Raw genomic sequence first — 54761 nt, 5'->3', positions numbered from 1 at the left:
GGCCACGGCTCCGATGCGGCGCCGACTGCCAGTACATGAAAATTCCGCGTCCACCGAAGATTCAGCGTCCGCGCGTTAGGAAGCTCGCATGACTGACACCGTTTCGCACCCGGAGCTCGAAGGCCTGGGCACCTACGAGTACGGCTGGGCCGACCCGGACACCGCCGGTGCCGCGGCCAAGCGCGGGCTCAGCGAGGAGGTCGTCCGCGACATCTCCGCGAAGAAGAACGAGTCCGAGTGGATGCTGAACCTCCGGCTCAAGGGCCTGAAGCTGTTCGGCAAGAAGCCCATGCCGACCTGGGGCTCCGACCTCACCGGCATCGACTTCGACAACATCAAGTACTTCGTCCGCTCCACCGAGAAGCAGGCCGAGTCCTGGGAGGACCTGCCCGCGGACATCAAGGCCACCTACGACAAGCTGGGCATCCCGGAGGCGGAGAAGCAGCGCCTGGTCGCCGGTGTCGCCGCCCAGTACGAGTCGGAGGTCGTCTACCACCAGATCCGCGAGGACCTGGAGGAGCAGGGCGTCATCTTCCTGGACACCGACACCGCGCTGCGCGAGCACCCGGAGATCTTCAAGGAGTACTTCGGCACCGTCATCCCGGCCGGCGACAACAAGTTCGCCGCGCTGAACACGGCGGTGTGGTCCGGCGGCTCGTTCATCTACGTGCCGAAGGGCGTGCACGTCGACATCCCGCTGCAGGCCTACTTCCGGATCAACACCGAGAACATGGGCCAGTTCGAGCGGACGCTGATCATCGTCGACGAGGACGCCTACGTCCACTACGTCGAGGGCTGCACCGCGCCGATCTACTCCTCCGACTCGCTGCACTCCGCGGTCGTCGAGATCATCGTCAAGAAGGGCGGCCGCTGCCGCTACACGACCATCCAGAACTGGTCGAACAACGTCTACAACCTGGTCACCAAGCGCGCCGTGGCGTACGAGGGCGCGACCATGGAGTGGGTCGACGGCAACATCGGCTCCAAGGTCACCATGAAGTACCCGGCCGTCTACCTGATGGGCGAGCACGCCAAGGGCGAGACCCTCTCGATCGCCTTCGCGGGCGAGGGCCAGCACCAGGACGCCGGCGCCAAGATGGTGCACATGGCGCCGAACACCTCGTCCAACATCGTCTCCAAGTCGGTGGCGCGCGGCGGTGGCCGGACCTCCTACCGCGGTCTGATCGAGATCGGCGAGGGCTCCAAGGGCGCCAAGTCCAACGTGCTGTGCGACGCGCTGCTGGTCGACACGATCTCCCGCTCGGACACCTACCCGTACGTGGACGTCCGCGAGGACGACGTGTCCATGGGCCACGAGGCGACCGTCTCCAAGGTCAGCGAGGACCAGCTGTTCTACCTGATGAGCCGCGGCATGACCGAGTTCGAGGCGATGGCGATGATCGTCCGCGGCTTCGTCGAGCCGATCGCGCGCGAGCTGCCGATGGAGTACGCGCTGGAGCTCAACCGGCTGATCGAGCTGCAGATGGAGGGCGCGGTCGGCTGACGACCAGCCGCCACCGCCGCCATCCGGAACTCCGGAATTCCTGAGGAAGAGAGCACTACGAACAGCCATGGCTGACGTTCAGAACACCACCGGCTCCACCACCGCCGGTTCGATCGAGGTCGGCACCGCGGGCGCGGGCGCGCAGCTCGCCGGGCCCGGCACCGGCCGGGCCACCGTCCAGCAGCCGATCGACGCGCGCGTCGCGGTCAAGCCGTCCTTCGACGTGAACGACTTCCCGGTGCCCACCGGCCGCGAGGAGGACTGGCGGTTCACCCCGCTGCACCGCCTCGGCGGGCTGCACGACGGCACCGCCGTCGAGGGCGAGCGCGGCGAGGACAAGGTCGAGCTCGCGCTGCCGGACGGCGTCACCGCCGAGACCGTCGGCCGCGACGACGCCCGGCTGGGCAAGGCCGGCACGCCGGTCGACCGGGTCGCCGCGCAGGCGTTCAGCGCCTTCGAGCAGGCGCTGGTCGTCACCGTCCCCAAGGACGCGGTGCTGACCGAGCCGGTCCGGATCGACGTGCGCGCCGAGGGCGGGGTCCGCTTCGCCCACGTGGTGATCGACGTCAAGCCGTTCGCCGAGGCCGTCGTGGTGCTCAACCACGAGGGCACCGGCACCCGGGCCGCCAACGTCGAGCTGCTGGTCGGCGACGGCGCCAAGCTCACCCTCGTCTCCGTGCAGGACTGGGACCGGGACGCCGTCCACGTCGCCCAGCACAACGCGCTGGTCGGCCGGGACGCCTCGTTCAAGTCCGTGGTCGTCACCTTCGGCGGCGACCTGGTCCGCCTGCACCCGCGGGTCAACTACGCCGCCCCCGGCGGCGAGGCCGAGCTGTTCGGCCTGTACTTCGCCGACGCGGGCCAGCACCTGGAGCACCGCCTCGTCATCGACCACGACACGCCGCACTGCCGGTCGAACGTGGCGTACAAGGGCGCGCTGCAGGGCCAGGACGCCCACGCGGTCTGGGTCGGCGACGTGCTGATCCGCGCCGCCGCGGTCGGCACCGACACCTACGAGCTCAACCGGAACCTGGTGCTCACCGACGGCGCCCGGGTCGACTCGATCCCGAACCTGGAGATCGAGACCGGCGAGATCGTCGGCGCCGGCCACGCCTCGGCGACCGGCCGCTTCGACGACGAGCAGCTGTTCTACCTGATGGCCCGCGGCATCCCGGCCGACGAGGCCCGCCGCCTGGTGGTCCGCGGCTTCTTCGCCGAGCTGCTCCAGCAGATCGGCGTGGCCGAGGTCCAGGAGCAGCTCATGGAGAAGATCGACGCCGAGCTCGAAGCGGCGGTCTGATCCCGATGAGCTTCCTCCGTGCCTGCGCGCTGAGCGACCTCCAGGAGGACGTGCCCAAGCGCGTGGACCTCAACGGCGTGCCGGTCTCGGTCGTCCGCACCGACGAGGGGGTGTTCGCGATCAACGACACCTGCTCGCACGCGAACGTCTCGCTCTCGGAGGGCGAGGTCGAGGACTGCATGATCGAGTGCTGGCTGCACGGCTCCAGCTTCGACCTGCGCACCGGCAAGCCCTCCGGCCTGCCCGCCACCAAGCCGGTCGCTGTCTACCCCGTAAAGATCGAAGGGGACGATGTGCTCGTCTCCGTCAACCAGGAGTCCTGAGTACACATGGCAACCCTTGAAATCCGCGACCTGCACGTCTCCGTCGAGGCCGAGAACGGCCCGCGCGAGATCCTGAAGGGCGTCGACCTGACCGTGAAGCAGGGCGAGACCCACGCCATCATGGGTCCGAACGGCTCCGGCAAGTCCACCCTGGCCTACTCGCTGGCCGGCCACCCCAAGTACACCGTCACCGGCGGCACCGTGCTGCTGGACGGCGAGGACGTCCTGGAGATGTCCGTCGACGAGCGGGCCAAGGCGGGCGTCTTCCTGGCCATGCAGTACCCGGTCGAGGTCCCCGGCGTCTCGGTCTCCAACTTCCTGCGCACCGCCGCCACCGCCGTCCGCGGCGAGGCCCCCAAGCTGCGGCTGTGGGTCAAGGAGGTCAAGGAGGCGATGGCCGCCCTGCAGATGGACCCGGCGTTCGCCGAGCGCAACGTCAACGAGGGCTTCTCCGGCGGTGAGAAGAAGCGCCACGAGATCCTCCAGCTGGAGCTGCTCAAGCCGAAGATCGCGATCCTCGACGAGACCGACTCCGGTCTGGACGTCGACGCGCTGCGGATCGTCTCCGAGGGCATCAACCTGGTCCGCTCCACCGGCGAGGTCGGCACCCTGCTGGTGACCCACTACACCCGCATCCTGCGGTACATCAAGCCCGACCACGTCCACGTCTTCGCGGGCGGCCGCATCGTCGAGTCCGGCGGCGCCGAGCTGGCCGACAAGCTGGAGAACGAGGGCTACGAGGCGTATGTGAAGGGGGGCGCGTCCGAGTGACGCATCCGTTTACGGGCCAGGCCGGCCTGCTCGACACCGACGCGATCCGCAAGGACTTCCCGGTCCTGCAGCGGCTGCTCCACGACGACAAGCCGCTGGTCTACCTGGACAACGCGGCCACCTCGCAGAAGCCGCGGCAGGTGCTCGAAGCGCTGACCGGCTACTACGAGCGGCACAACGCCAACGTCCACCGCGGCGTGCACGTGCTCGCCGAGGAGGCCACGGCGCTGTACGAGGGCGCCCGGGACAAGGTCGCGGCCTTCGTCAACGCGCCGAGCCGCAACGAGGTGATCTTCACCAAGAACGCCTCGGAGTCGCTCAACCTCGTTGCCAACATGCTCGGTTGGGCCGATGAGCCGTACCGGGTGGACGCCGACTCCGAGATCGTGATCACGGAGATGGAGCACCACTCCAACATCGTCCCGTGGCAGCTGCTCTCGCAGCGCACCGGTGCGAAGCTCAAGTGGTTCGGGCTGACCGACGAGGGCCGGCTCGACCTGTCGAACATCGACGAGCTGATCACCGAGAAGACCAAGGTGGTCTCCTTCACCCTGGTCTCCAACCTGCTGGGCACGGTCAACCCGGTCGAGACGATCGTCCGCAAGGCCCAGTCGGTCGGCGCGCTGGTCGTCATCGACGCCTCGCAGGCCGCCCCGCACATGGTGCTGGACGTGCAGGCACTGGAGGCCGACTTCGTCGCCTTCACCGGGCACAAGATGCTGGCCCCGACCGGCATCGGCGTGCTCTGGGGCCGCCAGGAGCTGCTGGAGGACCTCCCGCCGTTCCTCGGCGGCGGCGAGATGATCGAGACCGTCACCATGGGCTCGTCCACCTACGCCCCGGCGCCGCACAAGTTCGAGGCCGGCACCCCGCCGATCGCCCAGGCGGTCGGGCTCGGCGCGGCCATCGACTACCTGTCGGCGATCGGCATGGAGAAGATCGCGGCGCACGAGCACGCGATCACCAAGTACGCGGTGGAGCGTCTGCTGGAGGTCCCCGACCTGCGGATCATCGGCCCGCGCACGGCCGTGGACCGCGGAGCCGCGATCTCCTTCACCCTCGGCGACATCCACCCGCACGACGTGGGCCAGGTGCTGGACGAGCAGGGCATCGCCGTGCGCGTCGGACACCACTGCGCGCGGCCGGTCTGCCTGCGGTACGGAATTCCGGCGACCACGCGGGCGTCGTTCTACCTGTACTCGACGCCGGGCGAGGTCGACGCGCTGATCGACGGCCTGCACCACGTCCGGAACTTCTTCGGCTGACGGGACAGGGCAGGACGATCATGAAGCTCGACTCGATGTACCAGGACATCATCCTGGACCACTACCGCAACCCGCACGGCAAGGGGCTGCGGGACGGCGACGCCGAGGTGCACCACGTCAACCCGACGTGCGGCGACGAGATCACCCTGCGGGTGAAGCTCGACGGCGCGACGGTCACCGACGTCTCGTACGAGTCCCAGGGCTGCTCGATCAGCCAGGCCAGCGCCTCGGTGCTGAACGACCTGGTGGTCGGCAAGACCGTCGGCGAGGCGCAGGCGGTCCAGGAGGCCTTCCTGGAGCTGATGCAGAGCAAGGGCCAGGGCGAGGGCGACGAGGAGGTGCTGGAGGACGCGGTCGCGTTCGCCGGCGTCTCCAAGTACCCGGCCCGGGTCAAGTGCGCCCTGCTCAGCTGGATGGCCTGGAAGGACGCCACCGCCCAGGCGCTCGCCCAGCACCCCGTTGTGAACGACTGATCCCGCAGAGGAGGAATGACCATGACTGACGAAACCCCCTCCGCTGCGGACACCGCCGCGGACACCGTCACGGACGCCGTCGCGGACACCGTCGCCACGACGACGGAGGAGCAGCCGACCGGCCTCATCGTCGGCACCACCGCCGGCACCGTCTCCGTCGAGGACCTGACCGAGGCCCTGATGGACGTCGTCGACCCCGAACTGGGCATCGACGTCGTCAACCTGGGCCTCATCTACGGCATCCACATCGACGAGTCCGACGTGGCCACCATCGACATGACGCTCACCTCGGCGGCCTGCCCGCTGACCGACGTCATCGAGGACCAGGCCAAGACCGCCACCGACGGCCTGGTCCAGGACCTGCGGATCAACTGGGTCTGGATGCCGCCGTGGGGCCCGGACAAGATCACCGACGACGGCCGCGACCAGCTGCGGGCGCTGGGCTTCAACGTCTGATCGCTGTCTGTGCTTTCCGCCGCTGCCCGGGACTTCTGCGGAAGTCCCGGGCAGCGGTGTTTACACCCGCGCGTCTTCTGCTTTGCTGTGCAGGTTCCCCGCCGTTCCCCACCATCCACCCCCCACCCGCCTCCCGGCGGGTGCCCGCCCCGGGCGCGGCCGCGTGCCGCCTGGCCGGGCGGCACGCGGCGCCGATTCGTTTGTGCGGCAGTGGTATATCTGCGACTGGGCGGCCAGGCTGGTGCCGCGACCTCGGAGGGAGCGAAGTCATGCCGGTCATTGCGTTCGCGCAGTTGCTCCTACCTGACTCGCCGTACGCCATGTGGGTCCGGGGAGAGCTGGAGGAGTACCTCCGGCTCCCGGACGACGGCACGCGGGTCGAGGTGGTCGGAGGGGACATCGTCGTGTCACCGGCACCGGTGTATGCCCACGCAGGAATCCTCTCGGACATCCAGCGGGGCTTCGAGCGTGCGTGGTTCGTCGACGCGGGCTTCCAGTGGCGAGCCGTGCAGGCCGTCAACCTGGACCTGTTGGAGATCGGCGACGGCTACGTCCCCGACCTGGTGGTCGTGCAGAAGGACGTCGACGCGGAGAAGCGGGCAGACGACGTCCTGCACCTGCACCCGCACGATCTGGCGCTCGTCGTCGAGGTGACCTCCTCGTCCAACGACCGCCACGACCGCCGGCCCATGTTCGGCCGCCAGATCAAGCCCACGAAGTGGAGCGGCTACGCGAGGACAGGAGTGCCGTACTACCTCCTGGTCGACCGTGACCCACGGCAGCCCGGAGCCACCCTGTTCGGCGCACCCGACAAGGCCAAGGGCACGTACGAGTCCTTGGGCGAATGGAAGTTCGGGGAATCCGTCCGCCTGTCGGAGCCGTTCGGCGTCGAGATCGGTACCGATGCTTGGAAGCCCTGTAACGATTAGGCGGAAACGCCGCTGCCTGGGACTCCTGCGGGAGTCCCAGGCGCGGAAGTCCTCCCGGAAGCGAGAGGGCCCCATCCGGCCAGTGCCGAGCCTTCATGAAAGTCGGCCTGACGGATAGTTGGGCATTGCGAATGGGCGGTCAGGCGGTTGAGTCCCTCCGGCTGCTTTCGGGCTTACCGGGCGGCGAGGAGTTCGCCGCGCTCGATGGCCTCGCGCAGGACGGCCGCGAAGTCCTGGGGCAGGAGGTTGACCGTGTCGAGGGCGTCGGTGGTCAGGGGGATCTCTTCGAGGAGGTACTCGCCCCGGCCTTCCTGGTTGAACTCCGGGCCGGTGCGGTCCTCGAAGCTCCACTTCTTGATGGTGGCGAGGTAGAAGTCCTGGCGCTCGTCGGCGGTCTCGATGGTGTGGAGGAGGCTGACGATCTCGGCCTCGCCCGCGATCTCCTCGCGGACCTCGCGAAGGAGGGCATCCTCGGGGCTGACGTCAGTCGGTTCGATCCTGCCGCCGACGATCACCCAGTACGGGTCGATGCCGGGTCGGATGCGCTTGATCAGCAGCGTGGTGTCGTTCGGGGTGAGGAGGACGGCACGGACTCGGTGCTGCATAGTGGCCTGCTTCCTGTTTCGGTCGGACGGGAGGGTCAGTGGAGAAGCCAACCGCCGTCGACGTGCAACGACTGGCCGGTGATGAAGGACGCGCTGGGGCCGGCGAGGAAGGCGACCGCGGCGGCGACGTCCTCGGGGCGGCCTCGGCGCTGGACGCACTGGCGGCGGATCTGGTCCTCGGGGCGGGCTCGGTGGCGGGTGGGCAGGTCGTTCTCCGCCTCGACCTGGATGGCTCCGGGTACGACAGTGTTCACGCAGATCCCAGCCGGTCCAAGTTCCCTGGCCAGCGACCTGGTGAGGCCGAGGAGTCCGGCCTTGGCGGTGCTGTAGGCGGTGAGTCCGGGGCGGCCGGCACGGGCGTTGACGCTGCCGATGTTGACGATCCGGCCCCATCGGCGATCGGCCATGCCAGGGCTGATGGCCCGGCAAGTTCGGTAGTGGATAGTCAGGTTGGACTCGATGGCGCGCGCCCACTCGTCCTCGCCGAGCTCGTCCCACGGGATGCGCGGGTAGGCGCCCGCGTTGTTGACGAGAACGTCGACCGGCCCGAGTTCGGACTCGACCTGACTGACCAGCGCGGCGACGGCGTTCGGGTCGGTGAGGTCGGCGCTGACCTCGATGCCGTGCAGGCCCTCGCGCCGCACGTCGGCGAGCACGGTGCGTGCCTGGCGGATCTGCGCGAGGTGGTTGACGGCGACGGCGGCTCCGGCGGCAGCCAGGGCTCGGCTGATCGCGGCGCCGATCCCTGTGGCCCCGCCGGTGACCAGGGCCACCCGGCCCTGGAGCGGGAGGGCGGCGATGGGCAGGTCAAGCGGTGTGGGTGTGGTCATCGTCCATCCGATCGTCGGGGCCGGTGTCCGGTGCGGGCTGGGTGCGGGTGAAGGTCTCGCAGATGGTCTCGGGCTGCTGGGTCTCGGCGAGCTTGGCCAGGAGCAGAAGGAGGCCGTGGCCGGTGAGGCGGCCGGGTGGGATCACGCCGAGGATCCGCAGGGTGAGGAAGTGGCGGATCTGGGCGAGGAAGCGGTCCGGGTCCAGCCCGGCGGCGGGGGCGAGGTCGGCGCGAACTCGCTTCAGCAAGCCGTCGATTGCGGCCTGGCGCCCGGCACCGACCGCCCAGGTGTACCGGACTTCAAGGCGGCGGTGGCGCGCGTCGTGGCCGACGTATTCGAGGTGCGGGGTGGTGACCGGCGGCAGGTGCAGCGGCAGGGTGCGGGCGTACACGTCGGGCTGGTAGGTCGGTACGAGCCAGCCGCCCATGCCCAGCAAGTACCAGAGGAGGATGGCGATTTCCCCGGCGAGCGCATTGCGGCCGGCGTACTCGAAGTCGAGCCAGCACAGCGGGTCGGCGATGTTCGGTTCGGTCGGGTCGCCCTGGGTGAGGGCGGTGACCCAGGTGCGGGTGGAGCAGAGCGCTTCGCGGGCTTCCCAGATGATGGCGGGCAGGTCGAGCCGCATCGGGACGCCGTTGACGACGAGGATGTGGCCGGTGAGGGCGTGCACGGGCAGCGGCTGGTCGGTGCGTGGGGCGGGGACGGCGAGTTGGCCGGACAGGTACCAGGTGTCGATCCGCCCGCCGGGGCGGATGCGGTCCAAGTAGAGGCCGGGCACGCAGTCCGAGAGCGGTGCGGTTCGACCGCTGTCGGCGACTGCGGCGAGCAGGCTGTCGCAGACGGTGTCGATGAGCGCGGTGACGCGGGGCAGGGCGCTCTGGTGCCGGTCGGCGGTGGCGATGACGTCGCCGAGCAGCATGGTGCACCGGCCGACGGCGAACACGTCCTCGTAGGCCACGACGTGCCTGTCGGCTGTCCTGCTGCGGCCCAGAAGCTGGGGCACCGGCAGCGTACGGGCGGTGGCTTGCCAGCCCCGGACCTCGGCCTCCGCTGCGGCGGGGGCGAGGATCTTGCGGAAGGCCGGGACCGAGGCGGCGGGGCCGTTCATGCGCGGCTCGTCGGCAGAGCGATGGTGGCCAGCCAGTGGCCGAGGACGGTGTTGGCCAGGTCCACCGCCTTTCCGCGGTCGTCGCGGGCCTGGCTGCGAAGGTCGGCGTCCGTGGTGGGCTCACGGCCGAGGAAGATCCTCAGTGCGTCGTCGTCGGAGGCGCGTTCGGTGCCCTCGAAGCGGAGCATCACCTTGGCCAGCAGGGCGGTGATCTTGAACAGGGTGCGCAGGTCGGGGGCTCCCTTGAGGAGCTGGCGGCGGATCTCGATGGCGGCCTGCACGCCGGCCTCGACGCTGGCAGCCACGTCGTCGGCCGTGTCCGGAGCGGGCAGGGCCAGGCCAGGGCGGCACCACAGCGGCGCGAGGGAGCCGGAGCCGATCAGCATGAGGACGTGGAGCAGGCGGGAGGTGACCGCCCCGGTGCGGCACTCGTCCTGGGTCAGTACGGTCAGGCCGAGCTTGACGTCGCCGAGTTCGGCTTCGAGTTCGGCGAGGGCGCGGCGGAGCTTGGGGAGGCTGTCCTGCTCGGCGACGACGAAGACGTCCAGGTCGGACCAGCCGTGCTGGTACTTGCCTCGGGCGCCGCTGCCGGTCACGGCGAGGAGGTCGATGACGGGCGGCACCTGGACGGTGGTGCGGTCCAGCAGCTCGGACAGGTAGGACTCCAAGTGGACGGGCAGCCCCAGCGTGTTCACCGGCGTGGTGGCCGGCCTACGCAGCGGCCAGCGGCGGGCCAGGGAAATTCCGTCGAGGCGGCGCTCCAGGTGCAGGCGACTGTGGTCGTTGTCGATGACCTCCTGCGCGAGCAAGGCGATCCCTGCCGCGCCTCGGCGGGCCTTGACGGCGTCGCGCTTGACCACGTCCTCAGGCCCGGCGGTGCCGCGTTCGGCACGGATTCCCGGCGTAGCGTCGACGTAGACGACGGTCAGCTGGTCACCGAGCATCCGTCGCAACTCGGCGGTCGCGTCCTGGTCGTGCAGGGACTCGATGGTGACGTGGTCGAGGAAGTGGTGGGCCGCACAGTAGCGGTCGAGGCCGTCGACCAGCAGCTCGGCCCTCACGACGGCCGGGATCGCGTACGGGTCGGCGATGCCGGCGTGCTGGGCGGCGGCCTCGATCAGGTAGCCGATCTTGAGGCGGGCGTATCCGTGCCTGACCCGCAGGTACTCGCCGGCCGTGCTCTTGCCGCTCTCCGACATGCCGCCGAGCGCGACCACCCGAACCCCCGGCAGGGCGCGGGATGGCACGAGCGGGGCGACCGGGTGCAGGCGTTGGCGGATGTCGTCCTGGACGGCCATGACCCGGCGCTCGCCGACCACGATGGTCTCCGCCCACCTGCGCTCGGCGACGAGTCGGTGTGTCTGCAGGTGGAGGTGCCGCTGGTAGTCCGCGTAGGCCGGGGTGACGTGCCGCTCGTGGGAGAGGCTGCGGGAAGTGCCGATCACCGGGTCGTCGTCGTGGAGGAGCACGATGCCGTGCTCGGCGGCCTCGGCGGCCCGCGCGTCGGCGGCGTAGGCGTCGAGCAGTTTGCGGGCGCGGTCCGCGGCCTCGTCGGGGCTGAGACGCTCGCGTACCGCGACGGTGGCGGCCAGCGACGCCTCCAGCATCGGGATGCCCCGGTCCATCAGGCGCACGGGCGCCGAGGCCGGCCTGCGGGAGCGCTCCAGGTAGGAGCTGGCGAGGACGTCGGCGACCTCCTGGATCGGGCCGCGCTCGAACCACCAGGTGCCCATGCCCATGGCCTTGATGTCGTCCCAGCGCGGGTCGTAGTCGTCCAACGGCCCGGTGGCGTGGGCGGCGGGGCCGAGGCGCCGGGCCAGGATGCCGATCTGCTTGGTCTTGCCGACGTTGTCGGGACCACTGAGCGCGATCGTGACGGGCTGGGAAGGCGTGAGGTCGTGCTCAGGGAAGACGGACACGATTTCCTCCGAGGGCTGCGCAATGTCTGTCGGACAGATGGCGGCTCTGGGCCGGGCGCCGAGAGGGCGCCCGGCCCAGAGCCGGATCGGGCTACCGGCCCGGGTACGGCGGCTGCGGGGTCGGCGGGGCCGGGGGCGGAGGCGGCGGGGGCGGCGGGGGCTGAGGGACCTCCGAGATCGGAGTGACGGTTTGCGGCACGGCGAATTTCCCTTCGGCGTGACGGGTTTCCGACCTGGCGGGTTGCCGAGGCCGGCGAAGGTGGGCGGCTCCGGTTGCCGGGGGTTCACCCGGAGCCGCCGGTCTCGTCTCGGGCCGGCGTGTGGTGGCTGCGAGGCGGGGGTACTGGGGTCAGGCGGTTACGCCGCCGGTATTCGCTCCAGCGCCACCGGGCCCTGCAATGGAGCCGACACCGCCCGCCGACGCCGGTCCGCACGCGTGGCAGCCGCAGTGGCCACAGTGAACGGCGTGGCTCGGGTCGGGGCGGACAGGTCGAATTCCGCCCACACCGACTTCCCGCCCCCAGCAAGGGAGTCGACGCCGAACCGGTCCGTCAGAGCGAGGACGAGCGCGAGCCCACGCCCGCTGACGGCTTCCCCGTCCGCCGCCCGCAATTCGGGCCGCCCGGGCCCGAGGTCGCTGACGCACGCCCGCAGCGCACCGTCCTCGGTGAGCCCCAGTGCCGCACTCAGTGCCAGACCCGGCCGTCCGCCCCCGCAGCCGTGAACGACCGCATTGGTGGCGAGCTCGGACAGCACGACCTTCACATCACCCGCGAAGTCGCCCAACTCATCGTTGCCCAGGCCGAGTTCCTCGATCACTTGCTGGGCCCAGCGGCGGACGGAGCCGATACTCGCCCGGTCGGCCGGAAACCTCATCGTGATGGTTCGTGGTTCCATGGGGCGCCTCACTCGCTCGGGGGCGGAAAAGGGTCCTGGGGCCTCGTGCGACGAGGAGCCGTATGTCGGTGTCGGCCAGGCACCTGAGCCGGCGGTCGGCGTCGGCGTGGCTGCCCAGGTGCGCGATCGTGGGCAAAACCACGGCGTAGAGGTCGGCTCGCGCCTCGATGCGGGCGAGGAGGGCATCGGGCCCGGTGCCGTCATCCGTGATCACCTCAGCGAGACGAAGCTCCCGCCGCTCACAGAAGTCGCCGAGGACCCCGGCCAGCGCCCGCCGACGAGGCAGTCCCGCAGCGACGGCTTGACGTAGGAGCCCGACCACCACGGGCTGAGGGACGGGGAGTTGCTCGGTCAGCATCCGCTTCCTTCCGGGTCGCTGAGGGTGTCTGCTTCGAGGCTGCCCGAAACCCGGGACGTCACGGAATCGCGTGCCGTGGCAGTTCCGTGGCAGGTCTGGCGCACCGTCACCACCTCTGGTGCTTCCATGACTTCCGGAGCAGGAGGTGGCGATGGCAGCAGTGATCGTGTGGACCGGGCTCGAAGCGAAGGCTCTGCGGGTGGCATGCCGCAAGTCCGTGCGGGACTTCGCTGCACTCCTCGGCATGTCGGTGCGGGCGGTGACGAACTGGGAGAGGCTGGGGGCGGGAACCCAGCCCCGGCCGGACACTCAGGCGATTTTTGACACCGTGCTGCGGCAGTGCGATCCGGGATCCCGGATACGCTTCGAAACTCTCGTAGCACAGCAGACCGCTGCTCCGATGCATGCGGACATGCAGGCAGGGCCTCGGGCGTGGGAGTACGAATCGTGGGCGGAGGACATCGAGCGGGCGGTCCTTGCTGCGGCGCGGCAGGACTTCGTGTTCGCCGGGAGCCTGCTGGAACGTTGGCGATCGCGCTGGGCCGTGCGGGAGCTCGACGAGCGAGGTCTCTACCTGCTGGCCCGTTCAAGCGCACTCGCGGGTGACCTGCGCCGCGACCAAGGGGTGCTGCTCGGCCCGTTGTCGGCCTCGGCGTCGTACAGCCAGGCGCGGTCGTTGTTCACCCAACTCGATATTCCGAGGCGGATCGCGCAGCTGGACTTATCGCTGGCAGTGGTCACGGAAATGTCGGGGAAGCTCGATGCGGCGGCGTCCCGGTACTCGGAATTGGCCGGCGATTTCCGTCTCAGTCCGAGGGACCGGGCCAGGGCGGCCCTTTGGGTCGGCACCGCGTTGGACAAGAAAGGGCTGCACGAGCAGGCCGTCGGCATCACGGAGTCGGCGATCCTGGCGTTCGAGAACCTCGGGGAGGTGGAGGACTGGGCGACAGCGCACCAGAAACTTGCGCTTGCGCATCGGGGGACGGGGAACCTGGGGGAGGCGGTGCGGCAGATTGAGATCGCGCGGCTGAACGCGACCGCTGCGGTTCCGATGCAGGACGTTCGGCTGACCACTGCTCACGGGCACATCCTGCTCAGCGACCGTGCGACGGCCGGGGAGGGGCTCGCCCTGCTGGACCGGGCCGAGGCATTGGCGGCCAAGTACGGTATGACCCACCAGCAGAGGAGCATCCAAGGCATTCGGGCCGGCTTCCAGCGGGCACCGTGCCTCCAGTGAGCAGGAGAACGACGTGGCGGACACTCGGCACCGCGAGATCACCGACCGGCAGTGGGCGGACGCCACTCTGATCTGGGAGTACCACCAGATGGGGCACAGGCGGCAACCGTGCGATGTGGCGATCGGCCTCGGCTGCCACGACCTCGGGGTCGCCGCCGAGACGGCCGCGCTGTACCTGGACGGTCTGGTGTCCAGGATCGTGTTCACCGGCGGGCCGAACCCCTCCCGGCCGGAGCACTTCCCCCGCGGGGAGGCCGCGCACTTCACCGAGCACGCCCTCGCGCTCGGCGTGCCCGGTCACGCGATCCTCCAGGAGCCGCGGGCCCGCAACACCGGGCAGAACATCCAGTTCTCCCGGGAGGTTCTGGAGGCTGCCGGTCTCGACGTGCGTTCGGTCCTGCTGGTGAGCATGCCGTACATGGAGCGCCGAGCGTACGCCACATGCCGCCAGGTATGGCCGCAGGTCGAGGCGGTGTGCGCCTCGACCCCGATGAACCTGAACGACTACGTGAAGACGATCGGCGACGACGCTCTCGTGATTGACGGCCTCGTGGGCGACCTCCAGCGGGTGATCGAGTACCCGGGGCTCGGGTTCGCCGTCGCCCAGGATGTTCCGGAGACAGTCCGTGGCGCGTATCAGCGGCTTCTGGCCGACGGATTCGACAGCAAGTTGCTCACCTGACCCTCAATCATCTAACGGGCTGGTGTGTGCCGTTCATCAGCCGAACCTGTTTCCCCGCCTGTCCACGCTCGCCAAGTTGTTCACCGCGGACGTGTGGATCGTCCTGGACGACGTGCAGTTCGCCCGCCGTGACTACCAGCACCGAGCCCGCCTCGCACCGGCAGTAGGAAGGCTGGGCCCGACCCGATGGCTGAGCATCCCCACTCGCCTTCCGGCAGGGCGAGCGACCCTGATCCGGGACGCCCGGATGGCCGAACCGGTGCGCAGCCGCCGTCGAACCGCGGACCTGCTGCGCGAGCACTACCGGACCGCTCCGTACTGGGCGGCGTTCAAGGAACGGTTGGATCGGCTCCTCGACGTCTTCGAACGCACCGACCGGACGGGGATCGTGGCGCAGGAATCCACACTTCTGCTCCTGTCGATGGTCGGCTGGACCGGCCGGGTAGTGGTCAGCAGCGACCTCGAAGCGAGTGCCGGCCGCTCCCAACGCCTGGCAGAACTCTGCTCGGCTGTCGGTGCCGGCACCTATCTCTGCGGGACGGGCGGAATGCGCTACATCGAGCCTGCGGCTTTCGACCGCGCCGCCGTTGAGCTTCGGCCTTTCGCAGTCCCGAACGGCGGCTTGTGGGCCGGCGCGTCCCGAACGAGTGCGGTCGCGGCGCTCGCCGCCTACGGGCCGCAGCAACTGGCCGAACTCCTGTGCCGACCTATTCTCGGCACTGGCCAGACTCTTGCGGACACTTCCGGAAGAAGCAGCCCTCGCGGTGGTCGGGGCTGACGAACGCGTAGCCGTAGCCGACGTTGAGGAGGTACGGAGCGCCGTCGTCGCGCATGCTCCGCTGGTGGGCCGCATCCTCGTCGATCGAGCGGTGGACGTCGGGCGGGACCGGTTGCAGGTCGACGCGCCGTTCGACTCGGTGTCGTCGGGGCCCCGGCGCCACAGGGTCCGCCCGTGTGTCTCAGGCGGTCCGATGGCGGCGAGCGAGGGGGTACGGGCGTCCGGCTGCACCGGGAGCACGGAGTGCTACCTCTACGGCAGTGCAGGCAGAGCTCGCTCTGTTTGGGGAGAGGCCGTCAACCTGCTGCCGAGCGAACCTCTCCATCGGTCGAAGGAGTTGCGTGGTGGTGCCTGTCGCACCGAGGGCGGGGGCGGGCACCCGCCGGCAGGTGGGTGGGGGGTGGATGGTGGGGAACGGTGGAGGACATGCGCAGTGAAGGGGACGATGCGCGGGTGTTCAGTCGGCGGCGGGTGCGGCTGGAGCGAAGTGGCGCTGGAGGCCGCTCAGCCCCTGATGCGCAGGCGCATCCCGGTCCCTGAGCGCCGGGCGGCATAGTGGGTGGAGGCTGCACGGGCCTGCAGCCAGCAGGGCAGACTGGCCGAGGGATGCAATGCGCTCAGGATCGCGGAGAGCTGTGCCTCGGAGGACATCGGCCGACGGCCCAGCGTGCTGGAGCTGGCCGGTGACCTGGCCGCTCGCGACCGGCGCGGTGCTGTCCCGGAGCTTCGCCGTTTCTGCCAGGAGTTGGGAGTCCGGGTTTGACCGAGCACCGCGAGCCGTTCCTCTACGTCGTCGTCTGCGCGTCGGGCATCGCCGACGGAGTGGGCGAACTGATCACCGCTGCCCATGCCGAGGGCTGGGGAGTCGGCGTGATCGCGACCCCGAACGGGCTCGGATTCATAGACCAGGAAGCCGTCGAAGCCCAGACCGGCTACCCGATTCGCTCCGCCTGGCGCACGCCGAGCATCCCCCAGCCGCTGCCCCCGGCCGACGCGATCGCCGTCGCCCCGGCCACCTTCAACACCATCAACAAGTGGGCCGCCGGCATCTCGGACACCCTCGCGCTCGGCATCCTCTGCGAGGCGTACGGCCTCGGCATCCCCGTGGCCGTCCAGCCCTACGTCAACTCCGCCCAGGCCGCGCACCCCGCGTACGGGGAGAGCCTGGCCCGGCTCCGGTCGATGGGTGTCCTGATCGGTGACTACGTCCCGCACAAGCCCAAGGCCGGTGGGGGCCGCGACGAGTACAACTGGACCCACGTCCTCGACCTGCTCCGTCCCGTGGCGGCCTCATCGACCGAGAGGAAGTAGTCGATGCTCCTGGCTGTAGGCGGACGGCCAGGGATCGCTGCCGCGATGGTGGTGCATGAAGGCCTCGTGTTGATGGTGCGGCGGCGGGTCGGCGGGGGCCGAATCCCGTGGCAGTTCCCGGCGGGTGGGATCGAGGCCGGGGAGGGGACAGAGCTCGCCCTTGGTAGGGCGAGGACGTCAAACGCTTGATGAGCTGGCCGCTCGTTCGGGTGGAGGAGTGGCGTGGCGGTGACAGTGGCGCGGTGGTGAAACGCCGCTGCCCGGGACTCCGTGAGGGGTCCCGGGCAGCGGCGTTAGGTGGGGTGCGGGGTCAGGCCGTCGTGGGCTTGCGGGCGACGGCGAGGGCGAGGCCGGCGCAGAGGACGGCGGCGACGGCGGCGAAGCCGCTGACGGCGGGGAGGAGGCCGTAGCTCTGGACCAGGGCGCCGACGGCGATGACGGGGGCGGAGCTGCCGAGGTAGACGATGATCCACAGGGAGCTCAGTTCGGAGCCCCGGCGTTCCGGGTCCATGACGGCGACGGCGGCGGTGAACAGGGAGCGGAAGGCCACGCCCTGGCAGACGCCGCCGAGGACGCTGCCGATGAAGAGCAGGGCCGGGGTGCCGGTGTACCCGGCGGCGACGACCAGGCCCAGGCCGGCGGCCAGGCCGGTCATCCCGAGGGCGATCACCGTGCGGTCGGTGGTCGGCGGGATGATCAGCTGGGCGACGGCCGAGGAGCCGAGCAGCAGGGCGGCCACGATCGCGCCGGTCAGGTGCGAGGAGGTGTGCAGCAGCTTGGCGGAGAAGGCCGGGGCGAGGGCCAGGTAGACGCCGAAGACCCCGTACGAGATGAAGCCCGCGGTGGCGGCGAGCAGGAACTCGCGGCGCCCGGTGCGGGGCAGTCGCAGGCGCTGGGGGCGCAGGTGGGCCGGGGTGGTGATGCGGGGCGGGGAGGCCGGCGGGCGGTTGCGGCCGGGCATCCGCGGGTGGACCAGGGCCAGCGGCACGCACAGCGCGAGCAGGGCGACGGCGTGCAGCAGGAAGGGGGTCAGCAGCGGGTCGGAGCCGCCGGCCAGCAGGGCGCCGACGACCGGGCCGAGGGCGACGCCGCCGGCCGAGCAGGCGAGGGTGAGTTTGGGGGCCAGGGCCGGGTGGTCGGGCAGCAGGTCGCCGAGGGCGGCTCCGGCGGCTCCGGTGGACAGGCCGACGGCTATGCCCTGGACGGCCCGGCCGATGGCGAGCTGCCAGAAGCTGCCGGCGGTGGCGAACACCACGTCCCCGGCGGCGGCCAGGGCGACGGCGGGCAGGATCAGGGCGCGGCGGCCGAGGTGGTCGGACCAGTGGCCGACCACGGCCAGGACGGGGACCAGCGCGAACACGTAGATCGTGAAGAGGATCGTGGTGTCGAGCGGTCCGAGGCCGAGGCGCTGCTGGAGGAGCGGGTAGATCGGCGTCGCCAGGTTGGCACCGATCAGCATCAGCAGCAGGGCGCCGGCCACCAGGCCGACGCGGACTCCGCGCAGCGCGTTCCAGCGGCTGATCGCGGAGAGCTGGAGCTGGGCGCGGGGCGCGAGCTCCAGGGGGAGCAGGGCCTCCGACAGTCGGCGTCCGTCGAACTGCGCGGTGCGCAGCGCGGAGCCGGCGGGGGAGAGGTCCGCCATGGCAGGGGTCTCCTGTGGCCGGGCACCACCGGGGTCGGCGGGGTGTGCCGGCGCGCCCCTCCGGAGGCGCTGTGGTGGTGGCCGCGGTGCGGGGCTCCCTGGTGGAGCGGGTGAGCGTGAGGATGCGGGCTTCGTCGCCCGGTGGGCCGCGCGGGGTGTGCGCGGGCACCAATGCGAAGGATAAGGGGTGGGCGCGCACATCCGGCGCGCGCCCCTGTGTGCGCCCTTCGGGGCCGGGCATCGGGGGTGCCCGGCCTATACGCTGAGGTGGTAGATCGATACGCGGAGCTGTTCGAGCTGACCGCTGGCTGAGGGAGAGCACACGACGATGGCCGGACGACGTCGGAAGAACACCGGGACTTCGGCGGGAGAGGGTGCGGCCGAGGCGGTGCTGCCCGCGGACCTGGAGCTCCAGGACCTCTACGGGGCGTTCGCCGCGCACGGTCTGGACGACGAGGACCTGGACGACGCGGCGGTGCTGGTGCCGCCGGTGAAGCTGCCGCCGGAGCAGGAGCTGGCCGAGCAGGCGAAGGCCGTGCCGATGTTCGGCTACGCGCTGGCGCTGGCCCGCTGGGCGTACCCGCACCGGGTGGTGGACGAGTTCGGCGACCTGGCCCAGGAGGACCGGGGGCCGGTCGCCCGGCTGCTCGGGCTGGCCCCGGCCGAGGGCGAGGTGCCGGAGGAGGCCGAGATCGAGGCACTGCGGGCCTGGTCGCTGGCCTGTGACCTGGACCTGGTGGAGCTGGGCACGACCGCCGCCGGGGAGCACGTCGCGGTGCCCGGGCCGGACCTGGAGCCGGCCGAGCGGGGGGACGCGGAGACCGTCCTGGAGCTGTGGCTGACCGCCGCCGGGATCGTCCGGGAGCTGGCGGTGGAGGCCGACTCGGTGCCGGAGGAGGGGGAGGAGGCGGAGACCGGGGCCGACGAGGAGGACGAGGACGGCCTGAACGAGGTCGAGGAGGCCCGGGACGCCGCCGCCGAACTGCTCGACGAGGCGCTGCAGGTGCTGTACGAGACGACCGCGTTCGCCGAGCCGGGCAACGAGACGGTGCCGCTGGGCGTGCTGGCCGCGCTGCTGGTGGTGCCGGAGGGCGAGGAGCCGAGCGAGGAGCTGCTCGGCGACATCACCGATGTGATGGTCGCGCTGGACCCGATGCTGGGCGACCTCGCCGAGCTGGGCCTGCTGGACTACCGGCCGATCGACCCGGAGCTGTTCGACGAGGAGGAGGGTGAGGAGCCCGCCGTCGTCGGTGAGTCCCCGCTGGACGAGGAGGAGTCGGCCCGCTTCGGGCTGGTCCGGCTCACCCCGCTCGGCCAGTACGGGATCCGGCAGTGGCTGCTGGAGGACGGCTACGACGCGCCGCTGGTCGGCGAGTTGGCCCAGGGGGACGCCGCGGAGCTGCTGCGTGGGCTGTGCGAGTCGGCCAATGTGCTGCCGGAGGAGGAGCTGCGGGTCTGGGTGGCCGACCGGGAGCCGGAGCCGGCGGCGCGCGAGCTGCTGGCGGCGGCGCGCGGCGACGACGTGTACGGGCCGCTGCGCCGGATGCTGTGCGTCTCGGCGCTCAACCTGCTGGGGGAGGGCGCCGAGCCCGCCGTCCGGGAGGTGCTGGGCGACCCGGAGCTGGGCGGTTCGGCCCGGGCCTGGCTGTCCGCGCTGGGCCGGACGGACGTGCCGGTGCCGGACCGGGCGATGGCGCTGTGGACGGTGGTCGACACCTTCGCCGCCCAGCTGCTGGACAACGGCGGTGACGCCGAGCTGCTGCGCGAGCTGATCGCGGACCTTCCGACGATCGGCGATCCGGCGTCGTACTTCGGCGAGCTGTGGCGGGTCGACCACCCGTACACGGCGGACGTCCTGGAGGCGATCGGGGAGCTGCACCTGGACCGGGCGGTGGCCAAGGAGGCGCGGAAGGCGGCCTTCAAGGCGCGGTCCAAGGGCTGAACCGCGGGGCGGTCCGGTAGGGCGCGGGTCCGGTGGGGCGCGGGCCCGGTGGAGCGCGGGCCCGGTGGGGCGGCGGGCCCTGGATCCGGTGCGGATCCGGGGCCCGCGCTACGGGAGGTCCAGCGAGCCGGCCTCGGTGAACGGGAAGAACGGGTTGTGGGCCAGCTCCCACAGGTGCCCGTCCGGGTCCTCGAAGTAGCCGGAGTAGCCGCCCCAGCTGGTCGGGACCGGCGGCTTGACCACCACGGCGCCGGCCTCGACGGCCGTGCGCAGGGCGGCGTCCACCAGGGCGGGGGACTCCAGGTTCACCGCGAGGGTGACGCCGCGGAAGGAGGGCTCCCCGGTGGCGGGCACGCCCGCGTCGGCGGCCAGCTCCTCGGTGGGGAAGAGGCCGAGCACCGAGTCGGCGGTGCGGAACCAGACGATCTCGGGGCTGGAAGCGGAGGAGCGCTTCCACCCGAGGTCCTCGTAGAAGCGGGTGCTGCGGTCGAGGTCGGTGACGCCGAGGGTGACGATGCTGATCCGGGCGGGGAAGGCGGCCTGGTCGGTGCTGTTCTGTGCGGTCATGCGGCCAGCGTAGGGAGGGCGGCTGACAACCTGGCCGACTGACACGGCCAGCGCCCCCGTACGGCAGGCGAGCTGATGACCCGGCAGCTCCGGGCACGTAAGGTGGCGTCAGCGGTGCGGGCGCGAGGACTCGGGGGTGCGGCAGAGGATGGTGCGGGAGAGCGGCGGAAGGCCCCAGGAGTGGAACGCCGAGCGGTCGGAACCTGAGCGGTCGGGCGGGCAGGATCGTTTCGCCGACCAGGAGGAGTTCTCCCGCCGGACCCTCGCCGCGGTGGACTTCCCGGTGTTCGGTGTGGCCGGGGCACGGGGGCGGGGCGAGGCGCTGACGGCCTTCGAGACCTGCGGCGGCGAGCTGCGCTGGGTCGAGGTGCAGTGCGGTGACTGGACCACGTCGGCCGGGCCGTACGTGACGGTGCGCACCTACCGGCCGGGGGCCGACGAGTGCGAGGTGCTGCCCGAGCTGGAGGACGTGGTCGAGGACGAACGGGACCGGGTCTACGAGCAGTTGGGCGTGGACGAGGGCGACGGTCCGGGGCGGGTGCGGGCGCTGCGCGAATGGATCACGGTGGACGGTGAGCCGCGCGCGCTGGAGGTGCACGAGGACTGGCCGGTGACCGCGGTCGGGGCGGGCGCGGTCACGGCTGCGGGCGGTGTGGTGGTGGGCGGTGCGGGTCCGGGTGCGGCCGCGGGCGGTGCGGCCGGGCCGGTCTGGGCCGGGCGGCTGCGGGTCGGCCGGCAGGCCGTCACGGTGTGCGGGCGGGGGCTGCCGCCCGGCGGCGTGGAGCTCGGCGGGATCGGCGACTTCGACGACTACCTGCGCGGACGCACCGAGCTGCTGCGCGACCTGGCCTCCCGGCGGGCCCGCCACGTACCGGTCGAGGAGCGCGAACTGCCGCCCGCGGTCGGGCTGGAGGCGCACCGCGAGCTGATCGCCCAGCGGATCGCCGAGTCCGCCGCGATCGAGGCGCAGGTGCGGGTCGGGCGCACCCCGAGGCTGCCGCGCGGGCTGCGCGGGGACGTCGGCGCGCTGCGCTGGGAGGCGGCGGTGCGCCAGCAGATGCGGCTCGCCACGGAGAGCCGGGAGGAGGCCGCGGCGTCGGTGACCTCGATGGTCAACCACCTCAACCGGCTGGCCCAGCAGTCGCACTGGCTGGTCGGCACGCCGATCGGGGAGGCGGCGGTCGAGGAGGTGGTCCGCTACACGGTGTTCGCCAGTGAGGTGGCCAGCCTGCCCGCCCAGCGGGCCTGGGAGCAGCTGTGGCGGGAGCGTCCGGGCGACGCGGGGGCGGACGGCCGGGAGGAGCGGCGGGTGGTGGAGCAGCTGTGGCTGGCGGCCTGGGAGCAGTGGCGGGCCGGGCGCGGCTGACCGGTGTTCGGTAAAGCACTGGTCATGTGAAGGTCATCGGTTGGCAAATGGCCGCCTCGTGGTGAGGCGGGCGTCATGCCGGGTTCACCCCTGCGGCGGAGTCTGCCGGGTGTCGACGACCCGCCTCGACGCCCGTACACCCCTCAGGAGTTGCTGCCATGTCGCTGTCCCGCCGGGACTTCGTCAACCGTTCCACCCTCGCCGGGGCCGGCGTGCTGATCGCCGGCGGCGCCGGGGCGCTGGCCAGCGCCCCCGGTGCGATCGCCGCGCCGGTCGGCGGGGAGGCGCCGCTCGCCGGTGCCGCCGGTGCCGCCGCCGGGACCGCCGGGACCAACTCGGCCGGCGGCGCCGCGATCGGCTACGGCCCGCTGGTGCCGGACCCGGCCGGGCTGCTGTCGCTGCCCAAGGGCTTCTCGTACAAGGTGCTCAACCGGGCGGGCCGGACCCGGCTGCGCACCGGCGAGTTCACCCCGAGCAACCACGACGGCACCTCCGCCTTCGAGGACGAGCGCGGCGGCAACCTGCTGGTGGTCAACCACGAGCTGTCCGGCGCCCGGGCCAACTGGCCCCACCCGGTGCCGCTGACCGAGGGGCACGTCTACGACCCGGGCGCGGCCGGCGGCTGCACCATCGTGCACGCCAAGCGGGACGGCTCGGTCGAGCAGTGGGTCGGCATCGCCGGCACCGCCACCAACTGCGCGGGCGGGGTGACCCCGTGGGGCACCTGGCTGTCCGGCGAGGAGACCGAGGACAAGGCCGGGAAGAACGGCTTCACCAAGGACCACGGCTACGTCTTCGAGGTCGACCCCTTCGACGACGACTACAACCGCGACCCGCAGCCGGTGAAGGCCTTCGGCCGCTACGCCCACGAGGCCGTGGTGGTGGACCCGAAGCGCGGCCAGGTCTACCTGACCGAGGACGCCTCCAACCCGAACGGCCTGCTGTTCCGCTGGACCCCGCCAGCCGGCTTCAAGCACGGCCGGTACCGGCTGCGCGGGCTCGCCGCCGACGCCGGGGTGCTGGAGGCCTTCAAGGTCTTCGACTCGCACGGCAAGTTCGTCGACGACCTCTCCCGGGCCACCAAGGTCGGCACCGTGTACGGCGTGGACTGGGTCAAGGTGCAGGACCGGGACGCCCGGACCGTCTCGGTGCGGAAGCAGTTCAAGGAGGGCGAGGTCACCCGGGCCCGCAAGCTGGAGGGCATGTGGTGGGGTGACAAGGGCTTCTACTTCGTCTCCAGCTACGCCCGTTCGGAGAGCCCGCTGCAGCACGACGGCCAGGTCTGGTTCTTCGACCCGGCCCGCCGCACCATCACGCTGAAGGTGCTGCTGGGCGTCAACGAGGACGTCTGGGGCGACCACGACAACTACGACGGCCCGGACAACATCACCGTCTCGCCGTACGGCGGGATCGTGATCGCGGAGGACGGCAACGGCGTCTCGCACCTGTTCGGCGCCACCGAGGAGGGCCTGGTCTACCCGATCGCCCGCAACGAGCTGAACATCGGCAGCGCCGAGAAGCCCGAGTTCAGCGAGTTCACCGGAGTGACCTTCTCGGACGACGGCCGGACCCTGTTCGCCAACATCCAGGAGCCGGGCATCCAGCTGGCGATCAGCGGGCCGTGGCGCCGGCTGAACGAGCACAAGCGCGGCCAGGGGTACGGCGCCTGACGCTGCGCCGGTGGTGACTACTCGTCCGCGGGCAGCCGCAGCTGCAGCATCGCCAGCAGCCGCTGCTGCGGCTGGGCGAGGTCGATGCCGGTCAACTGCTCGGCGCGGCGCACCCGGTAGCGCAGGGTGTTGGGGTGGATGTGCAGGGCGTCGGCGGCGACCCGGACCTCGCCCAGCGCGTCCAGCCAGGCCAGCACGGACTCGGCGAGCCGGGTGCCGTGCCGGCGGTCGTACGCGGTGAGCGCGGTGAGCCGGGGGTCGCGCAGGCCGCCGCGCTCCTGGAGCAGCGCCAGCATCTCGCTGACCAGCACCTCGGCCTGGACGTCGATCAGCGCGGCGACGTCCAGGTCCACCCCGCCGCGGCCCATCGCGTCCAGGATCCGGTCGGCCTGGGCGCGCGAGTCCGGTACCTGGGACAGGCCGTCGACGGTCGAGCCGATCGCGGCGCGCAGCGGGACGCCGAGGTGCTCCCGGGCCGCGGTGACCACCTCGGCGGCCCAGTCGCGCACGGTGCTCATCGGCAGGCCGGGCGGCAGTTCGGGCAGCAGCACGTAGACCCGGGACTCGATCGGGGCGAGCAGCGCGGTGCGGTGCCGGGCGGCGGTGTGCACCGAGATCAGGCCGGTGACGTCGGAGCGGTGCAGCGCCTCGGTGGTGTGGGCGCCGTAGGCCAGCACGGTGGCCGGGCGGCGCAGGTCCAGGCCGAGGTGGGTGGCCAGTGACTGGGGGCCGGTGGAGCCTTCCAGCAGTCCGGTCAGCAGGGTCTGGGTGAGCCGGACGTCGGCGGACAACTCCCGGCGACGGCGCACCAGTTGGGCGGCCGCGACCCGGGCGGCACCGACCAGGGCCTGTTCCGCGTGCGGGGCCAGCGGCTGGGCGCCCTCCTGCACCCAGATGGTGCCGAGCGGCTGCGCCCCGGCCCGGATGCCGACCGCGAGGCGGCGGCGCAGGCCGAGCTCGGGGTGCGGCTCGACCGCGATCGGGGCGTCCGAACTGCGCAGGTGCTGGAAGATGCCCCACTCGCGGAGCTTGGAGAGGTACGGCTCCGGGCCCTGCCAGCCGAGGATCGACAGCCGGCGCAGGTCGTCGACCTCGTCGGAGTCGGAGGAGCGGGAGTAGGCGAGGACCCGGCTGGAGGTGTCCTCGATCGAGACGATGCCGTTGGTGAGCACGGCGACGGTCTGGGCGAGGGAGAAGAGGTCGCCCGCGTTGGGTTCGGGGGCTCCGGGGGCGGCCGGGGCGTCGGGGCCGGCGATGATCGCCCGGGCCAGTGAGTCCAGGTGCTCCCAGCGGGTCTCCCGGCGCACCGACAGCAGGGCGACGCCCGCGTCGGTGGCGGCCTCGCGCAGGGCGTCGGCCTGGCCGGGGGCGTCCAGCTTGACCGCGACGGCGGCGGCACCGGCCCGGCCCGCCGCGCGCAGGGCGGGCAGCGCAGCCCGGCCTCGGGCGCCGATGGCGAGGACGAGTTCGCCGGGGGAGGCGGTCGGCGGGTCCTCCGGGTCGAGGATCGCGACGTCGCGCACGGGGACGTCCAGGCCCAGGGGGGCGGCCTGGAGTTCGACCAGGGGCTCGCCGAGCGACATCAGCAGCTGGCGGAGCGGGAGGCCGGGTGTGGTCACGTCCCTCCTTCTTCGTCCGGGCGGACAGCGTTCCGCGGTCGATTTTAGCCGGGCGGACAGAGGGTGGATTGGTTGGGCCTGAATAGTTGACTTCGACTATACGAGAATGGATAGTCAGTCCCGACCAAGTGATGGGGAACGCTCTCATGGCGAAGCGACGCAAGGTCTCGAACCCGCTGGCCCTGGTGGTCCTGGCCGAGCTCGGAGCCGAACCGATGCACCCCTACGAGATGGGGCGCCGGCTCAAGGAGCACGGCAAGGACCGCAACGTGAAGTACAACCGCAGCTCGCTCTACATGGTCGTGGAGCAGCTGCGGAAGGCCGAGTTCGTCGCCGAGCAGGAGACCGTCCGCGACACCCAGCGGCCGGAGCGCACCGTCTACGCCCTCACCCCCGAGGGCCAGGCGGAGATGCTCGACTGGATGCGCGAGTGGCTCTCCGAACCGCAGGACGAGTACCCGGCGTTCGGGGTCGCCCTGTGCCTGCTGGTGGTGCTCCCGACCGAGGAGTCGGCCGCCCTGCTCGGCCGGCGGCTGGAGGCGCTGGACGAACGGATCGACGCCTCGCGCGCCCTGCTGCACAAGGGCGGGGAGCTGGGCGTCCACCCGATGTTCGTCGTCGAGGAGGAGTTCGCCCTCGCGATGCTGCAGGCCGAGCGCCGCTACACCGAGAGGCTCATCGCACAGATCGGGGACCCGGAGTTCAACCGGACCCTGCGGGACTTCATGAGGAGTCTGCAATGAGCGAACCGCGTACGTCGAGCAAGAAGGCCCTGGTCATCGGCGGCGGCATCGCCGGCCCGGTGATGGCGCTGGCGCTGCACAAGGCCGGCATCGGGGCGGAGGTCTTCGAGGCCTACCGGAGTTCCGCCGAGGGCATCGGCGGAACCTTCGGGATCGCCCCCAACGGGCTCGGCGCGCTGGCCGTCGTCGGGCTGGAGGCGGAGGTAGGCCGGATCGGGCAGCCGGTCGGACCGATGGTGATCGAGGACGGCAAGGGCGGCGTGCTCGGCGAGTTCGCCGGCCTCGCCGACCTGCCGCGCCAGCGGCTGATGCGCCGCGCCGAACTGTACGAGGTGCTGCGGCGGCGGCTGCGCGAGACGGGCATCGAGGTCCGGCACGGCAAGCGCCTGGTCGGCGCCGAGGAGGGCGCCGACGGGATCACCGCCCACTTCGCCGACGGCAGCAGCGCCACCGGCGACCTGCTGATCGGCTGCGACGGCACCGGTTCGGCCGTACGGACCCTGATCGACCCGGCCGCGCCCGCCGCCCGGTACACCGGGCTGCTCGGCATCGGCGGCTACAGCGCGTACCGGCTGCCGGGCCGGGCCGGGCGCGGCGAGAGCGTGCACTTCGCCAACGGCGCCCGCGCCTTCTTCGGCTACTGGGGCCAGGCCGACGGCAGCGGCACCGCCTGGTTCAGCAACATCCCGCAGCCCGAGCAGCTGAGCCCCGAGGAGGTCCGCGACGCCGGGATGGACGAGTGGCTGCGCCGCTGCCGCGAGCTGCACGCCGACGACCGGCCGGCCCGGGACGTGCTGCGGCAGGCCGACCCGGCCACCATGGAGGCCTTCCCCCGGCTGGAGATCATGCCGTCCGTCCCGCACTGGTACCGCGGCCGGATGGTGCTGGTCGGCGACTCGGTGCACGCGCCGTCCAACAGCTCCGGTCAGGGCGCCTCGCTGGCCGTCGAGAGCGCCGTCGAACTCGCCCGCTGCCTGCGCGACCTGCCCGACCACACCGCCGCCTTCGCCGCGTACGAGGCGATGCGCCGGCCCCGGGTCGAGAAGATCGCCGCCGACGCGGTGCGCACCAACAACCAGAAGGCCTCCGGGCCGGTCGCCCGGATGCTGTTCCGGGCGGTCGCGCCGATCGCGATGAAGACCTTCATGAGCCCGGAGAAGATGCTCCGCCCCGTCCACGGGTACCGGATCGACTGGGAGCGGCGGGTGGTGCCGGTGGTGCCCGAGGTGCCGGTGGGTCGGGGGAAGCGTGCCGGGCGGGCCGCCTGACGGGCGGTCGTGACCGCGGCGTGACCGGCTTCGTCGGGCCGGACAACGCCGTACGGGGGAATTTAGCCGCCCGGCCAATCAAGTGGCCGGGCGGGCAGGAATAGCGTTCGTGCTGTGGCCCGCGTGTGACCCGCGCAGGCAATCCCCCCGCATTGAACGAAGGAGAGCGTGCGCTCTATGGACGCTGTGACCCAGGTCCCCGCGCCGGTGAACGAGCCGGTCCACAGCTACGCCCCCGGCAGCCCGGAACGGGCTCGCCTGGAGGCCAAGCTGAAGGAGCTGGGCGGCCAGGAGCCGGTCCAGCTGACCATGACGATCAACGGTGAGCGCCGGATGGGCGGCGGCACCGAGATCCACGTCGTCCAGCCGCACAACCACGCGGCGAGGCTCGGCACCCTGCGCAACGCCACCCAGGCCGACGCGCAGGAGGCCATCGACACTGCCCTGGCCGCAGCCCCGGCCTGGCAGGCGCTCTCCTTCGACTCGCGCGCCGCGATCTTCCTCAAGGCCGCCGACCTGCTGGCCGGCCCCTGGCGCGAGACCCTGGCCGCCGCCACCATGCTCGGCCAGTCCAAGACCGCCCAGCAGGCCGAGATCGACACCCCCTGCGAGCTGGTCGACTTCCTGCGCTTCAACGTGCACTTCGCCCGCCAGATCATGGCCGAGCAGCCGATCTCCTCGGACGGCGTGTGGAACCGCAGCGACCACCGCCCGCTGGAGGGCTTCGTCTACGCGATCACCCCGTTCAACTTCACCGCGATCGCCGGCAACCTGCCGACCGCGCCCGCGCTGATGGGCAACGTGGTGCTGTGGAAGCCGTCCCCGACCCAGCAGTACTCCGCGCACCTGCTGATGCAGCTGCTGGAGGAGGCCGGCCTGCCCAAGGGCGTCATCAACATGGTGACCGGCGACGGCCTGGACGTCTCCGCCGTCGCGCTCAAGCACCCGTCGCTGGCCGGCATCCACTTCACCGGCTCCACCGCCACCTTCCAGCACCTGTGGCGCGAGGTCGGCAACAACATCGCCGGCTACCGCACCTACCCGCGGATCGTCGGCGAGACCGGCGGCAAGGACTTCCTGGTCGCCCACCCGTCGGCCGACCCGGCCGTGCTGAAGACCGCGATGACCCGCGGCGCCTTCGAGTTCCAGGGCCAGAAGTGCTCGGCGCTCTCCCGCGCCTACGTCCCCGCCTCGATCTGGGCCGGCCTCAAGGACGAGTTCGCCGCCGAGGTCGACGGCCTCACCATGGGCGACGTCACCGACCTGTCCAACTTCATGTCGGCCGTCATCGACGAGCGCGCCTTCGCCAAGAACAAGGCCGCCCTCGACCGCGCCCGGGCCGACGAGACCGTCGAGGTCCTGGCCGGCGGCACCTACGACGACTCCGTCGGCTACTTCGTCCGCCCGACCGTGCTGGTCTGCCAGGACCCGGCCGCCGAGTACTTCCGCGAGGAGTACTTCGGCCCGATCCTCGCTGTGTACGTCTACGAGGACGAGAAGTACGAGGAGATGCTGGCCCAGATGGAGTCCGTGTCGGCCTACGGCCTGACCGGCGCCATCATCGCCCAGGACCGCGCGGCGGCCCAGGACGCGATGCACAAGCTGCGCTTCGCGGCCGGCAACTTCTACATCAACGACAAGCCGACCGGCGCCGTCGTCGGCCAGCAGCCCTTCGGTGGCGGCCGGGCCTCGGGCACCAACGACAAGGCCGGCGCCAAGCAGAACCTCGCGCGGTGGACCTCGACCCGCTCGGTCAAGGAGACCTTCGTCCCGCCGACCGACTACCGCTACCCGCACATGGGCTGACCAGCCCCCCGACCAACCGGCTCGCTCCGTAGCCAACGGTCACCCGCGACGCCCGGTCCCGCAGCCGGGCGCCGCCCCGCCGGGGCGGCGGCTCACCCCCGTACCGCCGCCCCGGCTCTCTTCTGCCACCCTTGGAAACACCAGCTCCTGGAGTCACGATGCTCCGTTCCGCCCTTCTCGCGGCCTCCCGGTCCCCCCAGGTCCGCACCGTGGTCGAGAAGTTCCCCCCGACCCACGCGATAGTCGAGCGCTTCGTCGCCGGCGACGTCCTCGACGACGCCGTGACCGCCACCGACGACCTGATCGCCACCGGCCGCAAGGTCACCCTCGACCACCTCGGCGAGGACACCCAGGACGCGGCCCAGGCCGCCGGCACCGCCGAGGCCTACGAGCACCTGCTCAAGGCCCTCAAGGAGACCGGCCTGGCGGCCGGCGCCGAGGTCTCGGTCAAGCTGTCGGCCGTCGGCCAGTTCCTGCCGGTGGACGGCGAGAAGATCGCGCTGGAGAACGCCCGCCGCATCTGCGAGGCCGCCGCCGCAGCGGGCACCACGGTGACCCTCGACATGGAGGACCACACCACCACCGACTCCACCCTCGCCATCGCGCGCGAGCTGCGGGCGGACTACCCCTGGCTGGGCGTCGTCCTCCAGGCCTACCTGCGCCGCACCGAGGCCGACTGCCGCGAGTTCTCCGGCCCCGGCTCCCGCGTGCGCCTGTGCAAGGGCGCCTACAAGGAGCCCGAGTCGGTCGCCTTCCAGGGCAAGCACGAGGTCGACCTCGCGTACGTCCGCGCGCTGAAGGTGCTGATGGCCGGCGAGGGCTACCCGATGATCGCCTCGCACGACCCCAACATGATCAAGATCGCCGGCCAGCTGGCCCAGTGGAACAACCGCACCCGGGACTCCTTCGAGTACCAGATGCTGTTCGGCATCCGCCCCGAGGAGCAGCTGCGCCTCGCGGAAGAGGGCAACACCATGCGGGTCTACCTCCCGTACGGCCAGGAGTGGTACGGCTACTTCATGCGCCGCCTCGCCGAGCGCCCCGCCAACCTCACCTTCTTCCTGCGCGCCATGGCCACCCGTAGCTGACCCGGCGCCGCAGCGGCGGAACGGCCCGCACCCCTGACGGGGGGTGCGGGCCGTTTTCGTGTTCAGGGAGCGGTCAGAGGAAGTCCTTGGTGTCCAGCTCGAACTCGAACGGGGCGGGGAGGGCGAGGGGCTCGCCGAAGGCGGCGAGGTGGACCTCGGTGTACTCGTCGCGGTGGGGCTTGGAGAAGAGGCTGACCTGCGATTTCTCGCGGTCGACAAGGAGGTAGAGCGGAATGCCGGCCCGGGCGTAGCAGATGCGCTTGGTGGTGCGGTCGAGTTGGGGATAGTTGGACGTCACCTCCACCACCATGGCGAGGCCGTCCGGTTCCATCCAGGGAGGGGCGTTCCTGAGGAGCTGGAGCTCCTCGGGGAGGAACGTGGCGTCGGGGATGACGTGGTTCGGCGGATGGTGCTCGCCGGAAGTGAGCCGAAGTCCCTTGAACTCGGACACCTGCATGTCGGTGGCGGAGGCGTCGTACACCTGGTCTGCCAGGCAACTGATGATGTGGCAGTGCGTGCCGTCGAAGGGCAGCGCGACGAGAATCACGCCCTCGACGAGTTCGGCTCTCAGGCCCTCGGGGGTGTCGAGGGCGAGGAAGAGTTCGAGGAGGATCTCGCTGTCCGTGGCGTTCATGAAGGACCTTTCGGCCGGATGTGTCGGAGACGGTACGCGAGGTGGGGGCAGGCGAGATCAGGGATGGGTGAAGATCACTCGATGGTGGGAGCCCGGGGCCCGGAGTAGGATTTCAGGGCTGGTCAACTGGGGTGTTGGCGGGAGGAGTTGGGGATGTTGAAGCAGTTCGCGGAGCTGTCCACGCCGTTGGTGGCGGATGCCTGTGTGCGGCTCGGGGTGGGGGTGCGGGCCGCGCCGGTGGGGATCGGGGCGGTGGTGGCCGGGGCCCGGGTGGCGGGGCGGGTGCTGCCGGTGCGGCACTACGGGAGCGTGGACGTGTTCCTGGAGGCGTACGGGTCGGCGCTGGACGGGGACGTGCTGGTGATCGACAACGGCGGGCGGACCGACGAGGCCTGCATCGGGGACCTCGCGGTGCTGGAGGCGCGGGCCGCCGGGGTGGCCGGGATCGTGGTGTGGGGACTGCACCGGGACACCCCGGAGCTGGTGGAGATCGGGCTGCCGGTGTTCAGCTACGGCGCGCTGCCGCTGGGCCCGCTGCGGCTGGACGGGCGGGAGCCGGAGGCGCTGGAGTCGGCGCGCTTCGGGCCGCACCGGGTGGGCGTCGGCGACGTGGTGTTCGCGGACGCCGACGGGGTGCTGTTCGTGCCGGCCGACCGGGTCGAGGAGGTGCTGGCGACGGCAGAGGTGATCGCCCGGACCGAGCGCGTGCAGGCGGAGCGGATCGCGGCCGGGGACACCCTGCGGCGGCAGACCCGGTTCGAGGAGTACCTGGAGGGGCGGGCCGCCGACCCGTCGTACAGCTTCCGGCAGCACCTGCGGCGGGTCGGCGGGGCGATCGAGGAGTAGGCCGCCTAGAGCGGGAGGTGCATGACGTGCAGGCCGACGTAGCCGTCGACCGGGTGGTGGAAGGCCTCGGGGACGGTGCCGACGATCTCGAAGCCCAGCGACTCGTAGAGCTTGACGGCGTGGTGGTTGTTGGCGGCCACCGCGTTGAACTGCATGGCGCGGTAGCCGGCCCGGCGGGCCCAGTCGATGCTGTCCTCGACCAGGGCCCGCCCGATGCCCTTGCCGTGGTGCGCCGGGTCGACCATGTAGCTGGCGCTGGCCACGTGCCCGCCGTTGCCGGGGCGGTTGCGGTTCATGGTGGCGGTGCCGAGGACCCGGCCGTCGTCGTCCACCGCGACCACCGTGCGGTCGGGGGCGGAGTGCATCCACCACTCCCGGCCCAGCTCGGAGGGCATGTCGAGGGGGTAGGGGAAGGTCTCGCCGGCGGCGACGATGGTGTGGAAGAACGGCCAGATGGCTGACCAGTCCTCGGGGGTGGCTTCGCGGATGAGCATCGGGCCAGGATGATCCTCGGGGGCGGGGTGCGCCAGTGGTTTTCCCGGGGGAGCCGTCAGCCGCCGAGGACGGTGGACTCGACCTGGGCGGCCATGAAGGCCTGGCCCTCGGCGTTGGGGTGCACCAGGGCGTACTGGAGCGGGACGACGCTGCTCAGCAGGCCGTCGATCCAGTGGTCGGAGTCGCAGACGCTGTGCCCGGCGGAGCCGGGGTAGAGGTCCACGTAGGTGTCCTGCTGGGCCGAACTCACCTGCTCGATGGCCAGGTTGAGCGGCTCCAGGATGCTGGTGCGGGCCCAGGCGAGGTCGCCGAGGGTGAAGGTGCCGAACTGCAGCAGGTCGCCGTAGCGGCAGCGGGTGGTGTCCGCGGGGAACAGGTGGGGGTAGCCGACGGTGATCACCCGGGCCTTCGGGGCCTGCTGGTGCAGCGCGCCGAGCATGGTGTCGTAGTTGTTGCGCAACTGGGCGAAGCGGTCCGGCAGTTGGGCGTTGTACTTGTCCTTGCAGGGGGTGCCCAGGCCGAGGTTGGCGGCGCCGAGTTCGATGCAGTCCTTGAGGATCTGGGCGAATCCGAGGTCGTTGCCGCCGACCTGGACGGTGACCACGTCGGAGTCCGGGTCGACGGCGTCGATCTGCGGGGGGACGGCCGGGTAGGGGGCGTTGGGGTCGGTGCCGAGCGGGGGGAGGGGACGGCCCTGCGGGATCTGCTTGTCCGCGTAGACGTTCAGCGTGGTGGCGCCGCTGCAGCTGGGGTTGTGCAGGTCGATCAGAGCGCCGAGCTCGCGGCGGAGCAGTTCGGGGTAGGAGCCGGTGGTGCGGGCGCAGCCGTCCTCGGGCTCGGTCAGGGCGCCGGCGGCCGCGATCAGGCCCGCGGTGTAGGAGTCGCCGAGGGTGGCCCACTTCAGTGCCCCGGCCCGGACGGCGGGCTTGGCGGCGGCCTGGGCGGCGGTGGGCGTGGTCAGGCCGACGGCGAGGGCGACGGCGGTGCCGGCGACGGCGAGGCGGGACGGGAAGCGGCGCACGGTCTCTCCTCCACGGGTGCACGGGTGCGGAAGTGCGGGGGAGAACGCGAATCACCCCCCGGAGAGTCAATCGAGTCGATCCGTGGACGACTTGAGACCCCAGGAGGGTGAATTCGCGGGCGCAGGGCTGACGCTGCGGGCTACAGCAGCGCGGCGGAGGGCTCGATCATCGCTCGGGCGGTCTTGCCGTCGACGAACTCGCCGAGCGCCGTCATCTCCCACTCGCCGGTGGGGCGGCGGACCAGCTTGCACATCACCACGCCGGTGCGCGGCTCGGAGTGGGTCAGGTCGAAGCGGACCAGCTCCTCCTCGGTGCGGACGTCCACCAGACGGCAGTAGGCGTTGCGCAGCTCGGTGAATTTCTGGCCGGAGAAGGAGTTGACCACGAACACCAGCGCGTGGACCTCGGCCGGCAGGCCCTCCAGGTGGACGGTGATCGACTCGTCGTCGCCGCCGTCGCCGCCGACCAGGTTGTCGCCGGAGTGGGCGATCGCGCCGTTGAAGATGGTCAGCTTCATGAACCAGGCCGTCTCCAGCCGCTTGTGCCGGGCGTCGAAGGCGAGGCAGGAGGCGTCCAGGTCGATGTCGCGGCCGCGGGCGGCGGACTCCCAGCCGAGGGCCATCCGGACCGAGGAGAGGAAGGGACGGCCGTTCTTCACCAGAGAGACGGAGCTGCCCTTGACCAGGTTGACCCGGCCCTTGTCCAGGGTGACCTTGGGGCGTTCGGCGGCGGCTGGCGCGGGGACGGTCGGGGCGGGGGCCGGCGGTGCGGCGGGCATGGCGGGGATGGTGGCCAGGGCGATCCGGGGGTCCAGCGGGGGCAGCGGCGGAACCTCGGGGACGGGCGGAACCGGCGGCACCGGCGGAACCGGGGGTACGGGCGGCAGCGGCGGGGTGGTGAACTGCACGGTCACCCCACCGGCGGAGGCCGGGGCCGGGGAGTCGTCGACGGTGACGCCGAAGTCGGTGGCGATGCCCGCCAGGCCGTCGGCGTAGCCCTGGCCGACCGCGCGCACCTTCCAGGCGCCGCCCCGTCGGTAGACCTCGACCACGATCAGCGCGGTCTCCCGGCCCAGTCGGGGCGGGGTGAAGGTGACCAGCACCTCGCCGGTGTCGGCGTCCCGGACGGTGGCGGTGGGCTCGATCCCGGCGAAGGTCGCGGACTGGTCGGCCGGGCTGGCGGTGACCACGACCTTGCTGATCCCGGCCGGGACGGCCGTGGTGTCGACGGTGATCGCGTCCGGCGCCCCGGTGGTGGCCGGGCGCAGACTGACGCCGGGTCCGTGTGGGGCGTTGAAGAAGACGAAGTCGGCGTCCGAGCGGACCTTGCCGGTCTCGGTCAGCAGCAGGCCGGAGACGTCCAGCGCCTTGGGCGCGGTGACCTCGACGGTCACCCGCGCGGCGGTCAGCGGTGCATTGCCGCCTTGGGTCAGGACGGTGGACAAGGACTCCTCCTCGGATCCGGAACGACGGCCCGGGCCGGGGCCGGTGGGGACGCCGGGCCGGGTGCTGCTCACAGTAACGAACGGAGGTGCGGGGATGAGCCCGGCCGGCTGATCGTCGGACGATCGGAACAGTCGAGTGGGCGGTGGGGAGGGGAGGGAATGGCAGGCGGGCGGTCGGCCGTCAGCGGGACCGGTGGGCCAACTGCTGGGCGGGCTGCGGCGACAGCGGGCCGAAGCCCCCGAGCGCGGCCACCGCACGGGGGTGGTCGATGCCGAAGGCGGCGGCGTTCCAGCTCTCCTGCGGGCCCGGTCTGCGGGTCGGGCCGACGGGGTGGTCGGCCGGGCGGCTGCCGCGCACCACGAATCCGTACCGACCGGGCCCGACGTCGGTGCCGGGCGGGGTGGTGAAGCGGTAGACCAGGCTGCCGCGCTCCTGCTGGACGGTCACCACGGCGCCCGGCAGGTCGGTCCAGGCGGCGCCGCTACCGGGGGCCAACTCGCCCGGGGCGAGCCGGAATTCGGCCTGGAGGGCGGTGACGGGCTCGGTCACGGTGAGGTCGAGGGCGTGCCGCAGGCCGTCCCGTCCGACCGGGCCGGTCAGGCCGGTGCCGGTCAGGGTCCGCTCGGCCTCCGGGGCGGTGTCCTCGGCCCCGGCGGCGGGGGCGTCGTCAGGGCGGGGCGCGGAATCGGAGCCGGGGGCCGTGGTGCCCGGCGTGGGACCGACCGGGCCGACGGCAGCACCGGGCCGGGCGGGGTTGGCCGGCTGGAGCGCGGGCGGGCGCGGGGACCGGCCGGCGTCGGCCGTCCCGACGCCGGGCAGCCCGGGCTGCCCCGAGGGGCCGGGCTGCCCGGGCTGTCCGGGCTGACCTGTTTGTCCGGCGGACGGGGTGGGCTGACCGGACGCGGTGGACGCGCCGGACTGACCGGATGTGCCGGACTGGCCGGACGCGCCGGACGGTTGGGCCGAGGCCGAGGGTCCGGTGGCGCCCGGCCGCCCGCCCGCCTCGGTGGCGTTCGGCCCGGAGCCGCCCGCGGGGCTGCCCGTCGCGGACCGCGGGTCGTGCCCGGTGGCGGCCTCCCCGCCGACGGACGGGACGACCGGGACCGCGCTGCCCGTCCGCAGGCCGGACGGCGGGGTTGGTGCGGCGTTCGCGGGTCCGGACGGATGCGCCGGGGCGTGCCCCGAGGGCTTCGGCGGGTGCGGGCGGCCGGAGGGGGCGGGGGCGTCGGTGGTCTGGTCGAAGGCGGTCTCGGCCTGGTCGGTGTCGCCGGGGCTGGGCGGCGGGCTGGTGCCGACCCGGGCGACGCCGGCCCGTCGGCCGATGCCCTGCTGCTCGTTCAGCAGGAGGGTGGTGGCGATGCTGATGCCGACCACGGTGGACATCGCCATCGCGGCACCGGAGAAGCGCAGGGTGGGCAGTCGGAACCGGCCGCCGAACGGGCGCGGCCGCCCGTGCCGACCCTGTCGTGCGGGCTCGTGCTGCACGTCCCGCGTGGTCTCCCCACGCACAGCCACCGGACCCCTCCCTCCCCGAAGCCGCCGTCGCGTCGCCGTATTCTCCCACGCACCGCCGCCGGGCCCGGATCCGGCCGTCCCGGGGCCGGTCCCGCCGCGGGGAGGGGGAGAGCGTACCAGCGGGCGGCCGGAGTGCAGACCTGGTCGACAGCTTTTCCGGACATCCGTTCGACAAGAGGAAGTTGACGATCCGTCTGATATGACTGGCGGTGGTTCGTCGGGTCGTCCGGGGGTGGTTGCAACCCCCTTGCAACCCTTGCCCGCCCGGTCGCGGGTGACGCAGGCTGATGACATCCCGCGCCGTTCCCGGAGAGACCGTCATGCCGCCCGACCCGCTGTCCGCAGCCTCCAGTGCCCCCCTCGCCGCCACCCCCACGGGCGGCGATGGGGGCGGCTCCACCGCCGCTCCGGCGGCGGTGGAGGAGGTGCTGATGCTGCGGATCTCGCTGGGCGAGGAAGTGGTCGGCGAGGTGCGCACCCGGTTCCGCTTCGACGCCGCACGCCCCTACGAGGTGCTGCTGACCTTCCACGTGGGGCGTCCGGACGAGGCGGACTGGGTGTTCTCGCGCGACCTGCTGCGCGACGGACTTCGGGCGCTGAGCGGCCAGGGCGACGTCAAGCTGTGGCCGGCCTACTGCCCCTGCCACGGCTCGACGCTGCACCTGGCGCTCGAATCCCCGCACGGCAGCGCCCTGTTGGAGGCCTCCAAGCCCCGGGTGCAGGCCTGGCTGGACCGCACCTACGCGCTGGTCTCGGCCGAGGCGGAGCGCGACTGCGGCCCGACCGACGCCCAGTTGGCCGCCCTGCTCACGGGCGGCTGAACCCCGGCGGTGCCGTTCCTGGGCTGACCGGGAACGCCGGTCGCACCGGGAACGCCGGTCGCACCGAGGGCGCCGTTCTCGGCCGTGCGCCGCGGCGGCGGTACGGCCCCGGCGGCGTCCGGCAGCCGGACCAGGCCCGCCGCCAGTTCCGCCCGCAGCCGCCGGACGGCCGGCGCGGTGGAGGCGGGCAGCAGGTCGAGCGGGTCCTCCGGCCCCTCCACGGTGACCAGCACCGAGTCGGCGAAGCGGTACGGCCGGTGGGCCAGCAGGCCGCCCAGGTAGCGGCGCAGCCGGGAGAGTTCGGCGCGCACCGTCACCGTCCGCCCGGCGTCGCCGAACAGCGCCTCGGCGAGCTGCGCCGCGGTGCTGCCCTCGCGGGTGGTGGCGAGCAGCAGCAGGAGCTCGGCGTGACGCGGGCTGACCGGGTGCGACCAGCTGTCGGCCGTGCCCCGGACGGACAGTTCGGCGCGGTCCGGGCGGCGCAGGTCGAGCCGGAGCCGGGCGCCCTCGGCCCGTTCGGCGCTCACCGTGCCGGGGCCGTCCGGTTCGCCGTCCCGGGCCCGGCGGACCGGGCGCACCAGCCAGCCGTCCGCGAGCGGTTCCAGCACGCACTCGCCCAGCCCCGGCACCCAGTGCACGGCGGCCGGGGCCCAGCCCTCGCTGGGGATCCGCAGTCGGCTGGGCGGCGGCAGCCCGGCCGAGGCGGCGGTCCAGCCGGCCGCGTCCACCACCAGGGCCGGGCCGCCGACCCGGGCGAGCAGCGGGGCGGCCAGCGTGCGCAGTTGGTTCAGCGCCTCCAGCCGGTGGGCGCGCAGTTCGGTCTCGGCGAGCCGGGCGGCGGTGGCGGTGAGCTGGAGCAGGTACGGGCGGACGTTGCGGGCCGGGCCGCTGAGGTTGACCGCGCCGACCAGTCGGCCGGTGGCCGGGTCGTGCACCGGCGCGGCCACGCACGTCCAGGTGTGGTGGCTGCGCAGGTAGTGCTCGGCGGAGTGGACGTGCATCGGGCGCTGGGCGCGCAGTGCGACGCCGATGCCGTTGGTGCCGACGCTCTCCTCGATCCAGCGGGCGCCGGTGACGAAGCCGATCCGGTCGGCGCTGCGGCGCAGGCCGCGCTCGCCCTCCTGCCAGAGCACATGGCCGTCGGCGTCGGCGATGGCGAGGATCAGCGGGGCCTGGCCGACCGGGGCGAGCAGGGTCTCGCGCAGCACCGGCATGACGTTGTCCAGCCCGCTGGTCCGGCGGCGCTGTTCCAGCTCGGCGGGGCCGAGCAGGACGGTGGCGGCGCCGGTGTCGGGGTCGAGGCCGAGGCGGCGCAGCCGGGCCCAGGAGTCGCCGATCTCGGGGCGGGGTTCGAGCCGGCCGGGCCCGCCCGGGCCGCCGGTCTCGGGGAGGACGAGTTCGCGGGCGGCGGCGTCGGCGAGGGTCCGCTCGTGGACCTTGGCCAGTTCCGCCGCGGTCGGCGGGGTGCGGCGTTCTGGTCGTCGGGACTGCCGTCCGGTCTGCCGCACTCGCGTTGCTCCTCGCCGCCGTTCGAGGACGCGTCGGGGTCGACGCGCTGACGAAAGCGTACGGGTGCGGTGGGCATGTGGGGACGGGGTCTGCCAAGTCCGGATACCGGTCGGTACGGAAACCGTTCCGAGGTGGTGCGGTGCGCTGTCCCGGGGCGGGTCCTAGGCCGTCGGAGCCGTCCTAGCGCTCCGTGCCGGGTTCGTGCTGGGCGGTCTCGACGGTGTGGTGGAGGTCGGCGGTGGCCTCCAGGGTGGCGCCGGTGGTCAGGGCCAGGCAGGCGGCCAGGGCCAGGGCGACGGCCCGCAGCCGGGTGGCCGGGGTGGTGGAGGGGCGGGGCTGGAGCAGTGCGGCGACCCGGCGCGGGACCGGGCCGGAGTGGGCGGCGGCGACCAGTCGGGGGCGGGCCGGCCAGGGCGAGCGGCTGGCGGCGAGGGCGGCCCGGCCGACCGCGCGGGCGGTCACGGCGCGGTCGCCGACCCGGGCGGCGGCCACCTCGTCGGCCCAGCGCTCCAGGTGGTACCCGAGGGGCGCGCGCAGCGGGCGGAGCGCCGGGTGGAGGTCGGCGGCGTGCTCGGCGAGGGCGAGGAAGACGTGGTGGCGGCCGGTCAGGTGGGCGCGCTCGTGGGCGAGCAGGGCGGAGCGCTCCGGCCCGCTGAGGGCGCGCAGCATGCCGGAGGTGACCACGATCCGCCCGGGCTCGCCGGTCCGGCCGGGGCGGCCCAGACGGCCGGGGAGGGCGAAGGCGTCGGCGCGGTCGTCGTCCAGCACGGTGAGCGGGTGCTCGGCGGGGTGGCGCAGCCGCTCCAGGGCCTGCCGCAGCCGGTCCGTGGCGCGCGCCCGGCGCACGGAGGCGCTCCGGGGGCGCATGTCCGGATGCTGGTCGGGGGCCGTCTCAGTGGCCGTACCGGGGGCCGTCGGAGCGGTCCCGGCGGCCGTTCCGACGGGCAGTGCGGCCCGGGCGGCCCGCAGTTCCCGGCGGCGGCGGCCGACGGTCCGGACCGCCAGGGCGGTGAGCGCGGCCAGCGCGAGGCCGGCCACGGCCGCCGCGAGCGGGGCGCCGGGTGCGTCGGCGGTGAGCCAGGGCAGCGAGAGGTGGCCGAGGGCGGCGACCGGGGGCAGCTGGAGCAGTCCGGCGGCGGCGAGCAGTCCGAGCGAGCAGAGGGTGCCGCCGGCCAGGACGGTGGCGGTGCCGGCCAGCAGCCAGGCGGCGGCCCGGGGCGGCAGCGCCTCGGCGAGCCGGCGGGCCAGCGGGGCGGTCAGGAAGGGCAGCAGCAGCGGCGCCCAGACGGCGATCATCACGGCGCGTCCGCCGATCCCGGTCGTGGACCGTCGCCGCCGTTGCCGTCACCGCCGCCGAGCAGGGCGCGCAGCAGCTGCTCGTCCTCGGCGGAGAGGTCGGACACGAACCGGGCGAGCACGGTGGAGCGGTCGGCCTCGCGGCCCAGCTCGGTGTGCATCCGGCGGGCGGCGAGGCCCGCGGTGTCCTGGACGGTCGGGGTGTAGGCGTAGGCGCGGCCCGCCCGGGTGCGCTCGACCGTCCCCTTGTCGTGCAGCCGGGCCAGGATCGTCGCGATGGTGGTGCGGGCGAGGTCCCCGCCGAGCGCCGTCTGGACGTCCTGCGGAGTCATCGGCTGCCGGGCCGACCACAGGGCGGCCAGCACCTCGGCCTCCAGCTCCCCGGCGGGCCGGCGGGCGGACGGTACGTCGGACATGGCGGCGCTTCCTCCAGCTTTCGTCTACAGTCATGTAGACCGTCTACGTCACTGTAGACGGTCCGGGCGGGTCCCGCGGCGAACCGCGGGGAAACCGCCCTCCAACGTACGGGAGGTCCGCCAGCCTTGCTCCAGTTCCCCGCCGATCCGGCCGCTCACCTCGCGGTGAACGTGCTGGACGCCTCCTCGCTGCTCGCCGCCTTCGGCGCACTGGGCATCGCCGTGGTGCTGTTCGCCGAGACCGGTCTGCTGGTGGGCTTCTTCCTGCCCGGCGACTCGCTGCTGTTCACCGCGGGCCTGCTCTGCGTGCCCGGCGCCACCAAGGGGCCGCAGCTGCACCTGTGGCAGGTGATCCCGGCCGCCCTGGTCGGCGCGCTCGCCGGGGCCCAGGTCGGCTACCTGATCGGCCGGCGCGGCGGCCGGGCGCTGCTCGCCCGCACCCGGCGCAAGGGCCTGCTGGAGGGCGTGGCCCGGGCCGAGGAGCTGCTCGCCAAGTACGGGCACGGCAAGGCGATCGTGCTGGCCCGGTTCATCCCGGTGGTCCGGACGGTGCTCAATCCGCTCTGCGGCGTACTCGAAGTGCCGGTTCGCTCGTTCACCTTCTGGCAGGTGACGGGCGGCGTGGTCTGGACGGTCGGCGTGGTGCTGGCCGGGTACGGGCTCGGATCCTCGATTCCCGGCATCGACCAATATCTGCTGCCGATCATCGGTCTGGTAGTAGTTGTCTCCGTGTTCCCCATTGTTCTCGAACTGTTCCGCGCCCGTAAGGCGCGCCGTCACGGAGGTGACGTGTGATGTCCTCTCGGGCCCTGGCCGTCTACGACGGCAGCGGGATCGACGGCGGTCTCTACACCCGGGTCAACGGGTGGGCCCAGTCGGCCCCGCACTGGCTGGACGACGTGATCAAGGTCTGGTCGGCGATCGGCCTCGGCCTGTTCGCGCTGTTCATGCTCTACGCCTGGTGGCGGGCGCGCGGCGCCGACTCCGCCGTGATGGCCCGGGTGCTGGCCTCGCCGGTGATCGTGGTCGTCGCCTACGGGGTCAACTCGGTGCTCAAGGGCATGGTCGAGGAACTCCGGCCGTGCGCCCAGATCAAGGGCAGCATCTCGCTGGAGACCTGCCCGGCCGCCGGGGACTGGTCCTTCCCGAGCAACCACTCGGTGATCGCCTTCGCCGCCGCGATCTCGCTCTGGTTCGTCAGCCGCCGGCTCGGCGTCGTCGCCACCGTCTTCGCGGCGCTGATGGCCGCCTCCCGGGTCTGGGTCGGCGTGCACTACCCGCACGACGTGGCGGTCGGCGCCCTGGTCGGCATCGTGGTCGCGCTGCTGCTGGCGCCGCTGGCGGGCCGCTGCGGGCCGCTGGTGGACCGGATGCGGTCCGGCGCGCTGCGCCCCCTGCTGGGCCCCGGCACGCCGCCGGTGGTCAGCCGCGGCTACGCCTCGGCCGGGGCGCGGCAGTACTAGTCCGTGACCTGTCGGCCCCTTGTCCGGTTTCGGACGGCGGGTGGAGCATATGAGCCGGGTGCGGTGCCCCTGACGGGGGCGCCCGCCCGGCTCAGTCGTGTCCGGGGCACGAAGGCGCCGGGCGCCAGCGGAGGGGAGTGCCGAATGCCGTACCGACTCGACATCACGCAAGGGGACTGGCCGGGCGACCTGCTGAACAAGGGCGTCGAAGGGCTGCTCGCCGAGGCCATGGTGCTCACCCTCGCCACCGCCGGCCACGAGCACGGGCCGCACGCCAACCTGGCCTTCTTCGCCTACGACGAGGACCTCGTCCTGTACTTCGTCAGCGAGCGCTCCACCCGGCACAGCCACCACCTGGCCGACGAGGCCCGGGCCGCCGCCACCGTCTTCCTGCCGCCGCCGGCCTTCGGCGAGCACCTGCGCGGCCTCCAGCTCACCGGCAGCGCGAGCGAGGCCTGGGGGCGGCAGGCGGAGGCCGCGCTGACGGCGTACCAGGGGCGCTACCCGGCCTTCGCCCAGGACGAGGAGGTCCGGCGGCAGTACCTCACCGGGGGCGGCGCGGCCGCGCTGTACCGCTTCCAGGTCGAGGAGCTGACGGCCGTCGACGAGCCGAACTTCGGGCGGCGCAACTACCTGCGGGCCCGGGTGGTGCGGGGGTAGCCGCGCTACGCCCCGCCGAGGGCGCTCCCGCGGCGGAACGGGACCCGGCGCGGCCGGCCGTTGCGGGCCACCGCCACTCCGAGGCCCGCGACGGCGGCCATCAGCACGGCGTCCAGGGCGGCGGCGATCGTCAGGTCCTTGGCGAAGTCCACGTCGCCCGGGGCGGTCGCGGCCGCGACGCCCTCCGGGTCGAAGCGGATCACCACCCGGTCGCCGACGGCGTGGGAGTGCAGGCCCCCGTACACCGTGCCGTTGGGGATCGGCAGGCCGAGCGCGCCGACCAGGTCGTAGGTCGAGTTCGGATGCTTGTCGCCGGGGTGGTCGTGCGCCTCGGCGACCGTCGCGGTCACGGTCAGCCCACGGGCGTTCAGGATCACCGCGTCCCGGGCCGAGATCACCTCCCCGAGCGCCCCGCCCCACAGCGCCACCGAGAGGATCGCCGCCCAACACCCCACCGGACCTCCCAACAACCGGACCAGCCCGACGATCCAGGCCACCCCGATCACCAGCCCGAGTAGCCAGGCCGTACCGAGCCCGACGTACGTGCTCACCGCCACCAGCCCGAACGTCCCGGCCGGCACCGCCGCCACCAGGGCGGCGGTCAGTACCACCGTCCTGCGTCTCGTCCGTTCCCGTGCCATCTGCTCCCCCGCTCCTCGGTGCGCCGGGGCGGAAGCGTACGCCCCGATTCCGCTGGCCTCCGGGGCGGGGGCGGATCCTCAGTCGGGCGGCAGGGGGAGTTCCCCCTGGTCGAGGAAGAGGAAGGCGTGGAGCTTCTCCAGGTACGCGTACATCTCCTCGTCCGTTTCGAACTCGATGAACGTGAGGTCGCAGTACTCGCCCGGGGTCATGCTCCGTTCGGCGATCGTCCGGGCGAGGCTCCGCTCCACGTCCTCGCACCAACTGGACGCCCGCACGGTGCTCTTGAGGCGGGCGAGGGTGCCGTAGGCGACCTCGACATGGAGGTACGTCTCGATGAAGCCGGTCAGCCGGCGGTCCGCGGTGTCCTCAGTCGGGCGGGACGGGGACTTCCTCGGCGCCGAGGAGGAGGTACGCGTGAACCTTCTCCAGATACGCATACATCTCCTCGTCGGTCTCGAATTCGACCCAGGTGAGCTCGCAGTACTCGCCTAGGGTGAGATCCCGCTCCTCGAAGAGTTGCGTGAACCACCTCTGCAGATCCTCTCCCCAGGCCGGGTTGGACCTGCTGATGGTCGTCTTCAGGCGCTCCATGGAGGAGAAGGCCATCTCGACGTTGAGGTACTGCCGCATGAATCCGGCGAGTTCGGGTTCCATGTGATCTCAGTCGGGTGCGAGCGGGATTTCGGTGGCGCCGAGGAAGAGGTATGCCCGGACTTCTTCCAGGTACGCGTACATCTCCTCGTCGGTCTCGAATTCGATGAAGGTGTGGTCGCAGAATTCGCCCCGGGTCGCGGTCCGTTCCGTGAGCAATTCGTCGAACAGTTTCCTCAGGCGCTCACTCCAGTTCGGCAGGCCTGTGACGGTCTGCTTGAGGCGGTCCACATATTGTGCGGTCTCGATGTTGAGATAGGACTCGAAGAATCCTGCCAGGTAGGAGTTCATGGGAGTCCTCAGGGGCTCCTTGAGCGCCTTGCTCCGGTTTTCGAAGGTCGGTGCGACGTCCGTCAGTTCGCCCGGCCGGATCTTGAACTCCGGTCCGCCGGCCTTGGCTGCGTCGTCACCCACGGCTGATCCCCCTGCACTGTCCGTCCATCGGAGATGGTGCGAAGAACAGGACGGTCGGTGGGCCGACGGGGTTTCAGGGCGGCGGAGTGAGGCGCGTCACGTGCCCCGGCGGTCGGTGGGGCGGCGGACGGACCAGAGGATGATGCCGTCGAGGACGGCGTTGAGGGCGAGGAAGCCCAGGAAGGGGGCGGGGGAGTCGGCCTCGCCGGGGAGTTCGGGGGCGACCCGGCCGCTCGGGTCCATTCGGACGGTGATCACGTAACCGGGCTGGAAGCGGGCCGTGTCCGGTCGGAGGTCGCCGCCGGGGACGGGGACGCCGTCGGGGGTGGTCAGGGCGTAGGAGCGGGACACGGCGCCCCGGTTGGACTTCTCGATCCGCTCGGCGCGGACCACGGCGGTCACCTCGCTGCCGGAGCGCAGGATCAGGCCGCGCCAGGCGTTGGCCCCGAGCAGGTAGGCGAACAGGCCGGTGAGGGTCATGATGGCGAGGCAGCCGGTCAGGGCCTTCTGGAAGGCGGGGTTGCGGACGGCCTCGCCGCGCAGCGTGAAGACGGCGATCAGGGCGGCGGGGTAGAGCAGGCCCAGGACGACGGCGAGCCGGCGGTCGAGGTACACGTCCACGGCGATGACGCCGAGGATCAGGCCGGTGGACAGGCCGATGACCGCCAGTGCGTGGCGGAGGCGGCGGTACCGGTCGGCGCTGCCCTGGACGACGTACCCGGTCGTGAGGACGGCCATGGAGCACCCCCGTTGTCGCCGGTCTGCTGTCGGCGTGAGGTTAACTCCGCCGTTCCGTACGGAGGTTGGGCTTTGACGGATCCCGTACGGGGTCGATACGGGTTCCGTACGGCCGGGGCGGGCGCCGGGGTGTCCGGCGCCCGCCCCGGTCCGGAGAGCGGATGGTGAGGGGAGGTCAGTGACCGCCCTTGAGGTTGAGCACGACCACCCCGACGATGACCAGCGCGAGCCCGACCCACTGCAGCCGCCCCAGCGACTCGCCGAAGGCGACCACGCCGATCCCGGCGACCGCCGCCGTCCCGGCGCCGGACCAGACCGCGTACGCGACCGAGACCGGGATGTGCTTGAGCGCCCGGCCGAGCAGGTAGAAGGACAGCGCGTAGCCGACCCCGACCGCGAGGCTGGGCCAGAGGCGGGTGAACCCCTCGGTGAGTTTGAGGCAGCTGGTGGCGCAGACCTCGCTCAGGATGGCGAGGGTGAGCAGAACGTAGGGCATGTCGCTGTCAAACGGCCGGGGCGGCGCTGAGCTTCCCCAGCAGTGCGAGGTCGACCAGTTCCAGGCTGTCCAGCAGGGTGATCCGCTCGCCGTCCGGGATCGGGACGGCGGTGGACGGCACCGCGAGCACCGCGCAGCCGGCCGCGGCGGCGGAGGCGACGCCGGTCGGGGTGTCCTCGACGGCGACGCAGGCGGCCGGGTCCAGGCCGAGCCGCTCGGCGGCGGCCAGGTAAGGGTCCGGCGCGGGCTTGGTGCGCGGGGTGTCCTCGGCGGCCATGGTGACGGCGAACCAGTCGCGGCCGATGGCGGAGAGGACGAGGTCCACCACCAGGCGCGGGGAGGCGGAGACCAGTGCGGTGGGCACCCGGGCCTCCCGCAGGGCGGCCAGCAGGGCCAGCGCGCCGGGGCGCGGCACCGTCTCGGCGGCGACCTTGGCGGCGAAGGACTCGCCGAGCACCAGGGCGAGTTCGGCCTCGGTGCGGTCGGTGCCGCTGACCCGGTGCAGGTGGGCGGCAGTGTGCTCGACGGCCTGGCCGAGCACCTCGGGGGCGTCCTGGTCGGTGAGCGGGTGGTCCAGCTCCTCGGCGAGCTCGGCGGCGGCCTGCCACCAGAGCTGCTCGGTGTCGACCAGGGTGCCGTCCATGTCGAAGAGGACGGCGGCGGGCGGGGCGGGGACGGACGGGACGGGGACGGACGGAACGGATTCAGGCATGGCGGTACCTTCGGGTGTTCTTCAGAGGGTGCAGTGGCGGTACGAGGATCTCAGCGGGTGCCGGACCCCCGGACGGCGGGGGTTCAGACGGTGCGGCGGTCCACCAGGACCGGGCGCTCGGGCAGCGTGAGCTCGGCGCGCGAGCCGGCCGGCAGGGCGGCGGCGGCCTCGGTGGGCAGGTCGGCCTTGACCTCGGTGCCGTCGGCCAGTCGGACGGTGAGCCGGCTGACGGCGCCCAGGAAGGACGCGGTGACCACCTGGGCCGGGCCGTCCGCGGCCGGGGTGAGGAGGACGTTCTCCGGGCGGACCAGCACCTGCAGCTCGCCGTCGGCCGGGATCTCGCCGTCCACCGCGTGCCGGCGGCCGAGCACCTCGACGCCGTCCGAGGTGCGGGTGCACGGGATGCGGCTCATGGTGCCGACGAACTCGGCGACGAAGGCGGTGGCGGGCCGGCCGTACAGCTCGGACGGGGTGGCGCACTGCTCCAGCTTCCCGGCCCGCAGCACCGCGACCCGGTCGGCCATGGACAGCGCCTCCTCCTGGTCGTGGGTGACGAACAGGGTGGTGATGCCCAGCTCCTGCTGGAGGCGGCGGATCTCCTCGCGCAGCTGGAGGCGGACCTTGGCGTCCAGCGCGGACAGCGGCTCGTCCAGCAGCAGCACGCGCGGCTGGAGGGCGAGTGCGCGGGCCAGCGCGATGCGCTGCTGCTGGCCGCCGGACATCTGGTGCGGGTAGTGCTCGGCGCGGTGCGGCAGGCCGACCAGCTCCAGCAGCTCCCCGGCGCGCTTGCGGCGCTCGGCCTTGCCGGTGCCGCGCATCCGCAGCCCGAAGGCGACGTTGTCCAGCGCGGTCAGGTGCGGGAAGAGGCTGTACGACTGGAACACCATGCCCGCGTCGCGCTTGTGCGCCGGGATCGAGGTGATGTCCCGGCCGTCGACCAGCACCTCGCCGGAGTCGTGCTGCTCGAAGCCGGCCAGGATGCGCAGCGCGGTGGTCTTGCCGCAGCCGGACGGGCCGAGCAGGGCGAGCAGTTCGCCCGGGTTGACGGTCAGGTCCAGGCCGTCGAGGGCGGTGGTGGCGCCGAACGCGCGGCGCAGCGAGCGGAACTCGACGGTGGCGCTGCCGGGGGCGGTCGAGACGCCGTCGGCGAGGGCGGTGGCCGTGGTCATGACTGGTGACTCCTGGAGAACAAGGGGGTTTCGGATCAGGACCGGGCGGCCGGGCCGCCCTCGGTCGGGGCCGGGCGGCGGTGCCGCCGCCGGGTCAGGACCGGGCGGCCTTGCGGCCCCGGCCGACGGCGGACATCAGCAGCAGGACGAGCCAGACGATCAGCAGGCTGAGCATCGACACCGCGACGGACATCTGGCCGTCGCTCTTGCCGTTGGAGTTGATCCACACCGAGAAGGGGGTGAAGCCGAGGATGGACGCGGTGGTGAACTCGCCGAGCACCAGGGCGACGGTGAGCACGGCGGCGTTCAGCAGCGAGCTGCGCAGGTTCGGCAGGACGACGGTGAACACCGCGCGCAGCCAGCCGGCGCCGCAGTTGCGGGCGGCCTCGACCAGGGTGGCCACGTCCACGCCGCGCAGTCCGCCGTCGATGGCCCGGTAGGCGAACGGCAGCGCCATCAGCACGTACGCGATGATCAGGACGATCGGGAAGGCCGGGTCCTGGATGGCCACGATGGTCTGGAACAGCGGGGTGTCCTGGAGGTAGTCCGGGCCCCAGCGCAGCACCCCGATGATGCCGGTGGTGAGCGCGACGACCGGGACGACCAGCGGCATCGAGCACATGATCTCGATCACCGGGCGCAGCTTGGGCGCGCCGAGCCGGGCGGCGAGCACCGCCGGGACCAGCAGGAGCAGCAGCACCACCACGGTGACGGCGGCCAGTTCGAGGCTGAGCACCAGGCTGTCGGTGAAGCCGGGGGCGCTCACCAGCTGGGTGTAGGCCCGGAAGGTGGTGCCGCCCTTGTTGTCGTCGATGCTGAACCACAGCGAGGCGGCCATCGGCACCGCGAAGTAGATCCCGCAGATCAGCAGGACCAGCCCGCGGCCGAAACGGATGCGATTGATCAGGCGAGCCACTTGGCACTCCGGCGCTGAAGGGGCAGGTACACGGCCATCACCAGGCAGGCGACCACGATCATGTCGAGGCCGAGGGCGAGGGCGAGGTTGCCCTGGCCGACCAGGACGTTGCCGGACAGCGCGTCGCCGATCTGCATCGAGATCAGCGGCACCGAACTGCCCACCATGGCCTCGGCGGTGGCGTAGGCGGCGAAGGAGGCGCCGAACAGCAGCACGAAGCCGCCGAGCAGCGAGGGCAGCAGCACCGGCAGCGCCACGTGCCGCCAGTACTGGAGGCCGGTGGCGCCGTTGTTGGACGCCGCCTCGCGCCACTGGGTCTTGAGGCCCTCCAGGGCCGGGGTGATGGTGATGACCATCAGCGGGACCAGGAAGTACAGGTAGACCACCGACAGGCCGGTGAAGGTGTAGAGGTTCCAGCCGTGCTTGGTCAGGCCGAACTTCTTGGTCACCTCGCCCGCGTTGCCGAGGGTGGCGACGAACATGAAGGCCAGCGGCACGCCGCCGAAGTTGGCCAGCACGCCGGAGGCGGACATCACGGCCTCGCGGAACGCCCGGAAGCGGGAGGTCGCCACGGCCTGGGCCAGCGGCAGGCCGACCACGGCGGCGATCAGCGCGGTCAGCAGGGAGAGCTTCACGCTGCCCCACAGGGCCGTCCAGTAGGCGCCCTGGAGCGAGCCGGTGAGGTTGTCGGTGGTGAAGGTCCCACCGCCGTCGGGGGCGTCGGTGGAGGTGGTGAACGCGCCGATGGCGATGGCGACGGCCGGCAGGCCGAAGCCGATCAGGAAGAACAGGATCAGCGGGAGGGCGGCGAGCCAGGCGCGGCTGCCGCGGGCCCGGCGCTCGGCCGGACGGGGGGCCTTGGTCGCGGCGGTCTCGACGGCCGTGACGATGGTGGGGGAGGTGGTTGCGGGGCCGGGGGCGCCCCCGCCGCTCTGGGCGGCGGAGGCGTTGGCCGGCACCGGGGTGGGAGCCGTGGTCATCTCAGGTCAGCCCGCGATCGCCTTGGCCCAGTTCTCGGTCACGGTCTTCTTGGCCGCGTCCGTCTGGTCCTGGGTCGGGAAGGTGGTGAAGGGCTTGTCGACGACCGGCAGCTTGGCGGCGGCGGTGGCGTCGAGGGTGCCGGCGGCCTTCATGGCGTCGAACAGGGCGGGGGTGGCGTAGCCGCCGAGGAAGCCGTTCTGGCCCTGGGCGCTGTAGAGGTACTCCTCCCACAGGCGCGCGGCGGCCGGGTGCGGGGCGTCCTTGTTGATCGCCTGGTTGTAGTACTGGGCGTAGGAGCCGTCCGAGGGGATGGCCACCTGCCAGTCGATGCCCTTGTCCTTGAACTTGTCGCTGTAGCCGGCGTTCAGGTACGACCAGTCGATCGAGATCGGGGTCTCGCCCTTCTCGATGGTCGCCGGGGTGACCTCGACCGGGTTGAAGTTGCCGGCCTGCTTGACCTTGCCGAAGAAGTCGATGCCGGGCTGGATGTTGTCCAGCGAGCCGCCGTTGGCGAGCGCGGCCGCGTACACGGCGCCGAAGGCGGCACCGGCCTTGGTCGGGTTGCCGTTCAGGGCGACCATGCCCTTGTAGTCGGGCTTCAGCAGGTCGGCGAAGGTCTTCGGGCAGACGGACACCTTCTTGGCGTCGCAGCCGATCGACATGTAGCCGCCGTAGTCGTTGTAGCTCAGGCCGTTGGCGTCCTTCATGGTGGCCGGGATCTTGTCGAAGTCGGCGACCTTGTAGGGGGCCAGCAGGCCCTGCTTGCCGGCGCTGATCGCGAAGGCCGAGCCGAGGTCGACGACGTCGGGGGCGCGGTCCTGGCCCTTGCGGGAGGTGATCGCGTTGATCTCGTCCTGGCTGGCGCCGTCCGGGTTCTCGTCCTCGATGTCGATGCCGTACTTCGCCTTGAAGTCGTCCATCAGCTTGCCGTAGTTCGCCCAGTCGCGCGGCAGCGTGATGACGTGCAGCTTGCCCTCCTTCTTGGCGGCGGCGACCAGGCCGTCCATCCCGCCGAAGTCGGCGACCGAGGTGGCGGTCTTGGCGTTCTTGGCGCCCGAGGCGTCGTTCGACTTCGCGGAGGTGGAGCCGGCGGAACCGCAGGCGGTGAGCGACAGCGCGGCGGCGGTCAGGACGGCCGCGAAGGCGGCGGAACGGGCACGGTGCACGGACACGGGTCAGTCTCCTGATCGGGTGTACTGCGAGGGGGGTGCTGCACGGGAGTGGTGTCGGATCTGATCGGGGGATCGATCGTGCGAGTGGCCGTGGCGCGGATCCGTCCGGCGTCCGTCAAGGGTCCTTGTCGCCTTCGTCCGGTATCCGTTCGGAACCGTCCGAGTTGACTAGCCAACTTCGCTGACGGAGGTAAGTAACCCGGAGTTCGGTGACGGGAAGGTGAACGGACGGCCCAGAACCGGGGTCGGCTGCGGGAACGGTGGAATCCGGCCATCGGAGCGTGATCCGTTCGGTGCGATGCTCGAACTGCGCAGCGGGATAAGGTCGGGCTGTCCGCGCCGGTACGGCTGCGCAGGACACCGCCCCAGGAGGGACATTGACTGACGTGGCAGTGGAGCCCGGGCGCCCCGTGGAGCGCGAGACCGGAGCTCTGTACCGCAAGGTGGCCGCCGATCTGCGCGAGGCCATCACCACCGGCGCGTACGGCGAGGCGGGCCGACTGCCCGCCGAGGGTGCGCTGGCCGAGCAGTACGGGGTCTCCCGCGGCACCGTCCGGCAGGCGCTCGCGGTGCTGCGCTCGGACGGGCTGGTCACCTCCCGCCGCGGCACCCGGCGGGTGGTGCTCGGCGGGGCCCGGGTGCAGAGCTTCTCCGAACTGCTCAGCTTCACGCACTGGGCGTACTCGATGGGCGAGGAGCCCGGCGGCATCCTGGACTCCCTGGTGCGCCGCCCGGCCGACGCCGCCGAGCGCGAGCAACTGCGCCTGGAGCCGGGCGCCGAGGTGTACGTCACCGTCCGGCTGCGGACGCTGTCCGGCACGCCGGTGATGGTGGAGCGCACCGTCTACCCGCCCCGGGTCGGCGAGATCGTCGCCGAGCTGCCGCCGGACGTGGTCTCGCACACCGAGGTGCTGCGCGAGCACGGCATCCTGTTCACCGACGCCGACCACACCATCGACATCGTCGCCGCCAACGGGGAGGACGCCCGGCTGCTCGGCTGCCGCCGGGGCGGGCCGCTGCTGCGCGAGCGGCGGCGGACGACCGACCCGACCGGCACCCCGGTGGAGTGGTCCCAGGACCGCTACCTGCCCGGGACGGTGGCCTTCAGCGTGCACAACTCGCTGGCCACGTCGGCGCTTTCGCGGCACGCCCGGGAGCTGGACTGAACTCCCGGGCGCGGCGGTGCGATTGGGGCCGGCACGTGACGTTCGGCGTGTGACGTTCGGCGCGTGACGTTCAGCGCATGAGCGAGGCGAGCAGCGGGCGGTAGTGGTCGAAGCCCGGCGTCCCGGCGCCGGCCTCCTTGGCCTGATCGTCCCAGCGGCGGACGGCCACCGCGTCGACGGCGCCCGGGAGTTCGGCGAAGGCGGCGGCCTCCCGCCCGTCCATCGGGCCGCCCTGGACCCGGAGGGTGTACTCGGAGGCCTCGGAGAGCTTGGCGCGGTAGTCGGGCTCGACGGCGCACAGGTAGCGCTTGGCGGCCACGTGCAGCCGCACCGGCTCGGTGACCTCCGGGCCGAACCAGCGGGCCAGCCGGTCGGCGCCGGTGTGGCTGTGCCGGTTGTCCTGACCCTCCATCAGATCCCGTCCGTGGGTGGACTCCTGGCCGTGCTCGTCGAAGAAGTGGCCGACGTCGTGCAGCAGGGCGGCGGCGACCAGGTGGTCCGGGGCGTTCGCCGCCTCGGCGGCCGCGGCGGCCTGCAGCATGTGCTCGGCCATGGTGACCGCCTCGCCCAGGTACTCCCCGGCGCCCTGGCCCGCGAACAGCCCGGCCAGCTCGTCCAGGGCGGCGGTGCGGCGGTGCAGCACGGCGAGGGTGCCGGCCAGCGAGTCGAGGTCCGCGTAGCAGCCCTGGAGGTGCCGGTGGCCGTCCTGCTGGAACGCCGTACGGGCGTGCATCAGCCGGGTGTTGTCGAAGATCAGGCAGTCGCCGGGGCCGAGCCGGAAGGTGAGCTGGAGCTCGGGGCGCAGGGTGATCGCGGCGAAGCGGCGGTACGCGGCGTAGAAGGCCGTCAGCTCGTCCGCGCCCGCGCGCAGGGTGCCGATCGAGCGGTTGTTGAAGCGCACCTCGCGGATCCGGCCGAGCGGGTCCACCTCGATCAGCGGGCGGTCGGCGCGCAGCTCGGTGCGGCGGTCGCGGAAGACGAAGGGGACGGGCGTGCGGGTGAGGGTGGCGAAGGCCTCGGGGGCCTCGTCCCGGAGGACCGCCGCCGCCTTGAAGCCGTCCACCAGGCCGGAGTCGCCGCCGGTGGCCGAGTTCTCCAGGCAGTGCAGCAGCTGGAGGGTGGGCACCGGGTCGCGGTAGGGGTTGTCGGTGTGCGGGGCGATGGCGACGCTGGTGAAGGCCAGGTTGTTGGGGTCGGGCTCGACCCGGACGTCGAACAGCTCGCCGTAGTTGGTGACCCGCACGTAGCCGAAGCTCTCGGCCACCCGCAGCACCTGGCGCTCCACCGTCGGCACCCCGCGCAGCAGGGCGAAGCCGCTGCGCCGGACGGCGGCGAGGACGGCGGCCTGCTCGGCGGGGTCGGTGAGGTACGCCTCCCAGTCGGCCTCGGGGAGGCCGCGGGCGAAGTCGGCGGCGGTCCACAGCCGCTTGTCCCGCTCGGTGCGGCCGTCGCCGTCGGCCTCCTCGGCGAGCCAGGCGAGCGGGTAGCGGGAGCGGTGCCCGTCCGACCAGAGCACCTCCAGGTTGCCGTCGATCTCCTTGCTCGCGGCGAGGGCGAGGTCCGCGGGCAGGTCGTCGATCTGGAACAGCTTCTGTCCGTTGCGCGGGTCCCGGCACTCGGCGCAGGGGCAGTTGTCGCGCAGCCAGTAGGGCGGCGGTTGCTCGGTCATGGGTGTCCTCCTCGGCTGGCCTTTCGGGGTGAAGTTGTATAGCCAACTTCATCCGCTTGGCCGGAGCTTGCCTGCCTTCGGTGAGGAGCGCGTGCCGGGCGGGTGAACGCCACGGGAACTGTGTCGGGAGGTGTCGGCCGAAAGCGGTCGCGCGGGCGTCCGGCCGTTCGGGTGAGTGCGCAGGTCGGGGGGTGTGTTCGGGGGAGGGGGCGAAGGGGGCTGCGGCACTGTCGGGGTGGATTTCCCCCCGACGCGAGAGGTGGCCGCGATGGCGCACAGGACGGACCCGGGACCGGCGGCCGAGGGGCACACCGGGCTCAGGCGCGAGGTGGGGGTCGCCGGGCTGCTGTGGGCCTCGGTGGGGGCGATCATCGGGTCGGGGTGGCTGTTCGGGGCGCAGAAGGCGGCGGTCGCGGCGGGGCCCGCGGCGATGCTGTCCTGGGGGATCGGGGCGGTGGCGATCGTCCTGTTGGCGCTGATCCACGCCGAGTTGGGCGGACTGTTCCCGGTCGCGGGCGGGACCGCGCGCTACCCGCACTACGCCTTCGGCGGGTTCGCGGGGATGTCCTTCGGCTGGTTCACCTGGCTGCAGGCGGCGACCATCGCGCCGATCGAGGTGCAGGCGATGATCAACTACGCCCAGCACTGGAGTTGGGCGGACGGCCTGCTGCACCGGAACCTGACGCTGACCGGCACCGGGTTCCTCGTCGCGGCCGCCCTGCTCGGGGTGTTCGTGGCGGTCAACTTCCTCGGCGTCCGGCTGCTCGCGCACACCAACAGCGCCGCCACCGTCTGGAAGGTCGCCATCCCGCTGCTGACCGTCTTCGTCCTCGGGCTCACCGAGTTCCACGGCTCCAACTTCAGCGTGCACGGCTTCGCGCCGGACGGCGCCAAGGGCGTGCTGGCGGCGATCAGCACCAGCGGGGTGATCTTCGCGCTGCTGGGCTTCGAACAGGCCATCCAGTGGGCCGGGGAGAGCCGCAACCCCACCCGGGACATCCCCCGGGCGGTGCTCGGGTCGGTGGTGATCGGCACGATCGTCTACCTGGCGCTCCAGGTGGTCTTCATCGGCGCCCTGCCGCCCTCCACCTTCACCCACGGCTGGAACACCCTGACCTACCCCGGGATCAGCGGCCCGTTCGCCGGCCTGGCGACCCTGATCGGCCTGGGCTGGCTGGCCACCGTCCTGTTCATCGACGCGGTGATCTCGCCGGCCGGCACCGGCCTGGTGTATATCACCTCCAGCTCCCGGGTCACCTACGGCCTCAGCCGCAACGGCTACGCGCCGCGGGCCCTCCAGTACACCGACCGGCGCGCGGTGCCCTGGCTCGGCCTGCTGATCGCCTGGATCGCCGGGGTGCTCTGCTTCCTGCCGTTCCCGAGCTGGCAGCGGCTGGTCGGCTTCATCACCTCGGCGGTGGTGCTGATGTACGCGGGCGCCCCGCTGGCCTTCGGC

Annotated in this window: 55 protein-coding genes and 2 pseudogenes (2 of these 57 cut by a window edge); 29 read left to right on the top strand and 28 right to left on the bottom strand. The window is 72.3% G+C overall.

Features of this window, described 5'->3' with window-relative positions; translation table 11 throughout:
• The 9 genes from ABTZ03_RS06185 to ABTZ03_RS06145 all read left to right on the top strand — a co-directional run.
• On the top strand, positions 1–39 hold the final stretch of the coding sequence (locus ABTZ03_RS06185) for a helix-turn-helix transcriptional regulator (protein WP_350511666.1). The gene continues 777 nt to the left of window position 1, outside the view; 39 of the gene's 816 nt are visible here — the last part of the coding sequence; the start codon falls outside the window, past its left edge; its stop codon occupies positions 37–39.
• Positions 40–88: 49 nt separating this feature from the next.
• Entirely contained in the window at positions 89–1504 is a 1416-nt protein-coding gene (sufB, locus tag ABTZ03_RS06180; RefSeq protein WP_350511665.1) for a Fe-S cluster assembly protein SufB, read from the top strand.
• A gap of 67 nt (positions 1505–1571) precedes the next feature.
• Complete coding sequence (gene sufD, locus ABTZ03_RS06175) at positions 1572–2804, top strand: Fe-S cluster assembly protein SufD (protein WP_350511664.1); 1233 nt, start codon at positions 1572–1574, stop codon at positions 2802–2804.
• Positions 2805–2809: 5 nt separating this feature from the next.
• Positions 2810–3127: a bifunctional 3-phenylpropionate/cinnamic acid dioxygenase ferredoxin subunit gene (locus ABTZ03_RS06170; protein WP_350506658.1), complete on the top strand. Its 318-nt coding sequence runs from the start codon at positions 2810–2812 to the stop codon at positions 3125–3127.
• A 6-nt stretch (positions 3128–3133) separates the two neighbouring features.
• Positions 3134–3898 (top strand): Fe-S cluster assembly ATPase SufC, encoded by a 765-nt coding sequence (sufC, locus tag ABTZ03_RS06165; RefSeq protein WP_350511663.1) that lies wholly within the window; start codon positions 3134–3136, stop codon positions 3896–3898.
• Positions 3895–5163, top strand: coding sequence for a cysteine desulfurase (locus ABTZ03_RS06160; RefSeq protein ID WP_350511662.1), 1269 nt, complete (start codon positions 3895–3897; stop codon positions 5161–5163). Before sufC ends, ABTZ03_RS06160 begins: the two co-directional genes overlap by 4 nt.
• Before the next feature lie 20 nt (positions 5164–5183).
• Positions 5184–5636 carry a Fe-S cluster assembly sulfur transfer protein SufU gene (gene sufU, locus ABTZ03_RS06155; RefSeq protein WP_350511661.1) on the top strand — a complete coding sequence of 151 codons (453 nt, stop codon included), beginning with the start codon at positions 5184–5186 and terminating at the stop codon, positions 5634–5636.
• Between the two features lie 126 nt (positions 5637–5762).
• Positions 5763–6092 (top strand): metal-sulfur cluster assembly factor, encoded by a 330-nt coding sequence (locus ABTZ03_RS06150; protein WP_031065274.1) that lies wholly within the window; start codon positions 5763–5765, stop codon positions 6090–6092.
• 269 nt (positions 6093–6361) lie between these two features.
• Positions 6362–7021 (top strand): Uma2 family endonuclease, encoded by a 660-nt coding sequence (locus ABTZ03_RS06145; RefSeq protein WP_350511660.1) that lies wholly within the window; start codon positions 6362–6364, stop codon positions 7019–7021.
• Between the two features lie 173 nt (positions 7022–7194).
• On the opposite strand, the gene ABTZ03_RS06140 is transcribed toward ABTZ03_RS06145, so the two are convergent.
• The 5 genes from ABTZ03_RS06140 to ABTZ03_RS06120 form a co-directional block, all read right to left on the bottom strand.
• A complete protein-coding gene (locus ABTZ03_RS06140) occupies positions 7195–7626 on the bottom strand; it encodes an NUDIX hydrolase (protein WP_350511659.1) in 432 nt (143 codons plus the stop codon).
• 35 nt (positions 7627–7661) lie between these two features.
• Positions 7662–8456 (bottom strand): SDR family NAD(P)-dependent oxidoreductase, encoded by a 795-nt coding sequence (locus tag ABTZ03_RS06135; RefSeq protein WP_350511658.1) that lies wholly within the window; start codon positions 8454–8456, stop codon positions 7662–7664.
• Positions 8434–9564, bottom strand: a complete 1131-nt coding sequence (locus ABTZ03_RS06130) for a hypothetical protein (RefSeq protein WP_350511657.1) — start codon at positions 9562–9564, stop codon at positions 8434–8436. The genes ABTZ03_RS06135 and ABTZ03_RS06130 overlap by 23 nt, the downstream gene beginning before the upstream one ends.
• Positions 9561–11483 (bottom strand): nucleotidyltransferase domain-containing protein, encoded by a 1923-nt coding sequence (locus ABTZ03_RS06125; RefSeq protein ID WP_350511656.1) that lies wholly within the window; start codon positions 11481–11483, stop codon positions 9561–9563. The genes ABTZ03_RS06130 and ABTZ03_RS06125 overlap by 4 nt, the downstream gene beginning before the upstream one ends.
• Positions 11484–11840: 357 nt before the next feature.
• Positions 11841–12380, bottom strand: a complete 540-nt coding sequence (locus ABTZ03_RS06120; protein WP_350511655.1) for an ATP-binding protein — start codon at positions 12378–12380, stop codon at positions 11841–11843.
• A 509-nt stretch (positions 12381–12889) separates the two neighbouring features.
• Between ABTZ03_RS06120 and ABTZ03_RS06115 the strand changes: the two genes are divergently transcribed.
• The 6 genes and pseudogenes from ABTZ03_RS06115 to ABTZ03_RS06090 all read left to right on the top strand — a co-directional run.
• On the top strand, positions 12890–13975 hold the full coding sequence (locus tag ABTZ03_RS06115) for a hypothetical protein (RefSeq protein WP_350511654.1): 1086 nt from the start codon (positions 12890–12892) through the stop codon (positions 13973–13975).
• A gap of 88 nt (positions 13976–14063) precedes the next feature.
• Positions 14064–14657, top strand: a complete 594-nt coding sequence (locus tag ABTZ03_RS06110; RefSeq protein WP_350511807.1) for a YdcF family protein — start codon at positions 14064–14066, stop codon at positions 14655–14657.
• A complete protein-coding gene (locus ABTZ03_RS06105; protein WP_502894394.1) occupies positions 14584–15435 on the top strand; it encodes a WbqC family protein in 852 nt (283 codons plus the stop codon). Before ABTZ03_RS06110 ends, ABTZ03_RS06105 begins: the two co-directional genes overlap by 74 nt.
• Positions 15436–15910: 475 nt before the next feature.
• Positions 15911–16198: pseudogene (locus ABTZ03_RS06100) on the top strand (helix-turn-helix domain-containing protein); the annotation flags it as partial.
• On the top strand, positions 16195–16746 hold the full coding sequence (locus ABTZ03_RS06095; protein ID WP_350511653.1) for a flavoprotein: 552 nt from the start codon (positions 16195–16197) through the stop codon (positions 16744–16746). The pseudogene ABTZ03_RS06100 and the gene ABTZ03_RS06095, both read left to right, overlap by 4 nt.
• A gap of 3 nt (positions 16747–16749) precedes the next feature.
• A pseudogene (locus ABTZ03_RS06090) lies at positions 16750–16914 on the top strand (NUDIX domain-containing protein); the annotation flags it as partial.
• 142 nt (positions 16915–17056) lie between these two features.
• Here the strand turns inward: ABTZ03_RS06090 and ABTZ03_RS06085 are convergent.
• Positions 17057–18388, bottom strand: a complete 1332-nt coding sequence (locus tag ABTZ03_RS06085; protein ID WP_350511652.1) for an MFS transporter — start codon at positions 18386–18388, stop codon at positions 17057–17059.
• 328 nt (positions 18389–18716) lie between these two features.
• On the opposite strand from ABTZ03_RS06085, the gene ABTZ03_RS06080 reads away from it, so the two are divergent.
• Complete coding sequence (locus tag ABTZ03_RS06080) at positions 18717–20330, top strand: hypothetical protein (protein ID WP_350511651.1); 1614 nt, start codon at positions 18717–18719, stop codon at positions 20328–20330.
• Between the two features lie 108 nt (positions 20331–20438).
• Here the strand turns inward: ABTZ03_RS06080 and ABTZ03_RS06075 are convergent, their stop codons facing one another.
• The gene (locus ABTZ03_RS06075; protein WP_350511650.1) at positions 20439–20897 is read right to left on the bottom strand and encodes a VOC family protein; all 459 of its coding nucleotides are present in this window, start codon (positions 20895–20897) and stop codon (positions 20439–20441) included.
• Positions 20898–21033: 136 nt separating this feature from the next.
• Here ABTZ03_RS06075 and ABTZ03_RS06070 point away from each other — a divergent pair, with 136 nt between their 5' ends.
• A complete protein-coding gene (locus ABTZ03_RS06070) occupies positions 21034–22263 on the top strand; it encodes a hypothetical protein (RefSeq protein WP_350511649.1) in 1230 nt (409 codons plus the stop codon).
• A gap of 158 nt (positions 22264–22421) precedes the next feature.
• Positions 22422–23933: an alkaline phosphatase PhoX gene (locus ABTZ03_RS06065; RefSeq protein ID WP_350511648.1), complete on the top strand. Its 1512-nt coding sequence runs from the start codon at positions 22422–22424 to the stop codon at positions 23931–23933.
• Positions 23934–23950: 17 nt separating this feature from the next.
• On the opposite strand, the gene ABTZ03_RS06060 is transcribed toward ABTZ03_RS06065, so the two are convergent.
• Positions 23951–25552 (bottom strand): PucR family transcriptional regulator, encoded by a 1602-nt coding sequence (locus ABTZ03_RS06060; RefSeq protein WP_350511647.1) that lies wholly within the window; start codon positions 25550–25552, stop codon positions 23951–23953.
• Positions 25553–25698: 146 nt separating this feature from the next.
• Between ABTZ03_RS06060 and ABTZ03_RS06055 the strand changes: the two genes are divergently transcribed.
• The 4 genes from ABTZ03_RS06055 to ABTZ03_RS06040 all read left to right on the top strand — a co-directional run bounded on the left by ABTZ03_RS06055 (position 25699) and on the right by ABTZ03_RS06040 (position 30457).
• Positions 25699–26295 carry a PadR family transcriptional regulator gene (locus ABTZ03_RS06055; RefSeq protein ID WP_350511646.1) on the top strand — a complete coding sequence of 199 codons (597 nt, stop codon included), beginning with the start codon at positions 25699–25701 and terminating at the stop codon, positions 26293–26295.
• Entirely contained in the window at positions 26292–27563 is a 1272-nt protein-coding gene (locus ABTZ03_RS06050; RefSeq protein ID WP_350511645.1) for an FAD-dependent oxidoreductase, read from the top strand. The genes ABTZ03_RS06055 and ABTZ03_RS06050 overlap by 4 nt, the downstream gene beginning before the upstream one ends.
• Positions 27564–27740: 177 nt before the next feature.
• Positions 27741–29369 carry an L-glutamate gamma-semialdehyde dehydrogenase gene (gene pruA / locus ABTZ03_RS06045; protein ID WP_350511644.1) on the top strand — a complete coding sequence of 543 codons (1629 nt, stop codon included), beginning with the start codon at positions 27741–27743 and terminating at the stop codon, positions 29367–29369.
• 158 nt (positions 29370–29527) lie between these two features.
• Positions 29528–30457, top strand: a complete 930-nt coding sequence (locus ABTZ03_RS06040; protein WP_350511643.1) for a proline dehydrogenase family protein — start codon at positions 29528–29530, stop codon at positions 30455–30457.
• A 73-nt stretch (positions 30458–30530) separates the two neighbouring features.
• Here the strand turns inward: ABTZ03_RS06040 and ABTZ03_RS06035 are convergent, their stop codons facing one another.
• Positions 30531–31091 (bottom strand): Uma2 family endonuclease, encoded by a 561-nt coding sequence (locus ABTZ03_RS06035; RefSeq protein WP_350511642.1) that lies wholly within the window; start codon positions 31089–31091, stop codon positions 30531–30533.
• A gap of 153 nt (positions 31092–31244) precedes the next feature.
• On the opposite strand from ABTZ03_RS06035, the gene ABTZ03_RS06030 reads away from it, so the two are divergent.
• Complete coding sequence (locus tag ABTZ03_RS06030; protein ID WP_350511641.1) at positions 31245–31937, top strand: RraA family protein; 693 nt, start codon at positions 31245–31247, stop codon at positions 31935–31937.
• A 5-nt stretch (positions 31938–31942) separates the two neighbouring features.
• Here the strand turns inward: ABTZ03_RS06030 and ABTZ03_RS06025 are convergent, their stop codons facing one another.
• The 4 genes from ABTZ03_RS06025 to ABTZ03_RS06010 all read right to left on the bottom strand — a co-directional run bounded on the left by ABTZ03_RS06025 (position 31943) and on the right by ABTZ03_RS06010 (position 36414).
• On the bottom strand, positions 31943–32431 hold the full coding sequence (locus tag ABTZ03_RS06025; protein ID WP_350511640.1) for a GNAT family N-acetyltransferase: 489 nt from the start codon (positions 32429–32431) through the stop codon (positions 31943–31945).
• Between the two features lie 56 nt (positions 32432–32487).
• Positions 32488–33453, bottom strand: coding sequence for an SGNH/GDSL hydrolase family protein (locus tag ABTZ03_RS06020; protein WP_350511639.1), 966 nt, complete (start codon positions 33451–33453; stop codon positions 32488–32490).
• A 140-nt stretch (positions 33454–33593) separates the two neighbouring features.
• Complete coding sequence (locus tag ABTZ03_RS06015; protein WP_350511805.1) at positions 33594–34886, bottom strand: TerD family protein; 1293 nt, start codon at positions 34884–34886, stop codon at positions 33594–33596.
• A 193-nt stretch (positions 34887–35079) separates the two neighbouring features.
• Entirely contained in the window at positions 35080–36414 is a 1335-nt protein-coding gene (locus tag ABTZ03_RS06010) for a hypothetical protein (RefSeq protein ID WP_350511638.1), read from the bottom strand.
• A 320-nt stretch (positions 36415–36734) separates the two neighbouring features.
• On the opposite strand from ABTZ03_RS06010, the gene ABTZ03_RS06005 reads away from it, so the two are divergent.
• The gene (locus ABTZ03_RS06005; protein ID WP_350511637.1) at positions 36735–37235 is read left to right on the top strand and encodes an SsgA family sporulation/cell division regulator; all 501 of its coding nucleotides are present in this window, start codon (positions 36735–36737) and stop codon (positions 37233–37235) included.
• Here the strand turns inward: ABTZ03_RS06005 and ABTZ03_RS06000 are convergent.
• The 3 genes from ABTZ03_RS06000 to ABTZ03_RS05990 all read right to left on the bottom strand — a co-directional run bounded on the left by ABTZ03_RS06000 (position 37154) and on the right by ABTZ03_RS05990 (position 40456).
• A complete protein-coding gene (locus ABTZ03_RS06000; RefSeq protein WP_350511636.1) occupies positions 37154–38743 on the bottom strand; it encodes a GAF domain-containing protein in 1590 nt (529 codons plus the stop codon). The two genes, ABTZ03_RS06005 and ABTZ03_RS06000, sit on opposite strands and share 82 nt — an antisense overlap.
• Positions 38744–38924: 181 nt before the next feature.
• Positions 38925–40040, bottom strand: a complete 1116-nt coding sequence (locus ABTZ03_RS05995) for a M56 family metallopeptidase (protein ID WP_350511635.1) — start codon at positions 40038–40040, stop codon at positions 38925–38927.
• Positions 40040–40456, bottom strand: coding sequence for a BlaI/MecI/CopY family transcriptional regulator (locus ABTZ03_RS05990; RefSeq protein ID WP_350511634.1), 417 nt, complete (start codon positions 40454–40456; stop codon positions 40040–40042). Before ABTZ03_RS05990 ends, ABTZ03_RS05995 begins: the two co-directional genes overlap by 1 nt.
• 126 nt (positions 40457–40582) lie before the next feature.
• Here ABTZ03_RS05990 and ABTZ03_RS05985 point away from each other — a divergent pair, with 126 nt between their 5' ends.
• The 3 genes from ABTZ03_RS05985 (at position 40583) to ABTZ03_RS05975 (ending at position 42579) form a co-directional block, all read left to right on the top strand.
• Positions 40583–41251 carry a DedA family protein gene (locus ABTZ03_RS05985; RefSeq protein ID WP_350511633.1) on the top strand — a complete coding sequence of 223 codons (669 nt, stop codon included), beginning with the start codon at positions 40583–40585 and terminating at the stop codon, positions 41249–41251.
• Positions 41251–41919 carry a phosphatase PAP2 family protein gene (locus ABTZ03_RS05980; protein WP_350511632.1) on the top strand — a complete coding sequence of 223 codons (669 nt, stop codon included), beginning with the start codon at positions 41251–41253 and terminating at the stop codon, positions 41917–41919. The genes ABTZ03_RS05985 and ABTZ03_RS05980 overlap by 1 nt, the downstream gene beginning before the upstream one ends.
• A 144-nt stretch (positions 41920–42063) precedes the next feature.
• Positions 42064–42579 carry a pyridoxamine 5'-phosphate oxidase family protein gene (locus ABTZ03_RS05975; protein WP_350511631.1) on the top strand — a complete coding sequence of 172 codons (516 nt, stop codon included), beginning with the start codon at positions 42064–42066 and terminating at the stop codon, positions 42577–42579.
• A 5-nt stretch (positions 42580–42584) separates the two neighbouring features.
• Here the strand turns inward: ABTZ03_RS05975 and ABTZ03_RS05970 are convergent, their stop codons facing one another.
• The 11 genes from ABTZ03_RS05970 to ABTZ03_RS05920 form a co-directional block, all read right to left on the bottom strand.
• Entirely contained in the window at positions 42585–43220 is a 636-nt protein-coding gene (locus tag ABTZ03_RS05970) for a hypothetical protein (protein WP_350511630.1), read from the bottom strand.
• Between the two features lie 78 nt (positions 43221–43298).
• Complete coding sequence (locus ABTZ03_RS05965; RefSeq protein WP_350511629.1) at positions 43299–43658, bottom strand: hypothetical protein; 360 nt, start codon at positions 43656–43658, stop codon at positions 43299–43301.
• Positions 43588–43875, bottom strand: coding sequence for a hypothetical protein (locus ABTZ03_RS05960; protein ID WP_350511628.1), 288 nt, complete (start codon positions 43873–43875; stop codon positions 43588–43590). The genes ABTZ03_RS05965 and ABTZ03_RS05960 overlap by 71 nt, the downstream gene beginning before the upstream one ends.
• Before the next feature lie 6 nt (positions 43876–43881).
• Entirely contained in the window at positions 43882–44286 is a 405-nt protein-coding gene (locus tag ABTZ03_RS05955) for a hypothetical protein (protein ID WP_350511627.1), read from the bottom strand.
• 96 nt (positions 44287–44382) lie between these two features.
• Positions 44383–45024: a hypothetical protein gene (locus ABTZ03_RS05950; protein WP_350511626.1), complete on the bottom strand. Its 642-nt coding sequence runs from the start codon at positions 45022–45024 to the stop codon at positions 44383–44385.
• Between the two features lie 175 nt (positions 45025–45199).
• Positions 45200–45520: a DMT family transporter gene (locus tag ABTZ03_RS05945; RefSeq protein ID WP_350511625.1), complete on the bottom strand. Its 321-nt coding sequence runs from the start codon at positions 45518–45520 to the stop codon at positions 45200–45202.
• A gap of 7 nt (positions 45521–45527) precedes the next feature.
• On the bottom strand, positions 45528–46232 hold the full coding sequence (locus tag ABTZ03_RS05940) for an HAD family hydrolase (RefSeq protein ID WP_350511624.1): 705 nt from the start codon (positions 46230–46232) through the stop codon (positions 45528–45530).
• 83 nt (positions 46233–46315) lie between these two features.
• Positions 46316–47401, bottom strand: coding sequence for an ABC transporter ATP-binding protein (locus ABTZ03_RS05935; protein ID WP_350511623.1), 1086 nt, complete (start codon positions 47399–47401; stop codon positions 46316–46318).
• Positions 47402–47495: 94 nt separating this feature from the next.
• Positions 47496–48305 carry an ABC transporter permease gene (locus tag ABTZ03_RS05930; protein WP_502894399.1) on the bottom strand — a complete coding sequence of 270 codons (810 nt, stop codon included), beginning with the start codon at positions 48303–48305 and terminating at the stop codon, positions 47496–47498.
• A complete protein-coding gene (locus ABTZ03_RS05925; RefSeq protein WP_350511622.1) occupies positions 48305–49297 on the bottom strand; it encodes an ABC transporter permease in 993 nt (330 codons plus the stop codon). Before ABTZ03_RS05925 ends, ABTZ03_RS05930 begins: the two co-directional genes overlap by 1 nt.
• A 6-nt stretch (positions 49298–49303) precedes the next feature.
• Positions 49304–50470 carry an ABC transporter substrate-binding protein gene (locus ABTZ03_RS05920; protein ID WP_350511621.1) on the bottom strand — a complete coding sequence of 389 codons (1167 nt, stop codon included), beginning with the start codon at positions 50468–50470 and terminating at the stop codon, positions 49304–49306.
• Between the two features lie 386 nt (positions 50471–50856).
• On the opposite strand from ABTZ03_RS05920, the gene ABTZ03_RS05915 reads away from it, so the two are divergent.
• Positions 50857–51636, top strand: a complete 780-nt coding sequence (locus tag ABTZ03_RS05915; RefSeq protein WP_350511803.1) for a GntR family transcriptional regulator — start codon at positions 50857–50859, stop codon at positions 51634–51636.
• Between the two features lie 70 nt (positions 51637–51706).
• Here ABTZ03_RS05915 and tmpA read toward each other — a convergent pair whose 3' ends face one another.
• The gene (tmpA, locus tag ABTZ03_RS05910; RefSeq protein WP_350511620.1) at positions 51707–53305 is read right to left on the bottom strand and encodes a 2-trimethylaminoethylphosphonate dioxygenase; all 1599 of its coding nucleotides are present in this window, start codon (positions 53303–53305) and stop codon (positions 51707–51709) included.
• A 268-nt stretch (positions 53306–53573) separates the two neighbouring features.
• On the opposite strand from tmpA, the gene ABTZ03_RS05905 reads away from it, so the two are divergent.
• Positions 53574–54761: the 5' portion of an APC family permease gene (locus ABTZ03_RS05905; RefSeq protein ID WP_350511619.1), read on the top strand. 453 nt of this gene lie beyond the right edge of the window; only the first 1188 of its 1641 coding nucleotides appear in the window; the start codon lies at positions 53574–53576; its stop codon lies beyond the right edge, outside the window.

This window comes from Kitasatospora sp. NPDC096077 (assembly GCF_040303245.1).
In the GTDB taxonomy this organism is placed as follows: domain Bacteria; phylum Actinomycetota; class Actinomycetes; order Streptomycetales; family Streptomycetaceae; genus Kitasatospora.
Note: the sequence above shows the minus strand (reverse complement) of the source record. Positions and strands in the feature narration are given on the sequence as shown.

What these genes read in the sequence shown, in the direction of transcription:
- sufB (WP_350511665.1), top strand. Translation starts at nt 89, where the DNA reads ATGACTGACACCGTTTCGCACCCGGAGCTCGAAGGCCTGGGCACCTAC.
- sufD (WP_350511664.1), top strand. Translation starts at nt 1,572, where the DNA reads ATGGCTGACGTTCAGAACACCACCGGCTCCACCACCGCCGGTTCGATC.
- ABTZ03_RS06170 (WP_350506658.1), top strand. Translation starts at nt 2,810, where the DNA reads ATGAGCTTCCTCCGTGCCTGCGCGCTGAGCGACCTCCAGGAGGACGTG.
- sufC (WP_350511663.1), top strand. Translation starts at nt 3,134, where the DNA reads ATGGCAACCCTTGAAATCCGCGACCTGCACGTCTCCGTCGAGGCCGAG.
- sufU (WP_350511661.1), top strand. Translation starts at nt 5,184, where the DNA reads ATGAAGCTCGACTCGATGTACCAGGACATCATCCTGGACCACTACCGC.
- ABTZ03_RS06145 (WP_350511660.1), top strand. Translation starts at nt 6,362, where the DNA reads ATGCCGGTCATTGCGTTCGCGCAGTTGCTCCTACCTGACTCGCCGTAC.
- ABTZ03_RS06140 (WP_350511659.1), bottom strand. Translation starts at nt 7,626, where the DNA reads ATGCAGCACCGAGTCCGTGCCGTCCTCCTCACCCCGAACGACACCACG.
- ABTZ03_RS06135 (WP_350511658.1), bottom strand. Translation starts at nt 8,456, where the DNA reads ATGACCACACCCACACCGCTTGACCTGCCCATCGCCGCCCTCCCGCTC.
- ABTZ03_RS06130 (WP_350511657.1), bottom strand. Translation starts at nt 9,564, where the DNA reads ATGAACGGCCCCGCCGCCTCGGTCCCGGCCTTCCGCAAGATCCTCGCC.
- ABTZ03_RS06120 (WP_350511655.1), bottom strand. Translation starts at nt 12,380, where the DNA reads ATGGAACCACGAACCATCACGATGAGGTTTCCGGCCGACCGGGCGAGT.
- ABTZ03_RS06115 (WP_350511654.1), top strand. Translation starts at nt 12,890, where the DNA reads ATGGCAGCAGTGATCGTGTGGACCGGGCTCGAAGCGAAGGCTCTGCGG.
- ABTZ03_RS06110 (WP_350511807.1), top strand. Translation starts at nt 14,064, where the DNA reads ATGGGGCACAGGCGGCAACCGTGCGATGTGGCGATCGGCCTCGGCTGC.
- ABTZ03_RS06105 (WP_502894394.1), top strand. Translation starts at nt 14,584, where the DNA reads ATGTTCCGGAGACAGTCCGTGGCGCGTATCAGCGGCTTCTGGCCGACG.
- ABTZ03_RS06085 (WP_350511652.1), bottom strand. Translation starts at nt 18,388, where the DNA reads ATGGCGGACCTCTCCCCCGCCGGCTCCGCGCTGCGCACCGCGCAGTTC.
- ABTZ03_RS06080 (WP_350511651.1), top strand. Translation starts at nt 18,717, where the DNA reads ATGGCCGGACGACGTCGGAAGAACACCGGGACTTCGGCGGGAGAGGGT.
- ABTZ03_RS06075 (WP_350511650.1), bottom strand. Translation starts at nt 20,897, where the DNA reads ATGACCGCACAGAACAGCACCGACCAGGCCGCCTTCCCCGCCCGGATC.
- ABTZ03_RS06065 (WP_350511648.1), top strand. Translation starts at nt 22,422, where the DNA reads ATGTCGCTGTCCCGCCGGGACTTCGTCAACCGTTCCACCCTCGCCGGG.
- ABTZ03_RS06055 (WP_350511646.1), top strand. Translation starts at nt 25,699, where the DNA reads ATGGCGAAGCGACGCAAGGTCTCGAACCCGCTGGCCCTGGTGGTCCTG.
- ABTZ03_RS06050 (WP_350511645.1), top strand. Translation starts at nt 26,292, where the DNA reads ATGAGCGAACCGCGTACGTCGAGCAAGAAGGCCCTGGTCATCGGCGGC.
- pruA (WP_350511644.1), top strand. Translation starts at nt 27,741, where the DNA reads ATGGACGCTGTGACCCAGGTCCCCGCGCCGGTGAACGAGCCGGTCCAC.
- ABTZ03_RS06040 (WP_350511643.1), top strand. Translation starts at nt 29,528, where the DNA reads ATGCTCCGTTCCGCCCTTCTCGCGGCCTCCCGGTCCCCCCAGGTCCGC.
- ABTZ03_RS06035 (WP_350511642.1), bottom strand. Translation starts at nt 31,091, where the DNA reads ATGAACGCCACGGACAGCGAGATCCTCCTCGAACTCTTCCTCGCCCTC.
- ABTZ03_RS06030 (WP_350511641.1), top strand. Translation starts at nt 31,245, where the DNA reads ATGTTGAAGCAGTTCGCGGAGCTGTCCACGCCGTTGGTGGCGGATGCC.
- ABTZ03_RS06025 (WP_350511640.1), bottom strand. Translation starts at nt 32,431, where the DNA reads ATGCTCATCCGCGAAGCCACCCCCGAGGACTGGTCAGCCATCTGGCCG.
- ABTZ03_RS06005 (WP_350511637.1), top strand. Translation starts at nt 36,735, where the DNA reads ATGCCGCCCGACCCGCTGTCCGCAGCCTCCAGTGCCCCCCTCGCCGCC.
- ABTZ03_RS05995 (WP_350511635.1), bottom strand. Translation starts at nt 40,040, where the DNA reads ATGATCGCCGTCTGGGCGCCGCTGCTGCTGCCCTTCCTGACCGCCCCG.
- ABTZ03_RS05990 (WP_350511634.1), bottom strand. Translation starts at nt 40,456, where the DNA reads ATGTCCGACGTACCGTCCGCCCGCCGGCCCGCCGGGGAGCTGGAGGCC.
- ABTZ03_RS05980 (WP_350511632.1), top strand. Translation starts at nt 41,251, where the DNA reads ATGTCCTCTCGGGCCCTGGCCGTCTACGACGGCAGCGGGATCGACGGC.
- ABTZ03_RS05975 (WP_350511631.1), top strand. Translation starts at nt 42,064, where the DNA reads ATGCCGTACCGACTCGACATCACGCAAGGGGACTGGCCGGGCGACCTG.
- ABTZ03_RS05970 (WP_350511630.1), bottom strand. Translation starts at nt 43,220, where the DNA reads ATGGCACGGGAACGGACGAGACGCAGGACGGTGGTACTGACCGCCGCC.
- ABTZ03_RS05965 (WP_350511629.1), bottom strand. Translation starts at nt 43,658, where the DNA reads ATGCGTATCTGGAGAAGGTTCACGCGTACCTCCTCCTCGGCGCCGAGG.
- ABTZ03_RS05960 (WP_350511628.1), bottom strand. Translation starts at nt 43,875, where the DNA reads ATGGAACCCGAACTCGCCGGATTCATGCGGCAGTACCTCAACGTCGAG.
- ABTZ03_RS05950 (WP_350511626.1), bottom strand. Translation starts at nt 45,024, where the DNA reads ATGGCCGTCCTCACGACCGGGTACGTCGTCCAGGGCAGCGCCGACCGG.
- ABTZ03_RS05945 (WP_350511625.1), bottom strand. Translation starts at nt 45,520, where the DNA reads ATGCCCTACGTTCTGCTCACCCTCGCCATCCTGAGCGAGGTCTGCGCC.
- ABTZ03_RS05940 (WP_350511624.1), bottom strand. Translation starts at nt 46,232, where the DNA reads ATGCCTGAATCCGTTCCGTCCGTCCCCGTCCCGTCCGTCCCCGCCCCG.
- ABTZ03_RS05935 (WP_350511623.1), bottom strand. Translation starts at nt 47,401, where the DNA reads ATGACCACGGCCACCGCCCTCGCCGACGGCGTCTCGACCGCCCCCGGC.
- ABTZ03_RS05925 (WP_350511622.1), bottom strand. Translation starts at nt 49,297, where the DNA reads ATGACCACGGCTCCCACCCCGGTGCCGGCCAACGCCTCCGCCGCCCAG.
- tmpA (WP_350511620.1), bottom strand. Translation starts at nt 53,305, where the DNA reads ATGACCGAGCAACCGCCGCCCTACTGGCTGCGCGACAACTGCCCCTGC.